The sequence below is a fragment of the Paraburkholderia susongensis genome, from assembly GCF_900177725.1.
In the GTDB taxonomy this organism is placed as follows: Bacteria; Pseudomonadota; Gammaproteobacteria; order Burkholderiales; family Burkholderiaceae; genus Paraburkholderia; species Paraburkholderia susongensis.
In genome coordinates, this window is record NZ_FXAT01000001.1 from 345282 (window position 1) to 399107 (window position 53826).

Consider the following 53826-nt stretch of genomic DNA (forward strand, 5'->3'; position numbering starts at 1 on the left):
CATTGCCTCCCGAAGGCTCGCTGTGACGCCGACGATGTTGCGGCAGCAGAAGAACCTGCATGCACCGGAGATAGCCGGGTTCTAGCAGAGTGCGGCGAACGCGCGACGGCTCTCAAGCGACAAGAGAAATGACAAGAAAAATCACCAGGGCAGCCGTGAAACTTTGCCCGATGATGGGCTGATTGATAGGCCGATTGAGGGGCCAGAAAAACAAAAACCCCGTAAGTCCTTGAACTTACGGGGTTTCAGCCGCCTTCATTGGCGGAGACGGAGGCAGTCCGGAAATGCCTGTAAACGCAGGCTGGGTGCGGATTCCAGTTCCGCCGTCAAGAACCTACCCGCGTCCGTACCCACACTCCATTAGGTGGCCAAATTCGCGCTATCACTCGACTTCCAGGATCCTCCTCATCGTCCCCGCGTTGCGCTGGGCAACATCGCGGTAGCAATTGTTGAACAGGACATGTACGCGCGCGGCGCTCCTCGCGATCGCCTTGATCGGACTCTCCAGTTCACGCAGCTCCTCGTCGCTGTATTCGTAGTTGAACCGCTCGGCCGCCGACTCCGCACCACTCCACGATGAGGCATTGCGGCCGTGCAACCGCACGATCGCCAGTTCGGGTGACGTCGCTTCCCAGACGGTATGTGCGCGATTTGTAACGCCCTCGGGCGCGTCGACAATCACATGGACAATACCGCGCTCGCGCTCCATCGCGAGCGTCGACTCGCGGTGCTTTTCGCCGAACCAGCTTTCGTGCCGGAATTCGAAAGCGGTCAGGAACGGATGCATGCGCTCGGCGCAATGTTCGACGTGCGCGAGCGCCTTCGGCACGGCGGTAACCCAATGCGGAAACTGGAACAACACCGAGCCGAGCTTGCCGGCGACGTGCAGCGGCTGCAGCGCGGCAAAGAAACGGGCCCACAACTCCTCGAGCACAGGCGGCGGAATGTCTTTGTAGTAGAGGTTTTTCTTGCCGGTGTCCGGCAGCTCGGCCTGCAGGTTCTTGGGGAAAAACTTGCGCTCGGTCTGATGACCGGTGAAAAGCCGGAACGCCTTCACGTCGAACACGAATCCAGCCGGCGTGCGCTCGACCCACAGGGCGCTGTTGCTCGCGCTCGGCATCGCGTAGTAGGAGGAATCGACTTCGACGATCGGAAAGACGCTGGCGTAATACCGCAGACGCGCTTCGGCGCTGGTGCAGCCACGCGGATAGAAGGCGCCCGACTCGATCAGCGTCTTGTCGGTCCACGACGCGGTGCCCACGAGAATCGACATGGCCGCCTCCAGCTGGAGTATCCGGAGAGGCCATTTTGCCATGCGCTATACTGTATATCCATACAGTACCTATATGCATCATGCCCTTGCCACCTTTCGAGCCCCCGACGCTCGCCGAGCTGCGTGAGTGGTATCGGCGATACGGGAAGAACGACGACATCTGGCGCCTGATTCTGGAGGTGCAGCACTCACGCGAATTGCTTGCCCATCTCCGGTGGCAGCTCGATAAGGCGGATCGTATCGCCGAGTGGGCTGAGTTCGGCAGACTCAGCGGCAAAGCCGCGCCACTGCGTGCTGCCCTCGATACGATCTGTGCAGAAATGCGCCGCATCGGCCCGATCGGCGGAAAAGGAAAGCCCGAACACTGGCGGCCGACACCTCGATCGACCGACGATATGGCGGCGTACGATTATGATCCGGACGCCCCGTCCGACCACGCGGCCCTGGTCGCCGCGCGACGCCATGGGCGGAGACGCTAACCAGGTTGCTTTGCGTCGCGCTCTTCCCTGTCGAACCGTCAGAACACCCCCTGCCACACCGTCTCCCAGCCCCTCAGTTTGAGCAATTCAAGTCAACATTTTTGTTGACTTAGTAAGCATTTTTGATTACTATACTTATAAGGAAACAACGAGCAAGGAGGTGCAGCAGTGTGAAGCGAAGTGAGTTTGTCCGATGGCTCGCCAGTCAGGGAGCAACCTTCAGGGAAGGCAAGAAACACACGAAGGTTTATCTGAACGGCAGGCAAACGGTGATCCCCAGACACGCGGCAGACGTAAAAACTGGAACGGTCGAAGGGATCAAAAAACAACTGAACCTTAAGTGAGGGATGGCCCCGAAAGGGGTCATCTGGATAGCTTCACGGTGCTGCACCTCGTAACCGGTAACCAATGGACCTGTAATCATGCGATATCCCGCAACACTTAAACCGGAAGACGGCGGCTATGTCGTGACTTTCCGCGACATTCCCGAAGCGATCACCCAGGGCGAGTCTTTGGAAGAGGCACTTGAAATGGCCGCTGACGCGCTTCTGACCGCGATGGACTTCTACGTTGAAGATCGGCGCACCGTGCCGCCGCCATCCGCTGCGAAGCGCGGTGAGCATTACGTCCCGCTACCGCCGAGTGCGGTGGCGAAGCTTCTGTTGCTGAACGAAATGATCGAACAGCGCGTTCGCCCGATTGATCTCGCCGAACGGCTTGGCACGACGAAACAGCAGGTAACAAGGCTGCTCGATCTGCATCACACGACGAAAATCGACGCGGTTGGCGACGCCCTTGCAGCCTTGGGCAAGCGGCTTGAAATGGCGACGGCCATCATCTGAATCGCTGCGGTGAAGACGCGTCAAACACAAAGCCCGTTCCGCACGGGCTTTTCTTTGTCAGCGCTCAGGTAATCGTCCTTTTGCCACCGTCTAATGCATTCCACATAAAACGTTGCCAGAGATACGAAACCGCTAACACTCGCGGATGGCATGGCCTAAGCTGACAGAACGAAAACAGGGCGAAACATGGAAATTCGAGGTAACAATGAACACAAGCAAAACTCGCCAGATCGTCGGTGTGGTGGTTGTGTTATTGGCTATCTGGGCAATTGCTCGCCACTTCGATTCATCTAAAGCCGGGACGTCAACTTCAACGCAAAGCGCCGCGACATCCACGCAATCTCAACCGGCACCGACGCAAACTCCACCTGTTGCACAGGCTGCCTCTTGCACCGTTGATAACGTCACGATCAACCAATTCAAGCCAACCTACGATCAGCGCTTGCAATCGGCCCGCGTGACCGGCACGCTTACCCATACGTGTCCGTATCCTGTGGGCGTGGAAATCCGGTGGACATCCTATGGGAAGGACGGGAGTGTGGCGTTCACGCGGTCATTCTGGCCGAATTCGATTTCGAATATTCGGCCCAACGAGGAAATGCCTTTCGACTTCACGGAGTCTACCTCCGAGCGCCCGGAGAGATCTACCGTCGTGGTTCAAAGTGTGAGGGCGTGGCAGGCGCGTCGTTGACCCCCTCACAACAACACGGAAGCAAGAGAGCCTCAGGCTGCTCGCTCCTGTGTTGGCACTTCGTCAAAGATGGGTGCCATCGCGTAGCTGGTCGATCAAGCGCATGATCTCGGTGATCCTCCCCTTGCGAATCAGTTCTTCTGGTGTAGCGCCATCGAGCAGCCGCTGCGGCGTGCGAATCCATCGTCTCGCCTCGGACGGTGAATAGACGCCAGCCAGCCGTTCGATGATGTAGCCGTAGATATCGCTCGTCATGGGCATCTCCCATAAGCCTCAAACCACGCCGGTAAGCGAGACGAGTGCGAGATCGTATCGTTCGCGCCGGTCATTCCATCCATGCGGCGTGGCCGTGCTGTTCGCGTTGCCGATATTCACGAGCCGAGAGACTGCCAGCATGTCGCCGGCGGCGCCGTGACGTGACGCGCCGTTGCGCGACCACCAGTACCCGGCCGTGCGCGCTGCGTTGCGCGGCTCCTCCACCAGATCCGGCCTCGTGACGATATCGATGACGAGCGCCCGTGCGGCGTCCGTGTAATTCGCGCGACCGGTGAGCTGGATGATGCCGCGCCCCCGGTATCGCCAGCCGTCGCCGCTCGCCTCGTTCCCGTTGCCGAGCCGGTTCGCATAGACGTTATTGGCGATGGCCTCGGGTCGACGCTCAAGTCGTTTCGCCAGCGCGTTCGGCAGGCCGCCGCGTTTGCCAGTCGAGCTGTAGCGCTCCCAGGTGTTGGAGAGCCCCTGGGCACCGTAATTCAGGTTCTCGACAAGCTGCGTGAAGTTGGTCGACTCATGCGCGCACGTCGCGAGGAATGCGGCGATGTCGCGCGGATCGCTGATCGAAAACTCGTCGAGCGCGGTATTGATCGGATCGAGCCATTGCTGCACGTTCGCCCGTGGCACCGCCGCCGCGAGCAGTTCGCGTGTGAGGATCATCGTGAATCTCCAGAACACAAAAAGCCCCGCCAGTGCGGCAGATCGCGCGATGGAGGGGCTGGCGGAAAATCTGAAGGGGTGAGGGTTGTGTGTGCGGGCTGCGGGCGCTGGTGGCCCTATGGCTTTTTCCGGCGGGCAATCGCCGAGTCGGCAAACCAGAAAGCCAAGATGGCGGCAAAGATCGCCGCGTCATCCTGGTCCCACACGAGCGCGGCGAGCGACGTGACGGTGGCGACTGACGGACTCGCGGCCTGTATCACGGCGTCCCGGATCACGATGAACTTGAAGCAGATGTAGAGCACGAGCATCAGGTACGTCGTGATGGGCCGAACCGAGAGGTTCAGCCCATCGGCCCACTTCACGCCGGTAAGCTGCGCCTGGGCCGTTTGCGCAATGATTTTCGCTTCGGCCGCGGCGCGATCGAGCGCCGCCTTTCCTTCCGCCTCGATGTTCTCGGCGCCGAGCTTCGCGATTTCGAGCTTGTTATCGAGGTCGGCCTTTTTGCTTTCCAGTTCTACACGCGCAAGCTCGACCGCGTTTTCCTTGCTCTGCCGGTTGCCCCAGGCCGAGAGCATTTCAGGCAGCAGACGCAGCAGACCGCCGCCGAGCGCACCCACGAGCGTCATGATGGCCGATAGCATGGCCTCTGCTCCTACAAGGACTCGCACATGTCAGGTTGCCGTGTTCGCCACGGTGTGGCTCAGGACCTGCTGTCCGCTTCGCTCGCCACGACGCGCGGCGTGCCGCCCTCATCGATCATCATGCGGCCGCCCTTGCTGCCACCGTCGAGCAGCATCACATGATCGGCATCACTGATTGCGACGTACTGCGAGCCCTCGGGCGGATCGCACAGGTCCGAATCGTAGAAGGCAGTCACCGTGCGTTGGTCGTCATACTCCGCGTATTTCTGTCCCATGATCCATCCTCCGTTCAGTGACCAATCGCCAGGTAGGCGACATTCGCGTTATGGACTCCCACACCGGTCAGTGTGTTGAACGCCGCACCTGCGAAAGCGCTGTTACTGCTCGCGTTCGAAACATTCGCCGCCACGCCCGTTGCCGGGCCCGGTGTGATATAGGTGGCGAGGCATTGCGCTATCGACGTTGGGAAGGTCGTCGCAAAGGGAATCGACACGACGCCGTTTACATCCGCCACGCCGATGCCCCACTGGATAATCAGGCCACCGAGCCAGGTCGGAAAGGCAACATAGCCGCTGCCCCCAATGACCGCGGCGAAACCGTTACGCAGCTTTCTCGGCGTGACGATGGTCGTATCATCAACGCCGGCATTGGTGAGCGCCTGCGTGGCGATCCGGGCCACACCCGCGAGCGCCTCGGTGGCCTGCAGTGTGCGCGTGAACAGGGGTAGCGCCGCGAGTAGCTGTGCAACGTTGTTCTCGTCGGGTGTGAGTCCCGCTGCACGAATGACATTCAGGATCTCGAGAGTAAGCGCATTGCCCCAGCTCGAGGGAATCAGCGATCCCGGCCGGCCAGTCGCCTCGTTCTCGTCGACAAACTGACCGTCGACGAGGCCCACGTCCGGATTCGACGGAAAATCCATAACCCCTCCTGTTCATTCGTAGTCGAAACGGACCACCGTGTGCGCCGGCATCCAGCGTTGCACGAGACACTGGATCGCGCTGTTGGGGTTGCCGCCGAACCGCTCGCCGAAGCGGGCTACACCGAAGCGGCTTCCCCCCACCAGTCGCGCACCGAGCACGAGCCTCCAGAAGAACTGCTGCGCCCACGTCCCGAAGCGGTCGCGACCAAAGCGCGAACGGCCAAATCGCGGTGCCCGGTACTCGATCACGTAAGCGTTCGTGTAGCCGTGCTCGACCGCGAGCTGCCGGAACCATTCCGGCGTCTGGCCCGCGATGCCCACAAGCCGCCGCAGTACCTCGCGCCGGCGCTCCTCGAACGTCACGAACTCGCCGAGGCACTCGTCGGGCAGTTGCATCACCCGCTCGTAGTCGACGAGCAGTTCGCGCATCGTGAGCGGATCGAGCTCCTCGAGGAGATTGACCGCACGCCGGTCAAGCCGGGCGAACTCGGCCGCGAGCGCCCACAGGATCATGTCGATCTCGGGCGCGAGATCTGCGTCCCATGCTGGCCCCGGTGGCAGTAGAGCCCGCAGTTGCTCGAGCCAGTCTTCCTCTGTGCGGAAGATCGCGCTCATACAAACTCCACACCGCCGAAAATCACCAGCTCGTTGCCCTCGGTCTCGATGTTGGCCGCCGGCGCATACAGCACGTAATCCTCGTTGCCCGTGACAGCACTGATCGCGGCGCCCGCCTTCGTACGGATGAGCGTGCCGCCCGGCCACGTCTGGCGCAGCGTGAAATCCTCCAGAGCCTCGGACACACCCGTGCGGATCGCGCCGGTATCCGGCACGAGATGCACCCGGTACACCATCTCTCTCGCGCGCGGTGCCATCACATAGAGCTCTGCACCCAGCGGACGTTTGCGCTCGACGTGTTCACGCACCGCCTCGATCGCCGCGGCATCGGGAATCGGGTTCTCGTCATCGTCCCGCACGAAAAACAGACCCACCGTTCCGGGTCCGAGCCACCGGCGTCTCGCCCACGCGCGCGTCACACCCGACACCTCGAGCGCCCAGTCATCGTAGTCGTCGGCACCCCCCCCGGCCGGCACGCGGCGCCACGCACGGATCACGCGTTCACGCAACCGCTCGATCGGTTCGATCTCGGCGCCACCCGTGATCCCATCCGTGCCCACTGTCACCGTATCGTCCACGTTCGGTACCGGCGAGACGAACGTGAGCTCGGTACCGGCGTCGAGATTGCCGGCGGCACCCGTCTCCACGGCCCGCAGCGTGACCTCGCCGGCGCCACGCTCATCCAGCGTGGCCGACCCGGTTGTCACATACTGCCGTCGGTCGCTGTCGGTCGTCTGCACAAGCTGCTCTTCGTCGACGAATCCGTAGGCCGAGCCGGACAAAGTCACTTTGCCGCTCGCAGCCACCGCAGCCTTGCGCCCCCCCTCGAGGCGCAGACGCGCATGCCGAAGCAACATGTCTTCGTCACACGTGTCCGGAAAGATCTGTCTGGCAATCCATTGCTGATAGCCATACGCGCCATGCGTGGCGCCGCCGTGTGTGCGTGACAGAACCTGCGCGTCGGAGCGGCGCAGTACTGTGCCGGCCCGGCCGGTGAGGTCGGTGCTCACGCGCCGGATGAGCTCCGGCAGTGTCGGGACGTCATACGGCATGGATAGTTCTCCCGATTGTTCTCCAGATGTCATCCCACTCAAACCGCAGTGGCGCATCGCTGTGCTCGTCGAGCGTCACGGTGAGACGCACGGCATGCAGCCCGTTGCGGGCAACATCCACCGCCAGTGACGAGACCATGCGGTCATCGCGTAGCCACTGCAGGGCCTCGAGCGCGTACTGCCGCGCATCGGCGAGCGTCTGCGATGTGATCGAGCGCCGCCGCAGCAGCCACAGGCGTGAGCCCGTGCGGTCGTTATCGCGCAGCGGATAGCTGTCGCCCCACCAGCCCATGCGCTCGTCATCGTCGAGCACATCGGAAGGCAGCGCGCGTCGCCATGAAAACAGGCTGATTACAACGGCACGGCGATACAGCGTCTCACGCTCGCGGGTCGTTAGCACCGCACCACTGATGACCGTCATGACCGCGGCCCCCCGGTGATGCTGCCGGTCTCGTCGTGGCGGTGTGTCGCGTGGCTCACGTCGCCGATCTTGAGGTCCGGTGCCTCGATCGCGCAGGAGGCGGTCGCCCGTGTGGCATCGAGCTCGAAGAGGTCCGCTTCTACGCTGTAGGTCTTCGTTCTGACGCGATATTCATCGCACTCGATCTCGACGATCCGGCCGCTTTTCAGGACGACTTTCGTGCCCTCGTGCGTATAGAGCGCGACCTCGCCACGTTCCAGCCCGGTAAGCCGGGTCGCGCGATCGGCGACGACGAGTGCCACACAGTGCGAGCGGTCACCGCCCGGGAACCCCGCGATGCCCTCGGCACCGGGCAACGGACACGAGGTGAAGCCATAGGGCTCAAAATGCTCGATACCACCCTTCGTTTCGCCGCTGAGGAGGCGAATCTGGAGCGTCTGCATTTTCGTTGCCGAGTTCGCGAGCAGCACCGTACAGCGCGCGAGTACGCCGGCGACGAACCGGTTCATCCCGCTCATGCGTTTTTCTCCCAGTCAGCCGGCAGCAGGTACTCGAAGTTGTCGCCCCCGCCCTTCTTGCCCTTCTTCACCTTGCGCGCCTTGTGCTCGTCGTTCGGCTCCGGAAAAAATCCGTCCGGCGGCGCAATCGTGAGCTCGGCGATGGTGCCCCTGTCGCCCTTCGTGTAACGCACTTCCGCAATCAGCATGTCGCGCTCGAACCCGATGAGCGGATCCACCACGTGCACCATCTGGTTCGCGATCCACAGCCGCCCGTTCGACTGGCGCCACCCGCGCACCGCATAGGTCGTCTCCAGCGCTTTCGTGATCCGGTAATCACGCTCCCAGGCCACACGCCGGCGGGCGAGATCGTTGGTGAGGTTGCCGGACTCGTGGATGAGTTTCACGCGATGACGCGCGATCCGCGTGTCGGTAATGCTCGCGCTGACCTCACTGGCCGCGGCGCCGAACGTCTCGTCGTTGCCGGCCTGCTGCCCCTTGCACTGATATTCGGAATACACCCCCGAGAAATCGAATTCGCCGCCGCCCCAGAGCACGTTTTCGCCGACCACAATCGCATCGGACGCCGCGCCGGCGCTACCGGGCTGCACGATGATGAGCCGCCCGCGGCCATCGTCGGTGGCGAGGAGGCGCGACATTGTCAGCAGCCGGTCCACCGACTCGAATACGGTCTCGCCCGGCTGCACGGTGTGGTCTGACAGCGTATCGGCCGTGCCGGTCTGATCGACAACCTCGATCCCGTAGGCCGAGACCAGCGCGCGGATGATCTGCACGACGCCCAGATTGCGCCACTGCGAGGGCTCGCCCGCTGCGCTGCAGTCGACAATGTCGGAGGTGAGCGAGCGGCCCGACACGCCGCGCTCGACGCGATGCGGATCATGTCTCACGGGGCTCGCATACGCCCAGCCCGTGAGCACGAGGTCCTCGCCGATGCGCACCTCGCACCGGTCGCCCTGGCGCACGCTGACAGCAGTGTCCTGACCAGGCCACCGTGCGGTCACCGAAAGCGTGAAGTCCCGCGCGCAGCGCTCGATACCCGCACCGATGGAGACGTGCTTCCAGCCACCGTAACGTGTGCTGTTCACGGCCAGCGTCACATGCTCGTCGTCGCGCTCGCTATCATGTCCATCACTACGCCCGGAAAGACTGGCGGAGGTACCGGTGGACATATCGGCGGCCACGTCTGCCATCTCAGCGCTCCGCGACCAGCAGCCGCCGCGGCGGCACGAACCCCGGATGTGCGATCCGGTTGCGCCTGAGGATCTCATCGGCCCGACCCGCATCGCCATAGCGTCGGTACGCGAGCACCAGCGCGGGCAGCGGCTGCGTAGGCGTCATGGCGACCAGCCGAACACCGCTTCTCGCCACCGCCGTGAGATGCCGCAACAGCGCATCGCGCGTGTCCATCAGCGCGAGGTATCGCGTATGCGTCGCCGTCTGCGCCATCTTCCAGATCGCGTCATCCAGTTCGTCGCGCACCTCGATCACGTCGTCGACCACGGGCGGCTCGAGTCGCACGATTGCCTCGCCCGCTTCGTCAAGCTCGACGCGATCCGCCGTGATCTGCCGGTCGATACTCGCCACCGATGTGGGATCGGAGCTCGGCCGGCTGATCGTGCCGGCGTCCGCATTCACGCCGATGGTCGCGAGCTCGCGCGAGGTGTGCACGACGAGTGCATCCTGCGCGAGCGCAACGCTTGCGCGTTGGAACTCCCGTGCATCGGCACCGGGTGCATCCTGCACGTCGGCGACCGACGCGATCGCGCGCGTGGTGCTGCCCGTGGCAGTCAGTACGTTCGTCGTGCCTGTGTAGCGGTACAGGGTCTGGGCAGGCAGGCCCAGCAGAGTCGACGCGAACAGAAGCGGCGAGGACAGGAAGGTGGAGGCGAACTGCGGTACGCCCGTGAACTGCGCAAGGATCGCGGCAAACGGCGACGTCGTTGAGGCGATCGACGGGTTGCTGAACACACTCATGAAGCGCGTGCCGGTCGTGAGCCACGAGGCGCTGCTCACATTCATGAGATTGATGCCCGCCAGCCAGTTCCCAAAGTTACTTTGCGACACACCCGCAAGCGAATCGCCCGCGGAGAGGAGCCCCATCGACGTGTCGGTGGACGTGCCCGGAAACACGAGTTCGCCCGCCTCGACAAACGCCGCATCGAAGCGGATGGTGCGGCCTTCCTCGCGCGTGCGACGCAGCGTCGGCAGCTGGTTGTCCGTCGAGACCATCATGCGGCCCAGCCACGGATGCACGAGCTCGCCCGGCCCCTCTTCCTCGAACGCAGCGATAAGCGCGCGGGCCTGTTCGTAGCAATCGTCGCCGTTCAGGAAGCCGGTCACGCGTATGCCACGTGTGGCGCGGCCCAGATCCTCCACGTACGGCTCGTCGCGCTGCACGTATTCGTGCAACTGGTTGCGCCGGCCGGCCGCAAGCTCGTCCTGCTCGACCTCGAAGGGCACGCCCCGGAACGAGGCGGGCAGCAGCTCGTCTTCCCAGCTCACGACGTCCCTCCTGTGGCGAGCGACCGGCGGCCGACATTGCCCACTTCGGTCTTGACCGCCACTCCACCTGACGAACGCGGCTTGTCCACCGTCATGCCCGCAGGCGGGTTGTCGAACCGTACGTTGATGTCGCCCTGCACGCGCTGCTGGGCGGCTGCCTGCTGCGGCAGGGAGGCCGACCAGTCGCGCACGCTACCGGCGGCCCGGTCCAGCAGATTGCCGCCGGCGCCCGCTTCGCCGGCGGCACCACGTGCGTTGCCACCGAGACCGGGCACCTTGCTCCCGAGCCACTTCGCACCGCTCGCCAGTGGCTCGATGAACGGCCGGATGCGATCCCACATCCGGCTGAACCATGCAATGACCGGCTCCCAGGCCTGCGTGATGATCGGCAACGGATTGAACTGCTCGAGCTTCGCTTTCACCCACTCCCAGGCCGCGGCCGTGCCTGCCCTGACTGCCCCCCAAAGCGCCGACAGGAAATTCAGGATCGGCCCCCAGTTGCGGATGATGTAGCCGAGTGGCGAGTAGTTCATCACCACATTCACGATCCAGTCCCACACGGGCTTGATGACGCCGTAGATCGCATTCCACACGAGCTTGAAATACGGCCCGACGGTCGACCAGTTCGCGATGATGACGCCGGCAACCAGGGCGAGCGCCGTGAACGCGAGCATGATCGGGTTCGTGTTGAGCAGCATCATCGCTGCCCTGAACATTGACAGTCCCTTGATCGCTGCGAACACAGCCAGCCGCATGCCTGTGAATCCCGCAGCGGCGCCGAGCAGCCCCTTGATAAGCCACGGGGAGCTCTCCGCAATGTTCTGCACGCCAGCCATAATGGGCGCAAGAAACACGAGGAACTCGTTGAGTGGCGGCAGCAGCACCTGGCCTACTGTCACCCCGAGCGTCCCCAGCCGGTTCTGGAAGGTCTGCATCGCGCTCTGGGTCGTGGCCGCCTTCGTCGCGTAGTCGCCCATCAGCGAGCCGGCCGTACGCTGCTCATCGGACATCCAGGCAAACCGCTCGCGCAGCGCGTCGAGATTTCTCACGAGCGGCAGGACCGTACTCGCCGCGTCCCCGCCGAAGAGCCGCTGCAGCACGATCGACTGCTTCTCCGGCGCGACCTTGCTCACCGCGGTCATGATGCGCAGCATCGTGCCTTGCGCGTCGTTCTCCATGCCCTTGGCCACCTGCGCGGCATCGAGGCGCAGCGCCTTGAAAATGACCTGCTGCTTTTTCGTGGCGAGCGTGCCAACCGACAGCGCCTGCGCCATGCTGCGGATCGCGCCGGATGCAGAGCCCTCATCCGCGCCCATCTGGATGAACGCGGCGCCCAGCGCCGCGACCTGCGAGGCTGAGAGGTTCGCAGCCTTCGCGAGGGGCCCGACGCTGGTCACGAGCGATGCCAGCTGTGCGGAGCTCGCGATCCCGTTGCTGCCCAGGTAGTTGAGCTGGTTGGCCAGTGCATCGGCCGCATCCTGCGTGAGCCCGAGGTTCGCACGCCACTTGCCCATCTGCGTCGCAGCGAGCTCGGCGCTCGTGCCGAACGTGTAGCCCATGCGCGCAGCGGACTCGGTAAAGCGCAGGAGCTCGTCCCGCGCAATGCGCGCTTCACCGCCGACCTGGGCGACCTTCACGAGATCGTCGCGTGCAACCGGCAACTGCGAGGTGAGCCTGAGCAGATCCTGCGACATCTGGGCGAACTGCTGCGGCGTCTCGAAGTTCACCGACGTGCGCAGGTCCGCCATCTGCGACTCGAACCCCATCGCCGCCTTCGTCGCGGCGATGATCGGTGCGGCGAGCGCCCCGCCGACCAGCAGATCCTTGAAACCGAGGTTGCCCAGACCCGTCTTGCGTAGCTTGTTCTGCAGCGTGGCGACGTTTTTGGCAACATTCTGCAGCGTCGGGGACAGTTTGTCCTGCCCGATGATGAGCGCCTTGAGCGTGAACTTGTCAGCCATGGCGTTTGATCTCCGACAGGATCCGCGTGGTGTGATCGTGACACTCGACGAGCGTGTCGAGCGGACGCGCAAACATCAGTTCAGGGTCGATCCGCCAGACCCAGGCGAGGTCGTAGATCCGGGCTGTAAGGTCTTCAGGGCGGCGCCACCCTTGTCCAAGAAAAAATTTGCCACCGCCCACATGAGCTCATTGAGGTCGGCGATATCGATCTGGTCAACCGATGAAGGTGGAATGGCGGCCAGCCGGCTGATGTACTTCATCGCCGCCTTCGTATTCAGATTCACGCCATCTTCACCCATCACGTACGGCAGCGCCCCGACCTCGCGCACGTCGACGCCCGAGGGCTTGCTCAACCGGATCGCCGTGAGAGTCTCGCCATGCGCTGCAACCGGACTGACCAGCGGCTCGAGCGTGAAAAACACCCCTGCGCGCTCGCTCATAGCCAGTCTCCCCTCACGCCTTCCCAGCGCAGCGGCGCCTTCGCATCGTCGCCGGTGACCGGTCGCTCGCCGACCATGTAAGCACCAGAGAGCACATACACATGCGTGTTCTCGAACTCGACGGTCACGGTCTGGTTGGTGTCGTTCATCAGTGCCGCCCGCGGGAAATTCGCGTCCACCAGGGCGTCGACCTCAACATAGGGAATCGCGTCTTTCTCGGAATAGAAGCCCCGCTTGATCGTTTCGCGTTCCTTGTCCGCGAGCGGACACTCGACGGCACCCGTAATCTCGAGCTGCCGGCCGGCGGCCTTCACGTAGCACGTGCCCGCTACCTTCTGTCCCATGGAAGTCTCCAGAGAGTGGGTTCACTGCCGCCTGGATCAGGCGGCTTCGGTTTCCGGTGCCGCGTACTGCAGTCGGAACTGGAAGAGCAGCGAGATCACGCGCAGCTGGTTCACGAGGTCAGGCGGGAACAGTACGTTCAACCGGTTCGGATCGTCCGCATCGCGCACGACGATCAGATACTGTGCGAAGAGGTCCGCGTTCTCCACCCAGCCCCGCCGCTCCATCTCGCGATATGCCGCAATGAGCTCCGCGCGGAACATGAGTGGCGTGACGATCGCATTGCCCGGCCCGAACCGCGTGCCGTCGTCCGCCACCTTGTGCCGCGGAAAACGGCTCGTCACACGCGTGCGCAGGAACCGGATGACGGCCGCGGACGTGTGCAGCGTCTCGCTGTCGAGATACGAGTTGTCCGGCTGTCCATAGGTGTTCTTCCGGTACGTCGTGACGCCACGCTCGATGCGGTAATAACCGCCTTCGAAGCGAGCCGTCGCCGTGCCGTACTTGAGCAGCTGGTTGCGCTCGAGCTTGAGGAAGCGCTCGCCCTCGGGCGCTGGATCGATGCCGATAATCATGCCGGTCTGGGTCGGCCGCGCCGGGTCAGCCGAGATGAACACGGCCGTGCGGCCGGTAAAGCCCGCAGCAACTTCCCACGCGGGCTGCGGCACAGCAGGCTCGAATCCGTGCACGGTAATGTGCTGGTCGTTGCGCAGGAGACCTGCCGCCACGTGTTCGCCGAGCTCGCCACGCCGTGCGGTGTAGACGTGCCCGTACAGCATCGAGGACCAGGCCCAGCGCCCGGCCGCATCGTTCATCCATTCGCCGAGATCCGCAAGCGTCGCGGCATCGCTCCAGCCCGAGACAATGAACTCGTACGCCTCGTCGCCGACGGCGCCGAGCATGTCGGCCATGTCCGGCTGGCCTGCGCCTCCGGCCATCGGCGAGATCACCACCGTGAGGCCCGCGGGGGTCGCCTCGCCACCAGCCGTACCGCGCCGGTTCAGCTCGATGCGGATATCGTTCGTCGTCTCGCCCTTCCAGCGTGCGGTGAGCGTCACGTTCGCGTCATCCTCATCATCGGCATCAGCTGTCACGGCAACGCCGTCTGCGGCATTGATCGCGGTCACGATATCGGCGGCAATCACATCCGGCTCGTCGCCGATGAGGACGGTCACCTGCACGCGACGCCCCGCGATGTAGAGGCTGAGCGTACCGTTGGCGGTAGCGGCACCGCCGATCGCGATCGACCCGGATGCGATCGCACCCGACTCGAGCTTCACGGGCAGCACCCAGATCTCGCCGGCCGGATCGTTGCGACGCAGGCGCTCATACATCACCGCGGCCATCGAGCCCGCGCCAAAAAGTGACTTTGCCTGTTCCGTACTGAAGACCGGCTTCAGCACCCCGAAGTCGCCCTCGGCATCGTCGTTGACCTGCCCGAGGATGAGGCGCCGGGTCTCGCTACCCACCGACGTGTTCGCCTGCGAGTTGTCCATCTCGGCATAGAAGAGCGGCGCCAGAAGGTCACCGCCGGCCGGCATGTAATTGAAACTGACGGACATGGTCACGCTCCCTCGTTTGGTTGCACGGGCGCGTCCGTGTTGCCTGCGCCGCCTGCACTGGCTGCACTACCTGCGCTGCCAGATTTCGCCCCCCTGCGGACCGGCGCCGGCATGGCAGCCGTGCGGATGTGCCCGGACGCGTCGTCGGACTCGACGACGTCACCGGCCGCCACGCGGCGGCGCCAATACGCATTGCGCTCCACACTGCGTCCATCCGCCGGCAGGACGTCACCGCGGGCCGGGTCGGGGACCACCCGACCTTCAGCCGGTCTGACCTTCATCGTTCCCGTCATCTCTGAACTCCTCACGGAATGAGAAATCAATGCGCCCGTCCGGGCCCGGCCGCTGCAGGTTCGGGTCGGAGGGATCGATCATGTCGATATCGACGTGAATCGTCTTCAGCGGAGGCAGCCCCGCGAGATAGTATTCGTGCCACGTCTCGGGCTCGCTGCCACCCCCGAGCGTGAACACCGATGAAAACGTGTACCGGTAGAAAATCAGCTCACGGTCCATCTGCACGAGCTCACTGCCGCGGTACTCGATTGGGCTGTAGCCACCGCCCGTCGTCCAGCCCACGAGTGCGAGCCATAGCTGCGCGCGCACGTCATCGAGCAGGTCCGCGCGCGACTGCCCGCGCGCATCTTCCGTATTGATGAGCACACACACATCGAACTCGTCGGTGATGTCCTGACGTGAGGTGTTCAGCGTCTGGTTCTCGCCGGCGTTGTCATCGGTCTTCACGACGAACGCGCTGATCGCCGGCAGCCGCTGGTTATCGCGTAGCGCCGCGAACTCGAGTGCGCCCGCCACACGCTCGCCGAACACCGGGCAATACCGGCGCAACTGGGCAATGACCGGCGTGATCTTCATGTCGTCACCGGAACGCCCGGCTGAACGCCGCCTCGAGGATCTGCTTCACACGCGGACCGTCCGCATTGAGCGTGTCGGCCGGGTAGTTCCCGAGCGGTGCCGTACGCCACGTGCCGTTGCGGAAGTTCGCCCCACGCCGGTATCGGCCACCAGCCTTGTAGCGCACGCCGTAGTAGAGAAAGGCGGGATAGAAGTCCGGCATGTCGCTGCCCTTTTCGGGTCTCACCTTGACCCAGAAACCGGACCGGCCGATCTTGTAGCGGATGTTGCGCCTGAGCCTTCCCGTGCGCCTGACCGGATAGCGCGTATCGCCACCCGACACACGCTGCTGCGTCGCCTTCTGCAGCAGCTTGCCCACGTCACGCATGCCCGCGCGGATCTGCTTGCGGTCAAAATCCAGCTTGCGGTCGAGACCACTCCAGCCCTCGAGCTGGAGCTGGTACGGCACATTGACGTCAAAGTCCTGGGACATCATGGGCTCCCTGATTCCGCATCCAGCATCCGTTCCTGTTCGACCTCGAGCACCGTGCGATCGGCACGTCTGTCGTGCTTCACGCGCCGCACGCGGTACACCCAGCCGTCGAACACCATCTCGTGATGGTCGGTCGCGTCCGCGAGAAAGCGCATCCGTACGCGATGCGTGACACGCTGCTCGCTCTGCACGCCCGCCGCATAGGCGACAGGTCCAAGCGGATCGACGCGGGCCCAGCGATGGATGACGTACGAGTACTGCGCGGCCAGATTCATGTCCGGCGCAGGTACATCCGTGCGCACCCGCAGCGTGATGTAGTCCATCATCTCGCCGAAGTCGTCGCTCATAGCAGTGGGCTGCGGAAGTCATCGAGCAGACCATCGACGTGCCGCGAGGGAATCGCATAGGTCTGTTGCGTACCCTCGGACTGCCGCAACGCGTAGAGCGTGCCGATCTGCAACTGCATCCACTGGCAAAGTGACTTTGGCACCGCGGCGGGCATCTCGAACGCCCCCGCGGTGAAGGTCACCCGAATATCCTCACCTATGGGCCAGCCCGAGCGCGGCGTGAGCCAAGCCCGGTTCATCAGCCGCCACGCGCCCGCGTCGAGTTCCTGATCGACGCCTTGGGCGTCGCGGTACTGCACGGATCTCACTTCGCGCACGTCGTGCCACAGCAGCAGCCTCCACGAAGGAAACGCGTCGGCGCGCACGCGGCACGTCTGCGCGAGCACTGGCCGGTTCGTCTCGACCTCGAGGCGCTCGCGTGCGGCGACGATCATTTCCCGGATGAGGTCGTCCTCGACGTCGTGCTGGACCTTCAGGTAAAGCTTGATCGCGGCCAGTTCGAACGTCTCGGCGGCAGGCGGTTCGACGATCTCGACACGCCCGCCGTCCACACGCGACTGATGGAAACTCAGCACGTCAGGTCCCGGCCTTTCCGGCCTTCTGGCCCGTGGCCTTCGTCGCGGCTGCAGCGCTCGCTTCGCCGCCGTCGCCACCCTCACCACCACCATCACCACCACCGTTCCCACCGCCGCTACCGGCACCGATCGCGAGCGCCTTGACCGCCCCGCCGACATCGATCAGCCGGCCGCCCTGCCGGTTGAACGCGAGGAAGCCGACCTGCCCTCTTGTGGTAAAGAACGAGTCGGTCATGCGGAACATCGTGAGATCCATCACGTCGCGAATGAGATACTGCGAGGCGTCGCCGAACAGGATCGGCCGGTTGCCGGCCGCGGCATCGGGCATTTCCTGAATGATCTCCAGCGGCCGGTTCAGTAGCCGGTCCGGGGCGCCACCGGGATTGCCCTGCTCGTAGCCCGGCACGAAGATAGGCCGGCCCACATCGTCTTTGATTTTCCGCACCTTGCGCAGGCTGTTGTCATTCATGATCCAGCCTGCGGACGTTCGGCGCCGGTAGATCGGGTCGACGCTATGCTCCAGATCGACGAAATCGTCGTAGCCGAACTCGGACGAAACAGTCGTCCAACCCAGCGGAGCTTCCGTGAGAATCCCGTGTGGCTCGTTATCGCCGCGACCGGTCACGAAGTGCCGGCTCGTGATACGGCCGATACGCACTGCGAGCAGATTGCGGATATAGGCATCGAGATCGAACATCGAGTCCTGCAGCAGTTCGAACGGCAAGGCAATCGATTTCGAGGAGTACTTGAACACGGTCATTGCCAGCGTGCTGAAGCGTGTCGTCGACGTACTGACCTCCTCGTTCTGCCCCACGATCTCACCTTCTTCCGACGTCGCATCGGCCGCCGGAAAATGCATCTGTGCACCGGTACCGGTCTGGATCACGGTCGCAAGACGCCGGATCCCGCCGAACTCCTTCAGCGCTTCGGTCAGCTGCCGGTACCATTCCTCGGCCACCGTGTAGCCGCCCTCTTCGCCGACGAGCGACGACATGGCCGCCTGGATGTCGGGCGACTGGCGGCGACGCATGGCCTGGATGTCTTCCTGCTCGAGCGCGCGCAAACCGCCCTGCAGGAACATGCGCATGACCCGTGATTCGCCACTGTGGGCGCCGGGCGTTTTCGTGACCGCATTGATGAGGCCGGCAGGCTTGCCATTGAGGGCATCGGCCGCGAGCTCGGCCATCAGCTTTTCATGGCGGGAGATCTCCGCCTTGATACGGTCCATCTCTGCGATGCCGTCATCGTAGATTTTCTGCTGCTCCGGGCCCCACTTGTCGCCCTGAAAGTTCTCCATCGTCAGATTGATATTTTTGGCGATCGCGTCGCGGCGTTCCCGCAAAGCCTGGATCTGGACAGCCATGGTGTTGCCTCCGTTGGTTGATGGCGCGGGAGCGCGTCAGAGTTGTTGCGCGAGGTTAAGTCGCCGCTTCATCGCGGCGAAATCTGGAACAGGCAGTACTGCCGTGGTGGATGCCGCCGGCGCTGGCGGCAGTGCAGGCGCAGTTGGGGATGAAGATGCGGGCACGCTCGACGCCCGGGCAACGGCCGCCGCGGCACGTAACGCATCCTGCATCTCGGGCACATTCGAAAACGCGGCGAGATTCCAGGTGCTCGCCCTGGCCGCGGCGCTGCTGCCGGCTGTTCCGGCAAGGCGATCGGCAAAGCCCTTTTCGATGGCGGCCGCCGCATCGAACCACGTCTCATCAGCCATCCACGCCGCGATATCGGCTTCTGTTTCACCAGTTTCCGCCGCATAGGTCCGCACAAGCGAGGCGTCGACCTGATCGAGAAGCGAGGCGGTTTTACGCAGTTCGTCTGCATTGCCCCACGTGTACGTCCACCCCTTGTGAATCATGACGAACGCGCCGTCGCTGATCTCGATTTCGTCGGCGCCGAGCACCACGAAGCTAGCGGCGCTCGCGGCGAGACCATCGATATGGCCGATGACGCGGGACGGATGTTCGCGGATCGCGGTCTCGATAGCCCGGCCCGCAAACACGTCGCCGCCGGGTGAATTCACGCGCAGGTGGATCGTGGGCGCCGTGATGGCCGCGAGCGTTTGCGCGAAAGTCAGCGCGCCCACCCCGCCCCAGTAGTCATCGTCGACGATCACGTCGTACAGCCAGATCGTCGCTTCGTCGGCGGTCGTCGCTTCGGCGCGGAAGTAGCGCAGCGTAGACCGGTTGTCACTCAGTAGCTGCAGAAGCCGGTTCTTCATTGCTGTTCCCGCTGTCGTTCGTGCCATTGAAAAGCTCGTCACCGCCGTCGAGCGCCGGCCGGTTATCGTCGAGTCGCACTTCGTTCTGCGTCGCCCACCCGGGCTCACCCGCACGGCCAAGTGAGAGGCGGTACGCTTCGTAGCGGGTCTTGATGTCGCCCCGCTCGAGCGAACTCACGTTGTGCGCCAGAAACCGGTTGCCCTTGCGGATCAGCTTGCGGTCCAGCTCCTGCTGGATCTTCACCAGGTGTCGCGTGAGCGTGTACTTCACAAAGTTGATGCCGATGTTGTCCGCGGTGCCCGGTGGTTGCGAGCCGCCGCGACCGATCATGTACGGCCACACACCGAAGATCTCGCAGATCTCCTCGGCCGATAGCTTGCGGTTCTCGACCAGTTGCACATCGAGAGCCGACATGCCGATCCGTTTGATTTCCTTGAGCTTCAACCCGTTGGGGAGAACCATCGGCGCGATGGAGTTCTCCAGCCCCACGTACTTTTCCACGTACTGGTTGCGCAGATCGGCGATCTTCTTCTCGTTAATGTTCTGCTCGGTCTCGAACGCAATATCGGGCCGCACGGTGTCCATCATGGTCTCGGCCATCTCGCCACCCGCCAGGGCGGTGTTGACCTGCTTGCGCAGCACGAACTGGATCTGCGAGAGACCGCGGATACCATCGAACCCCGGACCCGGTACGTGAATCATGTCGTCCTGGTCGACCACCTCGAGCTCGCCAGTCTCCAGATCCGTGCACGCATACACGAGCCGCCCATCAACCAGCCGCGGGTCGCACCCGTCCGGATGCATAGGCTCAATGAACTCGACGACCGGCGAGTACGGTGTGACGCGATGAATGCGCTGATACAGGTTGCCGCGCAGGATCAGCGACTGCGCACCGAACTCCCAGCCCACCGCAGCGGCCCACCGCGGGTGCATCTCCCGGTTGAGCAGCCGCCAGTAATCGCTGTCGACGGGCAGGACATTGCGGCCGCTGCGTTCGTGCTCCTCGATTGTGATCGAGGCGATCGCGCCGGCAATGAGCGCCACGCATGCGTACACCGTCGACACGCTCATGGCGGTCCGCTCGGTCACCGCGCGCCGCTTGCCCTCAGTGCCCGTCAGCAGCGTATAGGCCGTTGTGCCCGGCACGATCTGCTCCACGGGCCCGAGATCCCTATGGTCCTGTGAACCTGCCGCCGTGACAGCCGCCTTCACGGCCGCCGCCTCGCGCGCGGTCTGGCGCTCGGCATTCCAGCGTTGCAGGATGACGGACCCGCGCGGATCGAAACCACCCGCCGGCCCTGCTCGATCGTTCACAGGAAATGGATCTCCGCTTCTGGTTCAGGCCGATGCACGAGCGCGCGCGTGGCCGCCATGCACGTCGCCACGATCGGATCAATGCGACCGCCCGATCGCTTCTTGTTCGGTTTGATGTTCTCGTTCGAATCGATGTAGAGCGTCACGTTGCCGGCGCACCATCGCAGGACCGGATTACCGCCATGCCGCAGGCGCTTGCCGTACACGATCCGCTCGAGCAGCTTCGCGCCTGGCGAGAGACCTGCCATGTTCTGTGGCACCTCGACCATCGGCACACCCAGCTCGAGCAGCTCGGTGGCGAGTTGCATGCAGTTCCACTTGTCGTAGGCGAACTCGACGACGTCAAACGGTGCGCAGTCGTCCACGATCGCCTCACGCACCGCGGAGTAATCTGTCACGTTGCCCTCGGTGACTGTGAGCCACCCCTGCGCCTCCCAGTCCGCGTAGGGCGCCATGTCGTTTTCAAGCTGCTCCTCGAGCTTCGCGCGCGGCACGAACACACGCACGAGTAGAAACCACTCACCCTCATCGTCGTCGCTACCGTCACCCTCGTCGGGCGGGAACAGCAGCACGAACGTCGTGAGATCGCGCGTGCTCGACATGTCCAGCGCTCCGAAACAGCGCCGGCCGTGCAACTGCTCACGATCGAATGCCCGTCCGCCCTTGTCCCACACGGACAACTCGAACCACGACAGCGCGGAGTTGACCCAGACGTTCAGATCCTTTGTGAGGAAGTTCGCCCGCGCGCTCGGAAAGACCTTTGCACGCCTGGCAGTTGCCCGCATCGCCTCAACGAATTTTGCGGTACCGAGCCCTGGGTTGGCCTTGCGCCATACGCGTTCATCGAACGGATCGTCGCCCTCGTCAATCGTGTAGATGTAGCCAAAGAACGAGTCGTCGACGAGCTGCCCGCGCAGCACCGAGATCAGGTACTTGCGGATCTCGACACAGATGCCGTCAAGGATGTAGCCCGCTGTCGTGATCGCGCTCACGAGCGGTTGCGCCCGCCCACCGACCGCGGAAGTCATCACGTCCCACACCTCACGCGTCGGATGCGCGTGGAACTCCTCGACCACCACGAGCGAAGGATTCAGACCATCGAGCGCCAGTGCGTTCGCCGCCGGCAGCGGCTCGAACACACCGGTCCGCGTCGAGATGCGCTCCTGATTGCGCCCCTCGGCTATCTTCAGCATGCGCCGCAGCCTGGGCGATCGACTCGCACGGCGCACATAGTTCACGAGCGCGGGCTTGAACACGTTCATCGCCTGGGCACGCGTGGTGGCCACCACGTAGGTCTGCGGGCCCGGCTCCCGGTCCATCAGGAAGAGATAGTCCGCCTGCCCCGCTTTCCACGTCGACTTGCCGTTCTTGCGTGCGACTTCCTCATATCCCGTGCGAAAGCGTCTGAGGTGTGTATCTGCATGACGCCAGCCGATGAGCACCGCCGTCCAGAAAAGCTGCCACTCGTCGAGCAGGAGTAGCTGCCCGGCTTTCGGGCCCGCGACGTGGACAAAGTGACTTTGGATATGGTCAATGCAGTGCCACGCATAATCCGGACGGAACACGAGGCCTCGCTTCCAGCCGCGCCGCAGGTCCTGGTAGTGCCGCAGCACCGCCCGGTACTCGAACTCCCCGGTCACCTCCTCACCGCGCAGAACCCGCAGGCCATAGGCGTCCCACGCCTGCAGCGCATTGGGTGTCAGTTGCGCAACGAGCCGGGGTGCTGCGCGCCATGTCCGACGAGGTCGTCGAACAGGTCGTCCTGCTGATCGTCCGGTTTCTTCACCATCACCGCCGCTCTCGAGGGTAGCGTCAGGCAGCATTCCGGCAGCCATCTGAGCAGCTCCTGCTTCAGGTTGCGTTGCGTGTAATACGCCTGGTGCGGCTGCTCGTAACCCTTCGGCGTGCGGATGAAGTAACTGCCATTGTGTTTCTCTTTCACCTTTTCGAGCTCGATGCCGGCGTCGACCCACGCGATGTAGGTGCGCGCAATCACCGTGATCGCGAGACCCGCCGTGCGATGCGCCAGCCCTTCTTCGGTGAGCCGCGCCACGATGTAGTCCCAGACCGCTCGCTCGCGCGACGTGAGCTGCACACCTGGCGGCAGCGGCAGCGCGTTGTTTTCAGCCGCAGCAGGGTCCACCGGCTCCAGCTCGTCAAAGTTGATGCCCACTGGCGGAAATTGCGAAGCCATGGCGCGCCTCCAGTACGTATTCAGAACCAGTACCCGTAGCACAGCGCGCCACAGGAAGGCTGTTCACACCCCCCCTGGTTCGAAAATGGTCCATAAAAATGCCCGGGGAGCGGGTAGGTCCCCGACGATCGGGGGTCGGATCGTTCATACCCCCCCGTTGTTTGATGCACGACCACGGTGCCGCATCGCGCGAAGGCGTTCGGCTTTGGTCTTCACCTCGTGGCAGTCGTCGCAGATCGACTGCAGGTTGTCGTCGTCATCGGTACCGTCTTCAAATTTCGGCACGATGTGATCGACCTGCGTCGCAGCTGTTGTGCGCCCACGCTTCAGACATGGCTGGCACAGTCCGCAGTCACGCGCGAGGATGCGATCGCGCTTGCGCACCCACGCTGCGTCGTAACCACGCTTGTGCCGCGAGGCCCTGTTGCGGCTCGACCAGCCGCGGCCTTCCTCGGCATGCGCCTCGCAGTAACCGGACGTTGTCACCAGCCTGGGGCACCCGAAGTGCCGGCATGGCCGCGGTGGACTCGTGGGCATGTTCGTCGGACTCGAATAGGTGCGGGCCGCACTTGCGCACGGCCCGCGTGTGAGGTTCAGCTATACCTCTCACCCGGATTTCCAGCCTCACGAAGCACACCGGGCCAGTCGGTTCATGAGCTCGTATGGCGGTTCACCGACAATTCCGCCATGGTCACTGCTCGCTCTCACGGTTGGTATCGAAATGCAAAAGCCCCGAGGCTTGCGCACTCAGGGCTTGGGAATTGTCACGTTTCGTAGGGACGAGCGCGTCCGCACGGACCTAACGGGCTCAACTAGTATCTTTTTATGTCACCGAGAGGTTTGCACGACTAACGCGCGGTGCCAGCGAAGTCCAGTACAGCGGTAAGGGACGGAAGCAACTATAGGCCGGCGCGAAGCGGAATGCAAATCCTGCGACATCGCACACGCTTCCGCTTTCTCCACGCCTACCTTAACGCCCACAGCGCAGGCGGACGGTTTTGGCAACGGTCTCGTCGATCACGTCCAGCTCGAAGAGCATCTGGCGAAACGGACCTGCCCAGTGCCGGCGACAGACCTCGACTGTCACGCCCAACGCTGCGGCCCGTTTCGCAACATCCGTCGGTGCGCGCCCGCTGCCGGCACAGTGCCCGCACACATCTGTCGCCGATTCCAGCGCCCGAAGCGACTTTACGCCACGCCCGAGACAAGGATCGCATCGCCGGTAATGGCGAACAGGCCGAGGACCGTTACGCCCGCAATAGAACGGAATGAACTCCTCGAGCTCGAGGACGCGGCCGCCACCGTTGCAATCTTCACAGCGAGCCACCGCCGTCATCGCCGGCGCATGGCCGAATTTCACGCCACGGCCGCCGCAGGCATCGCACCGATCGGCGACCCATTCGACAATCAGTCGCTCGCTGAAACGCCGGGCCAGCATCGCTATCGATGGTGCATCCGAACCGATAAGCAGCTGCCAGTCAAACCACCGGCGGTGACAGACGCTATTGGACAACGCATCGACAGCACAGCCGTACACCCGGGCTGTCACGTCCTGCCCGTATTTCATGTGCCACAGCAGCGTGCCCAGCGAGTCCGCGAAGGCGAGCGCCGCCAAAGTGACTTTTGGGTCCACGGTGCTCTCGCAGAACGTGCCTCGGATACTCATCGCGATTCCAGCCTGCTCTTTCGGATCTTTCATCGGTTGATCTCCCTGCTGCCAACATGCCAACTCATTGTCATTAAAAGGCCACGGATTGCGCGCACGTGCGCGACGTGCGCGTGCCCCCGCGCGGCGACGCTCCCGGGAAAGGTCAGGAATTCGCGATGGTAGGTTGGCAGGTTGGCAATCGTCAGGAGTGCCATGAAAACGCCAATCGGCGCGCCGCGAACGCTCCACCGGCGCGCCATAGTCGAAGAATGGCGCGCCATGCGTTCAACCTGAACAGATCGGAACTCAAAGGGCCGATGCATCATCGTCACTCACTGGAAGGTTGTCGCCGGATGGCCGCGCTACCGCTGCGCGCGCGACAGCAGTAGCGCCGGGCCTCAGATACCAGGTGTCGCGCACGCCGTTGACCATGCCTCGCCAACGCTGCCAGCCGAGCTTGCGCATGGTCTTTCCAATCCGGGTGTGCTCGGCCCGCGTCACCTTCGATATCTCGAACTTGAGGTAGTCCAGCGCGATCGTGGTAACCGATACCCTGGGCGCTGTCTCCGCGTTCAGGCGAGCGGCGATGATGGGCTCATAGATGTCACCTTCATAACGCGCTTCCTGTTCAACCTCGAAAAGCGGCTTTTCCTCGCGGCCGACCTGCCACGGTGCGGGAAGGGTGTCGCCTGCCTCGGCGTTCTCGCGCTCCCACTCGCAGTACACGCTGTACGCTTCCGCCCACAGTTGATCGCGATCGGCCGCAATACGGGCGGTATCGATGACGTCCGCCACCTTCACCGGCCAGAACCGGCGGCCACCTGATTCATCCTTCAGGTACGCATCGAAGTTCACCGTGCCGGCGACAACGGACTGTCGCGGCACATCGATCGCTTGCCGCGCATAGGGCGGCCGGAACGTGTCGGTTGAAGTCGTGATCCAGCGTTTCGTGGCCGACGTATCGGCGCGGCTGAGCGCGTCAAGTTCGGCCATCTCGATCAGCCACTTGCCCGCAATGACGATAGGCGTATTTGGGTCCGCCAGATTCAATGCGGCGTCCGTGGTCCACTGCTCGCCGAAGAGCAGCTTGAGCGAGCGCGATTTGCCTGCATCCTGCTCGCCCTCAAGGATCAGCACGTTGTCCATCTTGCAGCCAGGCCGCATCACGCGACCAACTGCGCCGAGCAGGAACTTGAAACCGACTGCCCGGGCATAGGGCGTATCCTCGACGCCGAGGTAATCGATAAGCCACGTGCCGATGCGACTCTTGCCGTCGTGCTCGAGCCCGCGCAGGTAGTCGCACACGACGTGGTAGCGGTTGCGCTGCGCGACGATCAGCGCGGCATCCCCGATCGACTCCTTGGTCGGCACCATCGCAAACGTTCGCCCGAACCAGTCCTGCATGCGGCCGAAGTCGCCCTCGCCCCACTCCCCGGCTTCGCCATCCTCAAAGGGAGGGGGTTTCACTTTCATGACCTTGTGCGAAAACGCTTCGAAGCCGAGCACACCCTGCCACGACACCTCGTGGGTGAGAATGCTGATGACGTTATCGATGTCGGCCTTATAGGCGCCGCCTGATGTCTTGCGCAGTCGCTGCTGCCACGTGTAGACAGCGTTTTCCGGTGCATCCGGATCGTGACCACTTTCATCTTTTTTTGCGTCAGCGGTTTTCTCTGCCGAGTGCAGCACCTTGCGCGTTTTGGTATCTGAGAGTGCAGACACGATGCCTGCGGTCTCCATTGCGTCGAGCAGGCGTTCGGCCTGCCGCCGCCCGATCCCGAACTCCTTGATGAGTCTCGACGGTGAAGCCCGGCGTATCTGCAGCACGAATGCCACTGCCTGCTCGTACAGCGGATCGATTTCAGCTGCCGCCTGCACGGGCGCTTGCGGCGGCATCATGCCCATATTGCCCTCGTCGGCCAATGCCCCGAGTAGCGCCGCCTCAAGCTGAACGCCGACCGCCTGCAGGCTCTCTTCGCAGTGCAGATCATTGAAATCGGTGAGTTTGCGGTTCTCCCGGTTCGCAAAACGTGGATACACCACGCTCGCGTTACCAATTTCGGCCGCGGCCTCATAGGCACGCTTCAGGCCCGCGTTCTCGAACAGCCTGCGCCGCTCCGGCAACACGTCATTGCCGTACGTGAGTTCGATGTACGCCACACCGCGATCGTCACGCAGCCATTGCGCGCGCACCATGTACCAGGTGTTCTTCGCCTCGATGCGCCGGCGCTCACCACCGAGCTCGAGTGCGCCTGCGAAACCGAACTCCTCGGCGAGGAATTCGCACAGCCGCTCCTCGAGCTTCCAGTCGTCGTCAGCACAGAAAAGCAGATGCAGTTCGGGATAGCGCTGGCGGAAGTATCGCGCGCCGTAAAGCAGCCCGCCGGCATCGAAGCATACGAGCACCGGGATCCGTTCGGCCGTCGCCATGCGCACCGAACGTGCAGTCGCATAACCCTCGGCAAGCATCGCCACGCGATCGCCGCGCTCAACATCGCCGAGCATGAACACCGCTCCGGCCTTTTCCATACCCTTGTTAAAGCGCTTGGCCCCATCCGGCATGATCTTCTGCAGGCCGACGAGCTGGATGCCGTCGTCGTACCGGAACATCGGCACGAGCAGCGTGCCGTCGGCCGCAAAGCGCACACCTTCAGGTGTGATCTGCTTGCGCTCGAGGTAGGCAGACGTGCCCTCTTCTCTTGCCTCGTGCCACTGCATGCGGGCGCGGTTAGCGGCATTGCGCGCAGAGATCGCACGTCTGCGTGCCTCGTTCTCGTCGGCCTCGTGCTGACGCCGGCGTGATTCGACCACTTCAGCCGCCGACAAGGGCGCACCTTCCCAGCGGAACGACTGTTTGCCGTTGTCCTCGCCGGACCAATGACCGTAGGCGCCCGTATAGCCCACCGTGGCGCCCGCCCGCACAACCTCACGCAGGATGTACCAGTATTTCCGGCGCGGTCCATAGCGATGGATCTTGCCGTCTGCAACAGGGTGCCCAGCGGGGAGTTCCGGATGATCCGCTTCGCGTAGCTGGGCGATGATCTGGTCAAGACTCGACATCAGCCCCCCGCCCGCCTGCCTTGAACACGGTTGCCCAGGCTTGATAGGCTTCGACGAAAGCCCGCCTGCTTGCGTTGTATTCCGCGCACCAGAACTCCGATGTGCGTATCAGGATGTCGTCCAGCGCATACCCCTCGTCGAGCTCGGCATCACACGCGGCATCGGCCTTGTCGCTTTCGACATGCGCCCGGCCGAAGCGCACCGCTGCCTTGAGCAGCGCGTAGGCCTCGGCGGAAATGGCGAAGGAAATCGGCGTCACAGGTCGGGACTCCATTCAGTGAGTTGCGTCGACGACGACACATAGAGCGGATGACGCGGTGCTCCCCGCCGCGTTGTGCCTAGGCAAAGTAACTTTGCACCGGCTTCGCGGAACATTCCGACCACCCGGTCGACCCGTTCAGATTGTGCATTCGCACCCCAGGCACAGATCACCTCGCCGTACTGCCTGGCCAGATTGAACAGTATCGAGTCGTTATCAGGTCCAACTGGATCATCGACCTTCCAGAGCATGGCCGGATCGGTCGAACGCAGTGCATACAGGTTCGCCACGACGAGCCCGCGGCAACCCCACAGCCGGACGAAACGGCGGCAACGGCGGATAGTGGGATCGTCGAGATCCGCATCTGCCGTCGACGGATTGAGCATCACGAACAGTGCATCTGGGCGCCAGCACAGCATGTCTTCCTCGCGTCGCAGGACATATCGGTACACACCGTCACTGCTATTGACACAAAGGGACGTGCTCCATGTGGCCGCGACGAGAGGATCACCTTGCATGGGTAGCCCCTTTCGCGCGCAGGCGCCACCATTCGGCCTCCAGCGCCGGTCGGAATTGTTCGCACTGCGCCGCATCAAGACACGCTTCGAGCACGGCATAAAATGTTCGTCGTTCAGTGCGGGTAGGAATGGCCGCGCAAAAGCGTGCGGCTGCGTCGACAAACACGTCGATACAGCCGCGCTCCGCCGCCATCGATGCGAGCAGATTCACGGGAAACACGGGAAAGAGAGTCCTGAAGAAAGGCACGAGCTCATCCGGCTGACAGCGGGCAAGCGACTCGACGTTGCACGACGCACAGGCGAGCTGGGTGCCCCGGTTGCAGCGCAACCCGACTCCTTCACGCCAGGGGTTGCAGCACGTCATGTCACGCCGGAATTGCCGCACGGGTTACTCCCTCGCGGGCCGTTCTTCGGATGACGCAACGGGATCGTCGTTCGCTGCCGGCGGCGGCGACTTCATTGGCGACCCGTCTGGCTGATAACCCCGAATATCGAGCGTCCACCAATTGCGCATGAGTGTTCTAGTTGCTGCCGGCGCATCGTTGCCGCGCGTCGTCAACATTTCAGGAGCGACTTCCCTGTACCACCGCTCGAGCGCGGGTCGGATGGCCCACAGCACGACCTTCGCGTAAAGGTTCTTCACGTCATTCGCCCCGTCAAGTAGTTCAGTCAGCTGCAGCTTTGCCGATCCTCAACACCCCGAGCGCAATGCGATCGAGCATCATTGCCCACCTCCCTTGACGATCCGTTGCTGGAGCCGCGTTTCGAGATACTTCATCGCCATGCTTTCGAGCGCGGCGAGTTCGGTGTGGTCGACGACCATCGAGTCGGCCGTCGCGAGCTGGAGTTCCAGTGCCGCAATCAGGCGCGCCCACTTCGGCAATTCCTCCAGCATGCGGCTCACAGTGCTCGCCGACATGCCCATGCATTCCGCTGCATGGGCCTGCGTCACGCGAGCAACCGCGCGCAAGATCTCGGACTCAATGCGTGCGCCGAGGATGCGGGTGCTTTCAACCGCGTCCGATGAAACTTCGAGCGTGCTCATGAAGCCGCCGGTTCAGCCGGTGATTGGGCAATAGACGTATTACGCAGAAATTTCCAGTCGACCCGGTCGTTCAACTCCTCGCAGCGGACAGCGCCATGGCAGAGGCGCTCGATCTTCGGGCAATGCTCAGCGGGAACACAGCGACCTTCCGACTTCCATTGCTGGACTGCCGCCCTCGTTACACCAAGTTCGGTAGCCAAGCTCTTCACAGTCATACCTGCCGCTCGAATTGCCCGGTCCAGAGGGTGCTCCATGTCCGATCCTGTCAATACTGATCCAAACCGGAATGATAGAAACTCTATCGCAATAACGCAAGAAAAAGTATCACAGGGCGTGAAAGATTTTCTATACGCTCCCCGCATGGAAATCGACAAATGGGTTGTGGCAGCTCGCCGCGCGCTAGGTTGGTCGCAAGACCAACTGGCCGAAGCCGTCAGCAAAACGCGAGCTAACGTCTCCCATTGGGAGACTGGCAAACACGAGCCGAACATCGAGACCATCAAGATCATTGCTCGACTGTCAGGGCTAGATCCGCGTGCTCTTTTTGAAGATGCCGAGAATCCTACGGGTGAATTGCTTCGGGAAACGCCGTGGCCGTTCACCATTGAACGGGCGAGATTTGATCAACTCCCTAATACCAGTAAAACGAAAATCAATCGATATGTAAGTAACATCGTTGAGGCATGGGAAGCCGAGCGTCGCGCGGAACCCCGCAAGGCCGGATAAGAGGCCCGCCGACCGCGAAGATTTTGCATTTCCCCCCGCGGAACTCAAAGAGTTCACATGAGTAACCTGGAGCCGCCCGATGTGGCGGCGCCTGACATCCGCAAGCACATCGAAGAAAAACACTGGCTGGATTGATTCAGGAGATATTTCGATGAATCTTTTGAAAATAGCAGTGATTGCCGCGGTGCTGGGTGCCGCACCTTCGTGGGCAGGAGATTTGACTGGCCCTCAGAAAAATGCCGTTAGATCCGCGAAGCAGTATCTCAGAGTTCATGCGTTCTCACGGAACGGACTTATTCGACAACTCTCATCGGATGCCGGGGATGGCTACAAGATTGCCGACGCTACGGCAGCAGTGGACAGCCTGAACATTGATTGGAACGAGCAGGCGGTGAGATCCGCGAAGCAGTATCTCGATATGCAGGGCTTCTCGTGCAAAGGCCTCGTTCAGCAACTTTCCTCAAGCTACGGAGACGGATACACCGTGAGTCAAGCAACCCATGGGGCGAAACAGGCAGGCGCCTGCTAAACCTGAGCCCGGGTTTCGCCAGCGGTAACCAGCCTGCGCCGGCGGACACGAGGACCAGATTCAGGCCATTGCTGTACGCAGGGATTGCGACTGGTGCTTGAATTTCAGGACGGAAGATTTCGGGGAGTTGCAGGACTGACACCTCTTTCCACCGGAGAAGAGCGATGAAAACCCGCATGCAGTTTTGCCCAGTGTGCCAGAAACAGACGTCACACACCTACCAGCCCGTCTCCTGGCTGTGGTTCATCTTCTGGCTGATCGTATTTTTCCCCGTGGCGCTCATTTACCTCGTGATCGCCATCCCCCGCGAAAACCGTACCGCACAATGTACCGTGGACCATGAAGCGCTACGCATGGCACGCGAGAACGAACAGTTGCGCTCGATGGTGCTGGCCATGCAGATGAACAGCGGCAGGGTTGAGCCGCCCCCGCGCGGGACGGGCTTCATGAAGTAAGCCACGCCCGCCGAGCGTCACTTGCGCATCAGCTTGGGGTGCCGCGTCGCATCGAAGTATTGTTTTCCGTCCTTGTCCATGATCCAGGTGCTCGAATGGGCATGCCGACTCTGCGCGACGAATTCGCCCCCCGCTGACTTCAGTCGTTCCCCTTCGGCACGCCGATGTCGGCGATGCCATTTGGCCTTATCCCACGCCTCACTTTCCGATGTGGTCATTCCTCGGATTGGCGTTTTGCGCTTGCTTCTGCTCATAGCTGGATCTCATGCGGTGAATGCGTCTTCAGCCAGTCACGCAGTGCTGCATTGATACGCCGACCCCAGTCCGGCCCGGTCTTCAGGAAGCGCTCGACAATGTCCGCATCCAGGCAGACGTGAACAGGTACGGTTTGCCGCTCATGTATGGTCAGCTCGGCGTTAGTGGTAGTCATCTTCGCGTTGATGTCTTACGGCGAGAATGGTGACCATGTCGCCACCCTCAATTTCAAACAATGCGACGTAGCCGGATGCTCCGAACGGAATGATGAGCTCACGCAGGAACGGCGACCGCGAAACTTTCCGGCAGGTAAAAGGCGACGTTTCCAGCGTCGAGAATCCCGCGGCGATCGCGGCAAGTGCGCGCTCTGCCAGCCCAACATCGGCATCGTCACGATTCACGATGAAAGTGTAGAGCCGCTCCAGATCTTCGGATGCCGCAATAGTCAATCGAACCTGGTATGCGCTCAATTGCCCTGCTTCCGTTTCTTCAGCGCATCGAGGTGGCCCTGCAGGCGGCTCAGCATTTCAGCTGACGAGACATATTGACCGGTGCGACGAGCCTCGTCGCGCGACGCTATGCCCCGTGCGATGAAGTCGCGCTGGCTGACACGGCGCTCGATGTTTTCGCGAATCGACTGCTCCACGAAGCCGGACAGGGTCTCCCCCTCCAGCAGCACATTCTCGGCCGCCTCGCGCAACTCAGGTTCGACGCGCACCGATGGAAAGGCTGAGGTTTTCATTGAAATCTCCTGCATCGCATTTGTAGCGCATTGTCGCATACAACCGGACTGCGTGAAATCCACGCGTTCCTTCGAAGATAGCTATTCTATCCAAATAGATAGTTTTTCTTGCGATTTTACGTTAGTTTATCTATCATCGATTCGACAATTTGCCTTTTCGGTGCCGAATGACAACCTCAGCCACCCTCTCCCCCGCCCTCAAAGACCTGATCGCCCTGTTCGCCGGCGCCGACCGTCCGATGATGTTCGACGGCATCTGTGAGGCGCTGGGCAAATTCGATCCAGACGAGGTCAATGACAAGCTGCAGATGCTTTTGCGGGCAGACATCGTCAAGTACGCGCAACCACTCTCTGCCTCCGAGGGCGGCTTCTGGCTCAACGGCGCAAAGCACGTCGATCTGACTGGATACGACGGTTACGACGTCACCCTCGCCGACGTAAGCGACGCCATCGAGCAGGCGCCGGCCTTCCCTCAGTGTGACCAGCTCAAGGACCTCATCGCCACACTGCACGAACAGGTGCGCGCCGTTGGCCGCCATGCCGAAGCAACGCTGCGGCTGATCGAACTCGTCACCACGCTCACCCGTCGCGGAGAGACGCAATGACCCGTAACCCGACGCTTCCCCTCGAGCTCGAGGAACCCATCGTCACCGGCAACACCAAGGCCGCCGTTCGTGCAGCCGGCGGCAAGTCCTCCGATCTGTGGATGATCCCGTACGACCAGCTGCACTGGAATCAGCGCGACAACGTGCGCCCGCTTGACATCGAGTGGGCGAAACACCTTGGCGAGCTGATCAAAGTCAACGGCTTCGACAAGAACCAGCCGTTGGGTGGCTTCGTGCGCAAGGTCAACGACGAGGATCGCATCTACATCTGGCAGGGCCAGCACCGCTACCACGGCGCGGGCCTCGCGATTCAGGCTGGTGTCGACCTCGGTCTGATCCCGGTAATCATCATCGCCGCGGAAAAAGTCTCACACCCCAATCTCATCTTCGGCGGTCTGACGGGCAACGCCAGCCGCAGCACGACACCGCTCGAGCTCGGCGCGAAGATCATCGAGCTGCGCGACGCGTACGGCATCGACATGCAGACCATACGGTCGCGCCTGAACATCACCGAGCAGACGGTGCGCGACGTCCTGCTGCTCGCCGGTGCGCCACCGGAGCTGCGTGAGCTTGTGCATACCAACACCGTAGCCTCCACCGCCGCGATCGAACAGATCCGCAAGCACGGTCCAGAAAAGGCGCTCGAGCGCATCGGGAAAGCTGCGTCAGATGCCAGGAGCGCCGGCCGAACCCGCGTGACCCGCAAGGATCTGGAGCCCCCTGAGCCCCAGCGCAAGGGCAAGCCAAACAAAGCCGAAGCGGACACGATAGTCACTCCGGCAAAGTCTCCAGACGCCCTGTTTTCTCCGGGCTTTCGCCACGACATGCCGCGCGTGCAGCTCGCTGAAAACATCTGGTACCCATCCTACTGCGCGGACGTCATTGCGAATGCTGGCACCTCGATCGCGGTCGTCAAGCCATTCACCCATGGTGATCGACTTTGGGTATGTGTGGGCGGCCTCCACGATCACTCGTATCACGAGGGAGAGTGCTGGAGCTTATGTCCCATTGACGACTGGAAGGGCTCGACTTTCATCGGCAGCCAGCTTGACCGTGCTGTCGAGGCAGGCGCACATGAGCGCGGTTCATATCGCGGCCAGGTGGTGCAAGTACGCGGGGAAAAATACGTGCTCGACGCCGTGATGCTTTGCTACGCCGGCGAACGCATGCGCTCACCGTCCGCGACTGTTGCGTCTCCCAAGGCTCACGCGACCGACGCGACGCCGAAGATCACCGGCGAGCAGGCAAAGTCACTTTGGCGCGCGCTGCAAGCTGTCCTGCACGACGACGGATTCGCCTTGCTCGATATGAAGACAATTCAGAGCGTGCACGCAGCTCTCCTACCGCTCGCCGATTTGCCGGATCACGCACGTATTGCGCAATCGGCTGAATCATCCGACGTGGGCTAGATCCCGCTCACGAACCACAGCAGGGAGTACTCGTCATGACCGTTGTGATCAGTCAGCCTCCAGCAGTCAAGGTTTCGTTTTTTGCGACTGGCCCTGCAGCACCCGTCGTCACGCTAGGCAGTGACGGCAGCGTCGAACTCGGCCCGGATGTCGACTTCGATCAGGCAGCGTGCGCTCTGTGGGACGCCGTGCGGCGCACGTTCGACGCGCACGCGACGCCGCCTTCGGACGTGGAGCTCCGCGCGATTCACGCGGACGCCGTGGCCTGTGTGGTACGCGAGGACCGTCGGCTCACGCCGGCCGACGACGCATGGTGGCAGCACTATCTGCGCAGCGTCATGACGCAGGCCTCGCGGCCGTGGTTTACCGCGACCGCCGCATCGTCGGAAGAGCCCGGATCCGGGCCTGCACTCGCAACGATGCGTGCCGCCCTTGGCCTGCCCGATTGTGGCACCACGCTCGACGACATCGTCCAGGGCGTGCACGACACGGTGCGCACGAATGCCGAGGCCTGCGCACTCATCACGCAGCTGCTTGCTGCCACAAAGTCACTTTGCTCGATGGCCTGCGTCACGCGCCGCGACGCGCCGGACGTCTACGAACTGATCGAGCGCGCGGGGGCGTTCGTGTTTTCAAGTGAGGGAGGCACACGATGACAACAGAGCGCTGCCCTGGTTGCGGGCACACCTATTACGACGACGTGCCCGAGCGCAACGGCTATTGCAGTTGGTGCGTGTCTGAAGGTGTGTGGGATGAACAGACGGCTGCGGCACGCGGCCCTGCACCGTTTCCGATGATGATCTTCCGCACAGCCGAACTGGATGTCCTCCAGATAGGGCTAAGCGAACTCATCAGGATAGGCAAGGTATATGACTCAGCCCGGACGACCGTGATGGATGCACGCCGCTTGTACGGCGAACGCTATGTCTTGCTCGAGCAGCGTTTCTCCGCAGAGCGCATGCCCCTGTGGTCCGAGAGCATCTGGGGTCCCAAACCCTTCGTGCTACCTGACGGCAAAACCGTTGCCACCGCAACGACCACCTTATCCACAGAAAACGTGGATAACCCTGTGCAAAGCTTGAGCGCGGCCGAGCGTGCTGTGCTTGCAGAGCGTCGCAGGCAAGTGTCTGAGGAAGGCTGCACACTGGAGCATGACGACCGGCATCAAGATGGGGAAATGGCACTCGCAGCGGCCTGCTATGCGGCCGCCGACACCGAGAGCTATCCGCCTGCCGAACCGCCAGACATGTGGCCGTGGGACGTGGAATGGTGGAAGCCGACGACGCCACGCCACAATCTCGTGAAGGCCGCCGCACTGATCATCGCAGAAATCGAGCGCATCGACCGTGCCGCTCCAGCTTCGCCTGCCGGGGATCAGGGGGAAGTAGGATGAACAGCTATTTCCTGAATATTGGAACAAAGATCGATACAAATAATGCGAACACCGCTACCGCAAGCGCCCACTTCGAAATCGTCAGAGCATTCTTATTGATTACCGTTTGCTCAGCAGCGGCGGCCGCCGCTCCCTCAGCTGCTACTGCCTGCCGCTCAAGGGTGTCGGAGGCGCGCCGTTCGTTTTCGCGATCTCGATATGCACGAGCATTTTCCAGCCTACGACCTGCAAAGTTCCCGAGATCGATGTTGTCATTGAAGGCTTTCTCACCGTTTTTGGCGATCCATGCCTCGATCTCTTCAATCGTTTGGAAATCTGCCATGGCAAGCTCCTTTCGAACTTGTGAGGAATCCTAGCATGACCGGTAACCCTACCCAGCTCGACGAAGCGACGACGGCCTCACTACCGCACAAGCGGAAACGATGAACGACCAAGGTCGTCACGCGGCCAAGTCGGCCCGACGAATCACGATCGGGGGACCTTCGCCAGCATTCGCTTTCGCAAGCGCGATCTTAAAGATTTGGTCTCTGTTGTTGATGATCGCGTCTTCGTCACCGCTCATGGATCCACTGGACCCAAGAGCGTCGCAAAGTGCCTCATGCGTCACGCGTACCTGAACAGCCTTGTTGCCATATGCCATGTTGAAAAGAACATCATTGCCATCACGCACGAACAGCCAACCGAATGGATTTGCCATTTGCTTCTCCCAGGGAAGTCAAGACATGGATAGCAAGATTACAGTAGATCGCGAGGCCCGCGTTGCGTCCCCACAAGCCGGGGCGGCGTTGACGGATGACGCGCGCGACGCGGCGCGGTATCGGTGGTTACGAGAACAGCATTGGAACGAGGCGACGTTATTTGTGGTGGCCGGTGGTCAATACGTTGTTCGACTCGGTACAGATTGCCCAAGCCGCGAGCGTCTAGACGCTGCCATTGATGAAGCCATGGCCACCGCGCAACCAGCCAGCGGTGGTTAGCAATGGTCCGCGTCGCATGCATGGCACTCCACCGACGCATCAAAGCGGGGCGCCCGAACAAAGCCGGCGATTCATTTATTGGCGGCGGTCAGGATGTGACCAGTGATTGCATCAAGGCGATTATCGAATTCGTCGGCGTTGGCGGAACACACGAAGTAACCGTAGACGGCAGACCGATGTATGAGATCGAGATCCGCGCCCTCGCCAACGAAGACGCGCCCGCAGCAGCCTCATGAAAAAAAGCCCTGCACTCGGCAAGGCTGAACACCGCGGGGGAACGCGGCTAAGGCAGATTGCATCGTAGGCCTCGTGTCCCACGGTGCCTATCGGATAACTCTGAAATCTGGAGCATGCAACATGAAAATGGCCCGCGCCGATGCAGACGACATCGAGGCCGCACTCGAGCTGGTTGCCATCCTGGGTAACGTCGACAGAGGCTACATGCCCGACGTTGCTGACAGCGAGGACGAGACGTTTTTCGACCCGGACCGCGAGACGCACCTGAAGCTCTTTTACGAGTGCGTGATGGACTGCGTCGAGCGCTCGCCCGGCGGTATCTTTCGCGTGGTCTGGGGGTTTCAGACGCTCGTCGCCAACAACGTCATCGACCCGGAACTCGACTATCTCGAACTGCATCCGCGGCTGACGGCAGCGCTTGATGCACGGGATAAGCCATGAACGGATATGACGCAATGCGAGCCGGCTTCGAGGAACAGCGTGCGCGCGCTATCAACGTCGACTGGTTCACGTGGCAGATTGCCTGGCTTGATGCACAAGCCGTCACGCTTGAGGAAGCTGCAGCGGCTGTAGCCGATCATTGCCGCAAGGGTCGCGAATGGATCCCCGGGAGCCTGTGGGACACACTCACGCGCGAGTGTGCGGCGCGTGTACGCGCAATCGGTAGGAGATGAGCTATGAGCCGCAATTCGATGGTCCAGATCGGGCCTTGCCCCATACCTCTTGTGCCGGTCCGCGACTTTAGCAAGCCGCGCCTCACGCGCGAGGACTGGAATGGCCTGTGGCAGCTGTGTGGCCCGTCGGCCCAACACAACCTCTCGCGCAATCCGCTCTGGGTTGTGATCTGCATGGCGTACTACGAGGGCATGGCGCACGCGAGCGGCCTGCTCGAGGAACAAGGCAAAGTGACTTTGCAAGAGCCAAAGCAATGAGCATCCGCACGATCATTGAGATTAACCACGATCGCCTGTGAGGCCAGGAGACGGGAGAATGAATTCTATCGGAATTGACAAATTGACTAGCAAGGTTGATCTGGGTCGATCGACAATTTACCGCCTGATCGCCGAGGGAAAATTCCCGAAGCCCTTCCAGATACTGCCAAACCGGAATGCCTGGATCGAGAGCGACATCGACGAGTGGCTCGCAGCGAAGGCCGGCAAGCCACTTCCGGACACTAGCCCGCAGCCAGCCCCTGAGGAGACGTGAACGGCAGGATCGTCGCGGTGTTGTACTCGCCGGCGCAATATTGAGCCCAGTGCTCCATCATCTTGCGGCGCCGCTCGAGCATGTCCCCACGCTGGTATGCGCGCCGTGCCTTATTTACGACCTTGTGAGCGAGCGCCTTGTCGACGAGCACGTCGGAATACTCGGCGCCCTCCTCGGCCCAGTCCTGGAACGTCGAGCGAAAACCGTGCACGGTGTATTCCGGATAACCCATGCCGCGCAGTAGTTCGAGCATTGCCATATTCGATAGCGGACGCCCCTTTTTGTCGCCCGGGAACAGGTAACCCCACTTCGATCCCGACAGCATTTTTTCAATGATCTCGCATGCCTTGTCGCACAACGGCACGCGATGCGAAACGCCCATCTTCATGCGCTCCGCCGGGATCGTCCACACCTTCGCCTTCAGGTTGAACTCTTCGGGCCGTGCGAACTGGATCTCGTTCGTTCGGGAAGCACACAGAATGAGCAGATGGAGTGCCCAGGCCGAGCGGGCACCTTCCGCCTGCTTCGCCACGATTTGCGGAATGAAATCTGGCAGGTCGGCCCACGGCATGGCCGGATGGTGCTTCACGGCCTTTTTGCGTTTCGGGAGGATCTTGTCGAGGTGTCCACGCCACCGTGCCGGGTTGTCGCCCTCGCGATGGCCGAGCGCTTTCTCAGCGTCGAGAATCGTCTCAATCCGGCCGCGCACGCGACTCGCCGTCTCACGCTTCGCAACCCAGATCGGCTGCAGGATGCGCACGAGCATGGCCGTATCGACATCGCGCACGTCCGTGTCGCCGATGACCGGATAGGCGTAAGTCGTGAGGGTGTTTGTCCACTGGTCGGAGTGCTTGCTGTTCTTCCAGCTCGCCTGCGTACTCTCAATGAACTCGGTGGCCGCCGTCCGGAATTGCCGGGCACCCTCGATAGCCACCTTGCGCCGCGCCTCGTCGCGCGCGCGAATAGGATCGATCTTGTCTTTGAGCAGGCCACGACACCGGGCGGCTTCCTCGCGAGCTGCAGCAAGCGACACGTTTGACAATGATCCGAGGCCCATCTCGCGAGGGCGCCCCATCAGTTTGAATCGGAAAATCCAGGTGCGGGAGCCGGTCGGCGAGATCTGGAAATAGAGGTTGCCACCATCAGCGTAATAGCCGGGATCAACCAGTTTTCCGAGTTTGAGCGCAGTCAGCCGGTGAAGCTGCCTCGACTGTGTTGTCGCCATTTCTTACCCTCACTTTTACCCACACCTGATAGGCGGATTGTGAGAGATGGAATGGGACGGAGCAAGAAAAGAAATACCCCCAAAGTCCCGGTGTTCTGAGGCTTTGGGGGTTTCCCGCAGCGTCCCGGAGGATGCCGCTGAATCGCCTACTGGCGGAGACGGAGGGATTCGAACCCTCGATCCAGGTTTTGGCCCAGATGCTCCCTTAGCAGGGGAGTGCCTTCGACCTCTCGGCCACGTCTCCCAAACTTTCTGTCGCACAGGGAGTCAGTGCGACGAAGCCAAGATGATAGCGGGCTGAGCCGAGAAGGTCAATGTCCGGCGGACATTTTTTGTGCCAACCCCGGTGTGAACGACACAATTTATTCACACCGGCGGCGCAAAACAAACGGGGCGCTTCCGCGCCCCGCTATTCCCGCAATTTATGCCTGATCCAGTTCGAACGCCTTATGCAGCGCGCGCACGGCGAGCTCCATATATTTTTCGTCGATCAGCACAGAAATCTTGATTTCGGAGGTCGAGATCATCTGGATGTTGATGCCCTCTTCCGACAGCGTGCGGAACATCTTGCTCGCGATGCCGACGTGCGAGCGCATGCCCACGCCGACCACCGACACCTTCGACACCTTCGGATCGCCCAGCACCTGCTCGGCCTGCACGTGCGCCTTCACCTGGTTGGTGAGGATGTCGATCGCGCGCTGATAGTCACCACGGCCGACCGTGAACGTGAACGCCGTCTTGCCGTCGACGCTCTGGTTCTGGATGATCATGTCGACGTCGATATTCGCGTCCGCCACCGGGCCGAGAATCTGATACGCGATGCCCGGCTTGTCGGGTACACCCATCACGGCGATACGAGCTTCGTCGCGCTGAAACGCGATGCCCGAGATGACTGCTTTTTCCATGGTCTCGTCTTCTTCAAAAGTAATCAGGGTGCCCGACTTCATTTCAGCGTCGAGCGGCATCAGCGGATCGGTCAGACTCGACAGCACGCGTGTCTTCACCTGATATTTGCCGGCGAATTCCACCGAGCGGATCTGCAGCACCTTCGAACCCAGGCTGGCCATTTCCAGCATTTCTTCGAACGTCACGCGATCGAGCCGGCGCGCTTCTTCGACCACGCGCGGATCGGTCGTATACACGCCGTCGACGTCGGTGTAGATCAGGCACTCGTCGGCCTTCAGCGCAGCCGCGACCGCGACCGCCGACGTGTCCGAGCCGCCGCGGCCGAGCGTCGTGATGTTGCCTTCGGGATCGATGCCCTGGAAGCCGGTGATCACCACCACCTTGCCCGCTTCGAGGTCGCGCGTGACGCGCTCGCCGTCGATCTCGCTGATGCGCGCTTTCGTGAACGCGCTATCGGTTTTGACCGGCACCTGCCAGCCTGCGTAGCTGACCGCGTCGACGCCGGCTTCCTGCAGCGCGATGGCGAGCAGACCCGAGCTGACCTGCTCGCCCGTGGCGGCGATCATGTCGAGTTCGCGCGGGCTCGCCTCGCCTGTGATTTCTTTCGCGAGGCCGAGCAAGCGGTTGGTTTCGCCGGACATTGCCGACGGCACGACGACCATCTTGTGGCCGGCCTTGTGCCATTTCGCGACGCGCCTGGCGACGTTCTTGATGCGCTCGACCGAGCCCATCGAGGTGCCGCCGTATTTATGTACGATGAGTGCCATTGTCGTTCTGAACTGGAAGAGAAACCGCGCTGGCGCGCTGGAGACGACCGCACAAAAAGCACAGGGGCGCAACGTCTCGTGAACGGCGGCAAAGTGTGTGTGGCGGCGTAGATGCAGCGCGCGTGCAGCACGCGCGGATTTGCCCGGGAATGAGATCGCTAGTGGCTGATCGGAAATGGACGGTAACGACGGATCACGCTCGCAAACCGGCAGCAAGGACCGATAGCGACAAAAGCGACGGCGAAATCGGGTCGGGCAAACAAGTAAACGTACCTGATTAGGCGCAAAAAGACAAGACGCAAAGAGCGTTCAAATACGCCGAATCGGGCTCGCCAAGGCCTGTTTTTCGCGGATTTACGCCTTATTTCACCCGTTCGTCTTTTAGGCGCGCCGATTCCGGAATAGTCCGTCTGGCTGGTCAGGCGATCAGCAGATCTTCGCGCCAGATGATTTTCACGCGTGCCTCTACGGAACACGACGCGTCGCTCAAAGCCGCGCGATTCACGCCGATGTGCGGCACGAACAGCAGTTCATCGCCGATGTAAAGCAACGGCACGTCGCGCTTCCATGCGGGAATGCCGCGCTCCTGGAACAGGTTCTTCAGCGTTCTGCCCGGCGCGTTCGGCGAGCCTGTACGCATGCGCTCGCCGCCGCGGCGCGCTCGCGCGCTGAGCAACGCGCGCTGGAGCACGCTGATGGGAACGGTGTCGGCGGCTTCAGCGTTGTTCGAGGCCGTATCGTTCGACGCGTTCGACGCGTTCGACGCGTTCGAAGCGTTCGACGCGTTCGAAGCGTTGGATACGTTGGATGCGCCGGGCGCATCGGCAGCCGCATCCAATGCCGCGAACACGAACGTGCCGCGCCACTGCGGCAGATGCCAGACTTCCTGCCCATGCCACGCGAGTTCGCTGATCTCGCGCGCGACGAGCGCGGTTTCGTCCGCAGGCTCGCGGCTGTCGCCCGCTTCCCAGTACACGAGACCACGATAGCTGCGCAACGCATGCCCCGCATGATCGATGCGCAGACGATGCCCTTCCTCGCTCGCGCCAACCTCGCGCAACTGACGCAACGCATCGGCAATACGCGCATTCGACGCGGCGACGAAGCCGAGCGTGCGCATCCAGTAGCGCAGAAGGTTCAGCGCGCGATCGTCGTCGAGCGCAAGCAGCACGTGCAGCGCGAGCGCGTGCCCTTCATCGCGCGAGGCCGTCTCCATGTCGATACGCGCAAGCGCATCGAGCAAACGCTGCGCCGATGCCGCATGTGCGGCCGTGCGCGCGAGCGCGTCGCGAAAACCGGGAAAGTGGACCGTGAGCGCCGGCGTCACTTCATGACGCAACGCATTGCGCGCATAACGCGTGTCGGCGTTCGACTCGTCGTCGATCCAGCGCAGCTTGCGTGCGCGCGCGTAGTGCTCGAGTTGCGCGCGCAGCAGGTGCAGCAGCGGCCGCACGCGCGTCGCCGACGCGCCCGCGGGCACGAACTCGGGCGCCATCGCCGCAAGCCCCGCGAGACCCGCTCCGCGCAGCAGTTGCAGCAGCACGGTCTCGGCCTGATCGTCCGCATGCTGTGCGAGCCACAGCGTGCGAATTCCACGGGCCGCGCACATCGCATCGAGCACGCGATAACGCGCGTCGCGCGCGGCCGCTTCGATGCTCACGCCCGGCGCGCGCGACACCTCGACGCGGCGCGCCTCGAATTCGACGCCACGTTCGCGCGCAAAGGCCTCGCAATGCGCGAGCCATGCATCGGCATGGGGACTCAGTCCGTGATGCACGTGCAACGCGACGCAACGCGATGCGCCTGCGACGCGCACCGCCGCATCGAGCAGCACGCTCGAATCGACGCCACCGCTGAACGCGACCGCGATGCGTGCGCTTGCATCGGACGCATCGAGCGCGGACAGCGCCGCGCCGAGCGCCTCGATGACGGGGCGCTCGGCGGATGAGTCGGCGGTGGTAGTCACGTCGTTAGCGCGTGATGCGCCGGTGAACGAAAGAAAGGGACAAAGACAACGCGCGCGGGCTTACGCACCCGGCGTCGTTTCCTTGAATTTGCCGTACGCCATCAGCCGTTCGAAACGGCGTTCGCGCAGGTCGCTGATGCTCATGCCCTGGAACTGACGCAGCGAATCGGCGAGCGCGCGGCGCAGCAGCGCGGCCATGCCCTTCGGGTCGCGATGCGCGCCGCCGAGCGGCTCGTTGACGATCTTGTCGATCAGGCCGAGCGCCTTCAGACGATGCGCGGTCAACCCAAGCGCCTCCGCCGCTTCCGGCGCCTTCGCGGCGCTCTTCCACAGGATCGATGCGCAGCCTTCCGGCGAAATCACCGAGTAGGTGGAGAACTGCAGCATCAGCACGCTATCGCCGACAGCGATCGCGAGCGCGCCGCCCGAACCGCCCTCGCCGATGATCGTCGCGATCAGCGGCGTCTTCAGTTCGGCCATCACGTACAGATTGCGGCCGATCGCCTCCGACTGGCCGCGCTCTTCCGCGCCGATGCCCGGGTATGCGCCCGGCGTGTCGATGAACGTGAAGATCGGCAGGCCGAATTTTTCGGCGAGACGCATCAGGCGCTCGGCCTTGCGATAGCCTTCCGGGCGCGGCATGCCGAAGTTGCGCAGCGCGCGCTCCTTCGTGTCGCGGCCCTTCTGATGGCCGATCACCATGCACGCCTGACCGTTGAAACGCGCGAGACCGCCGACGATCGACAGGTCGTCCGCGAAGCTGCGGTCGCCGTGCAGTTCATGAAAGTCGGTGAACAGTTCGTTCACGTAGTCGAACGTGTACGGGCGTTGCGGATGACGCGCGATTTGCGAAACCTGCCACGGTGTGAGGTTCGCGTACAGATCTTTGGTGAGCTGCTGGCTCTTCTTGGACAGCCGCTCGATTTCTTCCGAAATATCGACGGCCGAATCGTCCTGCACGAAGCGCAATTCTTCGATCTTCGCTTCGAGTTCAGCGATCGGCTGTTCGAAATCCAGAAACGTGGTCTTCATTGGTTGTAATCCTTGGACTTACCGGCAGCGCGTATTCTAACCGCGCGCGCCGATGTCAAAACCTTTTCTCAACTATCAATTTGAGATAATCGATAGTTTTCTGAAACGGTCTCGTTTCCTGTTCTTCTTCAGTAGTCGACCGGCAACGGATCGAGACTACGCCACATGTACCAGGTCGCGACGGTGCGCCACGGCTCCCAGTTCGCGGCAACCTCGCGCGCTTCGCTGCGCGTGACGGGTTCGCCGCTGAAATAGTTGACGCTGATCGCGCGGATCAGGCCGAGGTCGTCGAGCGGCAGCACGTCGGGACGCGACAGATTGAAGATCAGGAACATCTCCGCGGTCCAGCGGCCGATGCCGCGAATCTGCGTGAGTTCGGCGATCACTGCTTCGTCGTCCATCGACGTCCATTTACCGACGTGCAACGCGCCCGACACGAAATGCCGCGCGAGATCGAGCACATACTCGGCCTTGCGTTTGGACAAACCGCAGCCGGTCAACTTCTCGGGACCGAGCTTGATGAACTGCTGCGGCACGAGCTTCGGACACGCAGCCTCGACCCTGGCCCACGACGCCTGCGCGGAGGCGACCGAAATCTGCTGGCCGACCACCGAGCGCGCGAGCGTAACGAACGGATCGCCACGGCTCAACAAATGCACGGGGCCGAACTTCGGAATCAGCTTCTTCAGAATGCGGTCACGCTTGACGAGATCCGCACATGCCTTGTCCCAATACGCGGGACGCGTGACTTCAGGCGCGAGACCGCCGATCTGCACCGGCACAGCAACTTCGCTCGCGAGCGCGCTTGCGCCGGCTGCTTCGCCGTTAGCGCTGGCCGTGCTCGCAGCCGTGGCCGACACGCGTGTCTTGCGCACGACTTCGCCCGCGTTCGTGTCGCGCGCGAGTTCCTGCACGTCGCCCGCAAGCTTGGCCGCGAGTGTGGTCGAGCCCACACCATTGCCTTTCGCGCGCGAGGCCTCTCGTGTGGTCTTGACGCGTTTTGCGGCAAGCGCGTGCGCGGTTTCACCACCCGCGCCGCCCGCACCATTGAGCGCGCGTTTCGCCGCGCTCTTCTTCGCGGTGCCGCCCGCGGCAGCGTTGCCGCTTTTCGCCGCCGCCCCGGCAGCTTTCGACGACGCTTTCTCTACCGCGCCGCCTGCGCGAGCCGGCTTAGCAGCGGCAGCCGCTGCTGCCGCACTGGTTTGAGACGCAGCCCGTTTAGCCGGCGTCTTCGTGGCCGTTGCCATCCTGCCTCCTGCCTGGCGAGTCGATCAGAGGGAAGTGCGAGGTGCGCTCAAACGCGCCGCCACTCGGTCAACCCGCCGGGTTTGTCTTCGAGAGCAACACCGGCTTCGAGCAATTCGGCCCGGATCCGGTCTGCTGCCGCGTAGTCTTTTGCCTGCTTGGCCGCCACGCGCGCGGCGATCTTCGCTTCGATCGCGGCGGGCTCGAGCGCGCCTTCGACTGCAGCACCCGCTGCCTGCTGCAGATAGGCACGCGGTTCACGTCCGAGCAGCCCGAGCACCGCGCCAAGTGCACGCAATTGACGGGCCAGCGCGGGGTCGCGCGTGCGGTTCACTTCAGTAGCCAGTTCGAACAGCACCGATACCGCCACCGGCGTGTTGAAGTCGTCGTTCATGGCCGCCCGGAAACGCTGCGCATGCGCTTCGTTCCAGTCGAGCGCCGCGCTATCCGGCGTGACATCTTTCAACGCGGTGTACAGACGCGCCAGCGCATTGCGCGCGTCGTCGATATGCACGTCGCTGTAGTTCAGCGGCGAGCGGTAATGCGCACGCGCGATGAAGAAGCGCACGACCTCTGCATCGTACTGCGCAAGCACTTCGCGAATCGTAAAAAAATTGTTCAACGACTTCGACATCTTCTCATTGTCGATCTGTACGTAGCCGTTGTGCATCCAGTAATTGACGAATGTTTGTCCGGTCGCAGCCTCGCTTTGCGCGATCTCGTTTTCATGGTGCGGAAACTGCAGGTCCTGGCCGCCGCCGTGAATGTCGAACTGTTCGCCAAGCAGCGTGCAGCCCATCGCCGAGCACTCGATATGCCAGCCCGGACGGCCGCGCCCGTACTTCGAATCCCAGCCCGTGTCGGCGGGCTCTTCGGGCTTCGCTTTCTTCCACAGCACGAAGTCGAGCGGGTCCTGTTTCGCGTCGTTGGCCGCGACGCGTTCGCCCGCACGCAGGTCTTCGAGCGACTTGCCCGAAAGCTTGCCGTAGCCCGCGAATTTGCGCACCGCGTAGTTCACGTCGCCGTCGCTCGCCTGGTATGCGTAGCCGTTCTTCTCGAGCGTCTCGATCATGCCGAGCATCTGGGGAATGAAGTCGGTCGCGCGCGGTTCGATGTCGGGACGCTCGATGCCGAGCGCGTCCGCGTCTTCATGCAGCGCGGCGATGAAGCGATCGGTCAGCGCCTTGATGGTTTCTCCGTTCTCGAGCGCGCGGCGGATGATCTTGTCGTCGATGTCGGTAATGTTGCGCACGTAGGTCACGTCGTAGCCGAGCGTGCGCAGCCAGCGCTGCACGACGTCGAACACGACCATTACCCGCGCATGACCGACATGACAATAGTCGTACACGGTCATCCCGCAGACGTACATCCGCACGACGCCTTCCCGCAACGGCACGAAAGTTTGCTTGTCACGCGCGAGCGTGTTGTAGATGCGCAGAGATTCCATAGAGAATGGTGCGTGGGCCGAAAGAAATCCGCGTTGTGTTTCATGCGTGCCGCGACCCGCGAAACGAACAGGACAGCGGGTGCGTCGCATACAGCTAAACCGGCGCACCTCGTGCGGCGGTCAGGCTGCAGACGAGACTGCGAACCATGCGGAGACGGCCACGAGTGGCAAAAGACAGTCAGCGGTTCGACGGAACGCGCAGACCTTTTGTTAGAATGGCTCGGAGTATAACATCCAGACCTGAGCCTATGAAACACTCCAGCGGCCGCGCACACCGCGCTGCGACCCTCGCCGCGACTGCGTTTGGCGGCATTGTCAGCGGCGTTGCTTTCGAAGCGGCGCGCACCCTCGCGTTGCGTGTCACCGTGGCTGCCGCGCTGGCTGTCGTGCCGGTTGCGGGCGCGTATGCGCAGAAGGCAGCCGTCATGCCGCAAGGCCCTGCCGTGCGCGACGACACACCGGAAATCGACGCATCGATCGCGCAGAAAAACTGGCAAGCCGCACTGACCCAGCTCGATGCGCGCATCGCCTCGAATCCGCACGACGCGCAGGCCAGGTTCAAACGCGCCACGGTGCTTGCGCACCTGGGTCGCGACGACGAAGCGATCGCCGCCTTCACCGAACTCACGCAGCTCTACCCCGAACTGCCCGAGCCGTACAACAACCTCGCCACGCTGTACGCGAAGCACGGTCGTCTGACCGAAGCGCGCGCCGCGCTCGAAACGGCCACCCAGGTCAATCCGAACTACGGCCTCGCCTACGAGAATCTCGGCGACCTGTATCTGCGCATGGCCGATGCCGCCTACCGCCGCGCGCAAGGTATCGGCAAAGCGAGCCCGAGGACCACGCAGCGTCTCGCGGACATCCAGAAGATCGTCTCGCCGGCGCCCGCGGCTCAAACACCCGCGCAGCCCGCCTCTGCCGTCACGAGCGACTACACGACGCGCTCCCCCTCGAACATGACGCAAACGCCGAGCTTCCAGTTCGGCGGCGCAAACGGCTCGCTCGCCATGCCGCCTTACATGGCGCCGTCGCACTAGGGCCGGCCGCACTGCCCGCAGCACGTTTTCTCCAACCCCGAGGATCTTCATGAAATGGTTGATGTTGGCGCTCGGCAGCGCCGCCCTGATCGCAAACGCCCCTGCCTTTGCGCAGACCGGTTCGCAGGCTGGGTCACAGCCCGTTCATCCGTCGGTGCTGCTCAAGACGTCGGAAGGGGATATCCGCGTCGAGCTGTATCCCGAGAAAGCGCCGAAGACCGTTGCCAACTTCCTCGACTACGTGAAGTCCGGCCAGTACAGCGGCACGATTTTTCATCGCGTGATTTCGGGCTTCATGATCCAGGGCGGCGGCTATACGCAGAGCTTCGTTGAAAAACCGACGCGCGCGCCGATTCCGCTTGAAAGCCGCAGCGGCCTGAAGAACACCGCGGGCACCCTCGCGATGGCACGCACGAGCGATCCGAATTCGGCCACCGCGCAGTTCTTCATCAACACGGTGGACAATGCCAATCTCGACTACCCGAATCCGGACGGCAACGGCTACGCGGTATTCGGCCGCGTCACGAGCGGCATGGACGTCGTGAAGCGGATCGAGGCCACCCCCACCACCACGCGCGGTTCGATGAGCGACGTGCCGCAAAAACCGATCGTGATCGAATCGGCCACGGTGGTGAGCAAGTAAGCAGACGGTCGCGGTCGAGATTGAAGCTGCGGTCGAACCGCGGGGTCCCGGGCGTGCCGCGCGAGAGGTCGCCCGGCACACAGCACCGCACGACAACAACGCAGCAACAACGCGGCAATAACACGGCAATAACACGGCAATACGTGGCGCAATACAGGTCACGACAGCGCTCAGGCGTTTAACCCACGCTCCGGCGCGGCCTGTCGTCAGCACATGACGACGCTCCGCGCCTTTTATCCACTCCGTTCATCAAAGGATTCCATCATGGTCGAACTGCATACGAACCACGGCGTCATCAAACTCGAACTCGACGCCGAGAAGGCGCCCAAGTCGGTCGAGAACTTCCTCAACTACGTGAAGGCCGGCCACTACGACAACACGGTGTTCCACCGCGTGATCGACGGCTTCATGATCCAGGGCGGCGGCTTCGAACCCGGCATGAAGCAGAAGCCGACGGCCGAGCCGATCAACAACGAAGCGAACAACGGTCTGAAGAACGTGAACGGCTCGATCGCGATGGCTCGCACGAACGACCCGCATTCGGCAACCGCGCAATTCTTCATCAATGTGAACGACAACGACTTCCTGAACCACTCGTCGCCGACGCCGCAGGGCTGGGGCTATGCGGTGTTCGGCAAGGTCGTCGAAGGCATGGATATCGTCGAGAAGATCAAGAAGGTCAAGACGGGCTCGAAGGGCTTCCATCAGGACGTGCCGGTCGACGACGTCGTGATCGAGAAGGCGGTGGTCGTCGGCTGAACGATCGCTCAGGCATCATTCAGGCATCGACTCGTTTGAACTGAAATCAGGCACCTTCAATGCTGCAAGAAACGCCGCTGCGAAGCGTCGCCGCGGGCGTGCCTGGCGAGGGCCAACGCCCGCACGCCGCACGCCCGTTTTTCCTCCTGTCCGATCTTCATCTGAGCGAGGCGATCCCGCGCACGGTCGCCGCGTTCGAGCACTTCATCCGCGTCACCGCCGAAGCAGCGGATTCGGTGTTCATCCTCGGCGATCTGTTCGAGTACTGGATCGGCGACGACATGCTCAGCGAGCCGTTCCCCGCGCGCATGGCGGCGTTGCTGCATACGCTGTCCGAGCGCGGCATCGCGCTTTACATCATGCACGGCAATCGCGATTTCCTGCTTGGCAGGCGCTTCATGAAAGCGGCCGGCGCGATCTGGCTGCCCGATCCGTTCGTGATCACCGCGTTCGGCACGCGCGTCGCGCTCGCGCACGGCGACCGCCTGTGCACCGCGGATCGCGGCTATCAGCTGTTCAGGTGTTTCGCGCGCAATCCTCTCGCGCAGATGCTGTTTCTCGCGTGGCCGTTCCGCTGGCGCCGAAAGCTCGCGGAGAACATGCGCTCGAAGAGCGAGCATGGCCGGCTGCGGCCGGTGTCGATGAAATATGACGTGACGCCGAAGGGCGTCGCTGCGCTCTTCAAGGCATCGAAGACGGCGACGATCATTCACGGGCACACGCATCTGCCCGCGCGGCACCGCGAGCCGGGCGGCACGCGCTGGGTTCTGCCGGATTGGGATCTCGATCACGGCGAACGCCGCGGCGGGTATCTGCGGATCGACGCCGATGGAATCCGGGCGTTACCGCTCGACTGAGGCGCCGTCGTTGCGACGCCCGGCGCTGTGCGGCATGACTCCACGCAAGCGCGAATGAACCCGCATGCACCGCCGCACCGGACTCAACACAACGCTCAACGCTCTGCGACTGTGCCTTCCACCTTCCCCGCGATCGCGGCCGACAAACGCCGCAAATCGAGCAACGCCGCGTCCGCGCCTTCCAGACCTTCGAGGCTCGTGCCGAGGTGCTCGAGCGCATCGACAATCTCGTCGATGCGCCTTGACTGCGTGGCCGCATGATCGATGAGGCCGTGAATCGCGAGCGACACCGGGTCGTCCGCATTCGGCGTGATGCCATAGGCGCAGAACGCGCTCTTTTCCGCTGCGCGTTTTGCGTCGGCGGCGTTCGAAGCGGCGGCATTCGCCGTGACAGCGCTCGCGGCCGTCGATGCAGCGGCCGCCGGCACGATGATCCGCGCCGGATTGCCGACCGCCGTGCCGCGCGCCGGCACCGGTTTCGTGACGACCGCGTTCGAGCCGATCTTCGCATCCGCGCCGACCGTGAAGCCGCCGAGCACCTTCGCACCCGCGCCGACGATCACCCCGCGCTCGAGCGTCGGATGCCGTTTCGCGCCGCGTGTCAGCGACGTGCCACCGAGCGTCACACCCTGGTAGATCGTGCAGTCGTCGCCGATCTGCGCCGTCTCGCCGATCACGACGCCCATGCCGTGATCGATGAACACACGCCGCCCGAGCGTCGCGCCCGGATGGATTTCGATGCCGGTCATGAAACGCGCCATCTGCGAAACGAAGCGCGCGAGCCAGCGGCGCTTTGCCCGCCAGCACGCATGCGCGACCCGATGCAGCACGAGCGCGTGCAGGCCCGGATAACACGTGAGCACTTCCCATGCACTGCGGGCGGCGGGATCGCGCTCGCGGATCGTGGCGATATCTTCGCGAAGTCTCGTGAACATGGCAGGGACTGTGTTGTGGGAGGAAAAACCGTCTGCGTGGTTTCGGCGCGCTTCTGCATTTCGCGCCACGCCTATGACAGCGCGGCCGCCGCTTAGCACGGCGGCAGCTTTGCTTCGAACGTTTCGTGGATTGTAGGGCGATTGCGCGAAACCTGCCGGAAGCCCACGCTGCCCGCAAGGTCGTCCGTCGGACGGATGCGGCGCTTGCGGGCGCCGTGGGCGGACTCGTGTGAGGGCTTTACTGAAAACGCTCAGTCAGTCCGCTTCGTCTTCAACAGGATGTGCTTGGCGATGCCACGCACGATGTTGACCTCTTCGCGCTCGAGCCCCGAGCGCGCAAAGAGCCGCCGCAGACGCGACATCAGCTTCTTCGGATTGGCCGGATCGAGGAACTCGAGCGCGACGAGCGCGCTTTCCAGATGCGTGAACATGCTCTCGATCTCGTCGCTCGCCGCCATCTGCACGCGCGCGCCAGCGGATTCGGCCTGCCCTGCGCCCGCGCCCGCACGGGCCGCGGCGGACGCGCCGCTTGTGGTCCCAGCGCCCGGGCTGCTTCCCGTCCTGCCGTCCGCACGGCCTTGTGCGCCGCCGGTGGCGTCATCGGTGGCGAGATACGCGGTGCGCAGCTCGTACGCGAGCACCTGCACCGCCTGCGCGAGATTGAGCGAACTGTAGGCCGGATTGGCGGGAATATGCGCGAGCGCGCTGCATCGCTCGACGTCCTCGTTCGAGAGGCCCGTGCGCTCGTTGCCGAACACTATCGCGATCTCGCCGTGCACCGCCTCCTCGTGCGCGACGGCGGCGGCCGCGCGCGGCGTCCATTGCGGCGGACCATATTCGCGCAGCCGCGCGGTCAGCGCGATCGACCAATGCACGCCGGTCAGCGCGTCGGCGAGCGTCGGCACGACGTGCACGGAAGCCAGCACGTCGTCGGCGCCGCTCGCCATCGCGATCGCTTCGGGATCGTTCTGCACGTTCGACACGCGCGGCGACACCAGCACGAGCCGCGAGAAGCCCATGGTTTTCAGCGCGCGCGCCGCGGCGCCGACATTGCCGGGATGGCTGGGCTCGACGAGCACGAAGCGCGTCGACGTAAAGCCGCCGCGCAGGTCGGCGACGGTGGGATCGGAGGAATGGTGAGTGTGATCCACGATGAAACTCGGCAGACTAAAGACGCGTATGGTAGCGCCAACCCGCCGCCACGCCGAATCACGCGCATGCGCGACGGCGGCCGGACTCAGGTAAAATACCGCTTTTCGCGTCCGGTGCAGGCTTTTGCCGAGGCATCCGCCGAACCGGCCGCTACGTTCTTATCCAATTCGTCTCCGTCGACGGAATGCAGTGCGCTAAATGCGCGCCGGTGTTTCAGCCGGCCAGCCATTCCGTGCGGTTTCCGCGTCTTTGCGGCACCCCATCAGCGCAGGTTTAGCGCTTATTTACCGGCAAGCAGCCGTGCTGCTCCGGCACAAGGATCCAGGCTCATGCATCCCATGCTCAATATCGCTGTGAAGGCGGCACGCCGCGCAGCGCAGATCATCAACCGCGCGTCGCTCGACCTCGATCTGGTCCAGGTCAGCAAGAAGCAGCACAACGATTTCGTCACGGAGGTCGACAAGGCGTCTGAAGCAGCGATCATCGAAACGCTGAAGACCGCCTACCCCGATCACGCCATTCTCGCCGAAGAGTCGGGCAAGTCGGACCACGATTCCGAATACCAGTGGATCATCGATCCGCTCGACGGCACCACGAACTTCATCCACGGCTTCCCGTACTACTGCGTGTCGATTGCGCTCGCTCACAAGGGCCTCGTCACGCAGGCCGTCGTCTACGACCCGAACCGCAACGACCTCTTCACCGCATCGCGCGGCCGCGGCGCATTCCTGAACGATCGCCGCCTGCGCGTCGCCAAGCGCGACCGTCTCGCCGACTGCCTGATCGGCACCGGCTTCCCGTTCCGTGAACAGGACAGCCTCGAATCGTACGGCCGCCAGTTCGCCGAAATGACCGAAGCCTGCGCGGGCCTGCGCCGTCCGGGCGCCGCCGCGCTCGACCTCGCGAACGTCGCCGCCGGCCGCATGGACGGCTTCTTCGAGCAAGGCCTCAACGCGTGGGATGTCGCGGCGGGCAGCCTGCTGATCACCGAAGCCGGCGGTCTCGTCGGCAACTACACGGGCGACTCGGATTTCCTGCACGTCGGCGAAATCGTCGCCGGCAACCCGAAGGTCTACGCGCAGATGATTCCGGTTCTGTCGCGCTATAGCCGCACGCGTCAGCAGTCGGCCTAACGCGCGCCGCCGCGGCGGGTCTGCGGTTTGCGTAATCGATCCGGTTTGCGTACTCGATCGATAGGCAGGAAAGCGGCTTCGGCCGCTTTTTTGTTTGGCCGCGCTGCAGCGCACACACGTTCGTGCTACAAAGCCGGAATGCCGTGGGAGCAAGTTCTTGCCGATGCGCGGTGACCGTGCCGGGGCGCGAACCTCTTGCGGTTCGTATGACACCGCCCTCTTCGCATAGCTCGCGTGCCGCCATTGCGGGCGTCGGGCTTCGCCGTTGCCCGTTCATCCACCGCGCCGCAGCCGGGACCGTTGCCTGCCCCACTCCCGTTTGGCCCTGCCCTTGACTTCGCCCCATTCCCGCCCGGCGAGCAGCCTCTCACCCGCTTCATGAAAAAAGGCTTCTACACAATCATTGCAGCGCAGTTCGTTTCGTCGCTCGCGGACAATGCGTTGCTGATCGCCGCCATCGCGCTGCTTT

General features: G+C 62.9%; 70 protein-coding genes and 1 tRNA gene (1 of these 71 cut by a window edge). 22 read left to right on the plus strand and 49 right to left on the minus strand.

The window, feature by feature from the left end:
• Positions 1–382: 382 nt before the first annotated feature.
• A complete protein-coding gene (locus tag B9Z01_RS01515; protein ID WP_085480493.1) occupies positions 383–1273 on the minus strand; it encodes a DUF72 domain-containing protein in 891 nt (296 codons plus the stop codon).
• An 80-nt stretch (positions 1274–1353) separates the two neighbouring features.
• Here B9Z01_RS01515 and B9Z01_RS01520 point away from each other — a divergent pair, with 80 nt between their 5' ends.
• The 4 genes from B9Z01_RS01520 (at position 1354) to B9Z01_RS34585 (ending at position 3285) form a co-directional block, all read left to right on the plus strand.
• On the plus strand, positions 1354–1752 hold the full coding sequence (locus B9Z01_RS01520) for a hypothetical protein (RefSeq protein ID WP_085480494.1): 399 nt from the start codon (positions 1354–1356) through the stop codon (positions 1750–1752).
• Between the two features lie 170 nt (positions 1753–1922).
• A complete protein-coding gene (locus tag B9Z01_RS01525) occupies positions 1923–2096 on the plus strand; it encodes a type II toxin-antitoxin system HicA family toxin (RefSeq protein ID WP_085480495.1) in 174 nt (57 codons plus the stop codon).
• A gap of 78 nt (positions 2097–2174) precedes the next feature.
• Positions 2175–2594, plus strand: coding sequence for a type II toxin-antitoxin system HicB family antitoxin (locus B9Z01_RS01530; protein ID WP_085480496.1), 420 nt, complete (start codon positions 2175–2177; stop codon positions 2592–2594).
• A 205-nt stretch (positions 2595–2799) separates the two neighbouring features.
• On the plus strand, positions 2800–3285 hold the full coding sequence (locus B9Z01_RS34585) for a hypothetical protein (protein WP_143808765.1): 486 nt from the start codon (positions 2800–2802) through the stop codon (positions 3283–3285).
• 63 nt (positions 3286–3348) lie between these two features.
• Here the strand turns inward: B9Z01_RS34585 and B9Z01_RS01535 are convergent, their stop codons facing one another.
• The 33 genes from B9Z01_RS01535 to B9Z01_RS01700 all read right to left on the minus strand — a co-directional run bounded on the left by B9Z01_RS01535 (position 3349) and on the right by B9Z01_RS01700 (position 30078).
• The gene (locus B9Z01_RS01535) at positions 3349–3540 is read right to left on the minus strand and encodes an MbcA/ParS/Xre antitoxin family protein (RefSeq protein ID WP_167387415.1); all 192 of its coding nucleotides are present in this window, start codon (positions 3538–3540) and stop codon (positions 3349–3351) included.
• A gap of 18 nt (positions 3541–3558) precedes the next feature.
• Entirely contained in the window at positions 3559–4218 is a 660-nt protein-coding gene (locus B9Z01_RS01540) for a glycoside hydrolase family 19 protein (RefSeq protein ID WP_085480498.1), read from the minus strand.
• Between the two features lie 116 nt (positions 4219–4334).
• The gene (locus B9Z01_RS01545) at positions 4335–4859 is read right to left on the minus strand and encodes a hypothetical protein (protein WP_085480499.1); all 525 of its coding nucleotides are present in this window, start codon (positions 4857–4859) and stop codon (positions 4335–4337) included.
• Positions 4860–4918: 59 nt separating this feature from the next.
• Entirely contained in the window at positions 4919–5134 is a 216-nt protein-coding gene (locus B9Z01_RS01550; RefSeq protein WP_085480500.1) for a hypothetical protein, read from the minus strand.
• Between the two features lie 14 nt (positions 5135–5148).
• Positions 5149–5778 (minus strand): gp53-like domain-containing protein, encoded by a 630-nt coding sequence (locus tag B9Z01_RS01555; protein ID WP_085480501.1) that lies wholly within the window; start codon positions 5776–5778, stop codon positions 5149–5151.
• 12 nt (positions 5779–5790) lie between these two features.
• On the minus strand, positions 5791–6393 hold the full coding sequence (locus tag B9Z01_RS01560) for a putative phage tail protein (RefSeq protein WP_085480502.1): 603 nt from the start codon (positions 6391–6393) through the stop codon (positions 5791–5793).
• Positions 6390–7445 (minus strand): baseplate J/gp47 family protein, encoded by a 1056-nt coding sequence (locus B9Z01_RS01565; RefSeq protein WP_167387416.1) that lies wholly within the window; start codon positions 7443–7445, stop codon positions 6390–6392. The genes B9Z01_RS01560 and B9Z01_RS01565 overlap by 4 nt, the downstream gene beginning before the upstream one ends.
• Positions 7435–7866 carry a phage GP46 family protein gene (locus B9Z01_RS01570; protein ID WP_085480504.1) on the minus strand — a complete coding sequence of 144 codons (432 nt, stop codon included), beginning with the start codon at positions 7864–7866 and terminating at the stop codon, positions 7435–7437. Before B9Z01_RS01570 ends, B9Z01_RS01565 begins: the two co-directional genes overlap by 11 nt.
• Complete coding sequence (locus tag B9Z01_RS01575) at positions 7863–8384, minus strand: phage baseplate assembly protein V (RefSeq protein ID WP_085480505.1); 522 nt, start codon at positions 8382–8384, stop codon at positions 7863–7865. The genes B9Z01_RS01570 and B9Z01_RS01575 overlap by 4 nt, the downstream gene beginning before the upstream one ends.
• Positions 8381–9574 carry a phage baseplate assembly protein gene (locus B9Z01_RS01580; protein WP_244195899.1) on the minus strand — a complete coding sequence of 398 codons (1194 nt, stop codon included), beginning with the start codon at positions 9572–9574 and terminating at the stop codon, positions 8381–8383. The genes B9Z01_RS01575 and B9Z01_RS01580 overlap by 4 nt, the downstream gene beginning before the upstream one ends.
• Position 9575: 1 nt before the next feature.
• A complete protein-coding gene (locus tag B9Z01_RS01585) occupies positions 9576–10886 on the minus strand; it encodes a DNA circularization protein (protein WP_167387417.1) in 1311 nt (436 codons plus the stop codon).
• Complete coding sequence (locus B9Z01_RS01590; RefSeq protein ID WP_085480507.1) at positions 10883–12847, minus strand: phage tail tape measure protein; 1965 nt, start codon at positions 12845–12847, stop codon at positions 10883–10885. The genes B9Z01_RS01585 and B9Z01_RS01590 overlap by 4 nt, the downstream gene beginning before the upstream one ends.
• Positions 12848–12922: 75 nt before the next feature.
• Complete coding sequence (locus B9Z01_RS01595; RefSeq protein ID WP_085480508.1) at positions 12923–13288, minus strand: phage tail assembly protein; 366 nt, start codon at positions 13286–13288, stop codon at positions 12923–12925.
• Positions 13285–13632 carry a phage tail tube protein gene (locus B9Z01_RS01600; protein ID WP_085480509.1) on the minus strand — a complete coding sequence of 116 codons (348 nt, stop codon included), beginning with the start codon at positions 13630–13632 and terminating at the stop codon, positions 13285–13287. The genes B9Z01_RS01595 and B9Z01_RS01600 overlap by 4 nt, the downstream gene beginning before the upstream one ends.
• Before the next feature lie 36 nt (positions 13633–13668).
• The gene (locus B9Z01_RS01605) at positions 13669–15192 is read right to left on the minus strand and encodes a phage tail sheath subtilisin-like domain-containing protein (RefSeq protein WP_085480510.1); all 1524 of its coding nucleotides are present in this window, start codon (positions 15190–15192) and stop codon (positions 13669–13671) included.
• A 2-nt stretch (positions 15193–15194) separates the two neighbouring features.
• The gene (locus tag B9Z01_RS01610; RefSeq protein WP_338047345.1) at positions 15195–15485 is read right to left on the minus strand and encodes a DUF2635 domain-containing protein; all 291 of its coding nucleotides are present in this window, start codon (positions 15483–15485) and stop codon (positions 15195–15197) included.
• Positions 15454–16062 carry a phage tail terminator protein gene (locus tag B9Z01_RS01615; protein ID WP_085480512.1) on the minus strand — a complete coding sequence of 203 codons (609 nt, stop codon included), beginning with the start codon at positions 16060–16062 and terminating at the stop codon, positions 15454–15456. The genes B9Z01_RS01610 and B9Z01_RS01615 overlap by 32 nt, the downstream gene beginning before the upstream one ends.
• Positions 16063–16066: 4 nt before the next feature.
• Positions 16067–16534 carry a hypothetical protein gene (locus B9Z01_RS01620; protein WP_085480513.1) on the minus strand — a complete coding sequence of 156 codons (468 nt, stop codon included), beginning with the start codon at positions 16532–16534 and terminating at the stop codon, positions 16067–16069.
• The gene (locus tag B9Z01_RS01625) at positions 16534–16881 is read right to left on the minus strand and encodes a phage head completion protein (protein WP_085480514.1); all 348 of its coding nucleotides are present in this window, start codon (positions 16879–16881) and stop codon (positions 16534–16536) included. The genes B9Z01_RS01620 and B9Z01_RS01625 overlap by 1 nt, the downstream gene beginning before the upstream one ends.
• On the minus strand, positions 16878–17456 hold the full coding sequence (locus tag B9Z01_RS01630) for a head-tail connector protein (protein WP_167387418.1): 579 nt from the start codon (positions 17454–17456) through the stop codon (positions 16878–16880). Before B9Z01_RS01630 ends, B9Z01_RS01625 begins: the two co-directional genes overlap by 4 nt.
• Position 17457: 1 nt before the next feature.
• Positions 17458–18819 (minus strand): phage major capsid protein, encoded by a 1362-nt coding sequence (locus B9Z01_RS01635; protein WP_085480516.1) that lies wholly within the window; start codon positions 18817–18819, stop codon positions 17458–17460.
• 36 nt (positions 18820–18855) lie between these two features.
• A complete protein-coding gene (locus tag B9Z01_RS01640; RefSeq protein ID WP_085480517.1) occupies positions 18856–19677 on the minus strand; it encodes a head maturation protease, ClpP-related in 822 nt (273 codons plus the stop codon).
• Positions 19646–20992 carry a phage portal protein gene (locus B9Z01_RS01645; protein WP_085480518.1) on the minus strand — a complete coding sequence of 449 codons (1347 nt, stop codon included), beginning with the start codon at positions 20990–20992 and terminating at the stop codon, positions 19646–19648. Before B9Z01_RS01645 ends, B9Z01_RS01640 begins: the two co-directional genes overlap by 32 nt.
• Complete coding sequence (locus tag B9Z01_RS01650; RefSeq protein WP_244195900.1) at positions 20989–22632, minus strand: terminase large subunit; 1644 nt, start codon at positions 22630–22632, stop codon at positions 20989–20991. Before B9Z01_RS01650 ends, B9Z01_RS01645 begins: the two co-directional genes overlap by 4 nt.
• 59 nt (positions 22633–22691) lie before the next feature.
• Positions 22692–23186, minus strand: coding sequence for a P27 family phage terminase small subunit (locus B9Z01_RS01655; protein ID WP_244195901.1), 495 nt, complete (start codon positions 23184–23186; stop codon positions 22692–22694).
• Positions 23187–23330: 144 nt separating this feature from the next.
• Positions 23331–23672, minus strand: a complete 342-nt coding sequence (locus B9Z01_RS01660; RefSeq protein ID WP_420814639.1) for an HNH endonuclease — start codon at positions 23670–23672, stop codon at positions 23331–23333.
• 484 nt (positions 23673–24156) lie between these two features.
• Positions 24157–24885 (minus strand): hypothetical protein, encoded by a 729-nt coding sequence (locus tag B9Z01_RS01665; RefSeq protein ID WP_085480521.1) that lies wholly within the window; start codon positions 24883–24885, stop codon positions 24157–24159.
• Between the two features lie 255 nt (positions 24886–25140).
• On the minus strand, positions 25141–27894 hold the full coding sequence (locus tag B9Z01_RS01675; RefSeq protein WP_085480523.1) for a VapE domain-containing protein: 2754 nt from the start codon (positions 27892–27894) through the stop codon (positions 25141–25143).
• On the minus strand, positions 27881–28153 hold the full coding sequence (locus B9Z01_RS01680) for a hypothetical protein (RefSeq protein WP_085480524.1): 273 nt from the start codon (positions 28151–28153) through the stop codon (positions 27881–27883). The genes B9Z01_RS01675 and B9Z01_RS01680 overlap by 14 nt, the downstream gene beginning before the upstream one ends.
• On the minus strand, positions 28150–28671 hold the full coding sequence (locus B9Z01_RS01685; RefSeq protein WP_085480525.1) for a DUF1643 domain-containing protein: 522 nt from the start codon (positions 28669–28671) through the stop codon (positions 28150–28152). The genes B9Z01_RS01680 and B9Z01_RS01685 overlap by 4 nt, the downstream gene beginning before the upstream one ends.
• Positions 28661–28882 (minus strand): hypothetical protein, encoded by a 222-nt coding sequence (locus B9Z01_RS01690; protein WP_143808767.1) that lies wholly within the window; start codon positions 28880–28882, stop codon positions 28661–28663. Before B9Z01_RS01690 ends, B9Z01_RS01685 begins: the two co-directional genes overlap by 11 nt.
• A 510-nt stretch (positions 28883–29392) precedes the next feature.
• A complete protein-coding gene (locus tag B9Z01_RS01695; RefSeq protein WP_085480527.1) occupies positions 29393–29716 on the minus strand; it encodes a CII family transcriptional regulator in 324 nt (107 codons plus the stop codon).
• The gene (locus tag B9Z01_RS01700; protein ID WP_338047346.1) at positions 29713–30078 is read right to left on the minus strand and encodes a transcriptional regulator; all 366 of its coding nucleotides are present in this window, start codon (positions 30076–30078) and stop codon (positions 29713–29715) included. The genes B9Z01_RS01695 and B9Z01_RS01700 overlap by 4 nt, the downstream gene beginning before the upstream one ends.
• Between B9Z01_RS01700 and B9Z01_RS01705 the strand changes: the two genes are divergently transcribed.
• The 3 genes from B9Z01_RS01705 to B9Z01_RS01715 all read left to right on the plus strand — a co-directional run bounded on the left by B9Z01_RS01705 (position 29969) and on the right by B9Z01_RS01715 (position 31426).
• Positions 29969–30442, plus strand: a complete 474-nt coding sequence (locus tag B9Z01_RS01705; protein ID WP_085480529.1) for a helix-turn-helix domain-containing protein — start codon at positions 29969–29971, stop codon at positions 30440–30442. The genes B9Z01_RS01700 and B9Z01_RS01705 overlap by 110 nt on opposite strands.
• Positions 30443–30593: 151 nt before the next feature.
• Positions 30594–30971: an Ltp family lipoprotein gene (locus B9Z01_RS01710; RefSeq protein ID WP_085480530.1), complete on the plus strand. Its 378-nt coding sequence runs from the start codon at positions 30594–30596 to the stop codon at positions 30969–30971.
• A 164-nt stretch (positions 30972–31135) separates the two neighbouring features.
• Positions 31136–31426: a hypothetical protein gene (locus tag B9Z01_RS01715; protein ID WP_085480531.1), complete on the plus strand. Its 291-nt coding sequence runs from the start codon at positions 31136–31138 to the stop codon at positions 31424–31426.
• Between the two features lie 17 nt (positions 31427–31443).
• On the opposite strand, the gene B9Z01_RS01720 is transcribed toward B9Z01_RS01715, so the two are convergent.
• Genes B9Z01_RS01720 through B9Z01_RS01735 form a run of 4 tightly spaced genes read right to left on the minus strand, consistent with a single transcriptional unit; the run spans position 31444 to position 32423 of the window.
• On the minus strand, positions 31444–31680 hold the full coding sequence (locus B9Z01_RS01720; protein ID WP_085480532.1) for a hypothetical protein: 237 nt from the start codon (positions 31678–31680) through the stop codon (positions 31444–31446).
• Complete coding sequence (locus tag B9Z01_RS01725; protein WP_085480533.1) at positions 31677–31856, minus strand: BrnA antitoxin family protein; 180 nt, start codon at positions 31854–31856, stop codon at positions 31677–31679. Before B9Z01_RS01725 ends, B9Z01_RS01720 begins: the two co-directional genes overlap by 4 nt.
• Complete coding sequence (locus B9Z01_RS01730; protein ID WP_085480534.1) at positions 31843–32151, minus strand: type II toxin-antitoxin system RelE/ParE family toxin; 309 nt, start codon at positions 32149–32151, stop codon at positions 31843–31845. Before B9Z01_RS01730 ends, B9Z01_RS01725 begins: the two co-directional genes overlap by 14 nt.
• The gene (locus tag B9Z01_RS01735) at positions 32148–32423 is read right to left on the minus strand and encodes a YlcI/YnfO family protein (protein WP_085480535.1); all 276 of its coding nucleotides are present in this window, start codon (positions 32421–32423) and stop codon (positions 32148–32150) included. The genes B9Z01_RS01730 and B9Z01_RS01735 overlap by 4 nt, the downstream gene beginning before the upstream one ends.
• A 167-nt stretch (positions 32424–32590) precedes the next feature.
• Between B9Z01_RS01735 and B9Z01_RS01740 the strand changes: the two genes are divergently transcribed.
• The 4 genes from B9Z01_RS01740 to B9Z01_RS01755 are packed head-to-tail and all read left to right on the plus strand — an operon-like array spanning position 32591 to position 35830.
• A complete protein-coding gene (locus tag B9Z01_RS01740; RefSeq protein WP_085480536.1) occupies positions 32591–33028 on the plus strand; it encodes a hypothetical protein in 438 nt (145 codons plus the stop codon).
• Positions 33025–34437, plus strand: coding sequence for a hypothetical protein (locus tag B9Z01_RS01745; protein WP_085480537.1), 1413 nt, complete (start codon positions 33025–33027; stop codon positions 34435–34437). The genes B9Z01_RS01740 and B9Z01_RS01745 overlap by 4 nt, the downstream gene beginning before the upstream one ends.
• Positions 34438–34472: 35 nt before the next feature.
• Positions 34473–35093, plus strand: a complete 621-nt coding sequence (locus tag B9Z01_RS01750) for a hypothetical protein (protein ID WP_085480538.1) — start codon at positions 34473–34475, stop codon at positions 35091–35093.
• Complete coding sequence (locus tag B9Z01_RS01755; protein WP_143808769.1) at positions 35090–35830, plus strand: hypothetical protein; 741 nt, start codon at positions 35090–35092, stop codon at positions 35828–35830. Before B9Z01_RS01750 ends, B9Z01_RS01755 begins: the two co-directional genes overlap by 4 nt.
• A gap of 4 nt (positions 35831–35834) precedes the next feature.
• Here the strand turns inward: B9Z01_RS01755 and B9Z01_RS34590 are convergent, their stop codons facing one another.
• The gene (locus tag B9Z01_RS34590; RefSeq protein ID WP_143808771.1) at positions 35835–36152 is read right to left on the minus strand and encodes a hypothetical protein; all 318 of its coding nucleotides are present in this window, start codon (positions 36150–36152) and stop codon (positions 35835–35837) included.
• A 117-nt stretch (positions 36153–36269) separates the two neighbouring features.
• Positions 36270–36527 (minus strand): hypothetical protein, encoded by a 258-nt coding sequence (locus B9Z01_RS34595; RefSeq protein WP_143808773.1) that lies wholly within the window; start codon positions 36525–36527, stop codon positions 36270–36272.
• Between the two features lie 25 nt (positions 36528–36552).
• Between B9Z01_RS34595 and B9Z01_RS34600 the strand changes: the two genes are divergently transcribed.
• From B9Z01_RS34600 to B9Z01_RS01785, 5 genes are all read left to right on the plus strand, one after another.
• The gene (locus B9Z01_RS34600) at positions 36553–36807 is read left to right on the plus strand and encodes a hypothetical protein (RefSeq protein ID WP_143808775.1); all 255 of its coding nucleotides are present in this window, start codon (positions 36553–36555) and stop codon (positions 36805–36807) included.
• A 2-nt stretch (positions 36808–36809) separates the two neighbouring features.
• On the plus strand, positions 36810–37043 hold the full coding sequence (locus tag B9Z01_RS01765) for a DUF7446 family protein (protein WP_085480541.1): 234 nt from the start codon (positions 36810–36812) through the stop codon (positions 37041–37043).
• Between the two features lie 121 nt (positions 37044–37164).
• The gene (locus B9Z01_RS01770) at positions 37165–37485 is read left to right on the plus strand and encodes a hypothetical protein (protein WP_085480542.1); all 321 of its coding nucleotides are present in this window, start codon (positions 37165–37167) and stop codon (positions 37483–37485) included.
• A 236-nt stretch (positions 37486–37721) separates the two neighbouring features.
• Positions 37722–37976: a hypothetical protein gene (locus tag B9Z01_RS01780; protein WP_085480544.1), complete on the plus strand. Its 255-nt coding sequence runs from the start codon at positions 37722–37724 to the stop codon at positions 37974–37976.
• A gap of 58 nt (positions 37977–38034) precedes the next feature.
• Positions 38035–38250, plus strand: a complete 216-nt coding sequence (locus B9Z01_RS01785; protein ID WP_085480545.1) for a helix-turn-helix transcriptional regulator — start codon at positions 38035–38037, stop codon at positions 38248–38250.
• On the opposite strand, the gene B9Z01_RS01790 is transcribed toward B9Z01_RS01785, so the two are convergent.
• From B9Z01_RS01790 to cysS, 7 genes are all read right to left on the minus strand, one after another.
• Positions 38219–39475 carry a tyrosine-type recombinase/integrase gene (locus B9Z01_RS01790; RefSeq protein WP_085480546.1) on the minus strand — a complete coding sequence of 419 codons (1257 nt, stop codon included), beginning with the start codon at positions 39473–39475 and terminating at the stop codon, positions 38219–38221. The genes B9Z01_RS01785 and B9Z01_RS01790 overlap by 32 nt on opposite strands.
• Before the next feature lie 150 nt (positions 39476–39625).
• Positions 39626–39719 (minus strand) — tRNA-Ser (locus tag B9Z01_RS01795).
• A gap of 178 nt (positions 39720–39897) precedes the next feature.
• On the minus strand, positions 39898–41148 hold the full coding sequence (locus tag B9Z01_RS01800) for an aspartate kinase (RefSeq protein ID WP_085480547.1): 1251 nt from the start codon (positions 41146–41148) through the stop codon (positions 39898–39900).
• A gap of 418 nt (positions 41149–41566) precedes the next feature.
• Positions 41567–43114: a tRNA lysidine(34) synthetase TilS gene (gene tilS / locus B9Z01_RS01805; RefSeq protein WP_085480548.1), complete on the minus strand. Its 1548-nt coding sequence runs from the start codon at positions 43112–43114 to the stop codon at positions 41567–41569.
• 60 nt (positions 43115–43174) lie between these two features.
• Positions 43175–44146, minus strand: coding sequence for an acetyl-CoA carboxylase carboxyltransferase subunit alpha (locus tag B9Z01_RS01810; RefSeq protein ID WP_085480549.1), 972 nt, complete (start codon positions 44144–44146; stop codon positions 43175–43177).
• A gap of 128 nt (positions 44147–44274) precedes the next feature.
• On the minus strand, positions 44275–45393 hold the full coding sequence (locus B9Z01_RS01815; protein WP_085480550.1) for a DNA-3-methyladenine glycosylase family protein: 1119 nt from the start codon (positions 45391–45393) through the stop codon (positions 44275–44277).
• Positions 45394–45440: 47 nt separating this feature from the next.
• Positions 45441–46838 (minus strand): cysteine--tRNA ligase, encoded by a 1398-nt coding sequence (cysS, locus tag B9Z01_RS01820; protein WP_085480551.1) that lies wholly within the window; start codon positions 46836–46838, stop codon positions 45441–45443.
• Positions 46839–47086: 248 nt separating this feature from the next.
• Between cysS and B9Z01_RS01830 the strand changes: the two genes are divergently transcribed.
• The 4 genes from B9Z01_RS01830 (at position 47087) to B9Z01_RS01845 (ending at position 50137) form a co-directional block, all read left to right on the plus strand.
• On the plus strand, positions 47087–47878 hold the full coding sequence (locus B9Z01_RS01830) for a tetratricopeptide repeat protein (protein ID WP_085480553.1): 792 nt from the start codon (positions 47087–47089) through the stop codon (positions 47876–47878).
• A gap of 49 nt (positions 47879–47927) precedes the next feature.
• Positions 47928–48521: a peptidylprolyl isomerase gene (locus B9Z01_RS01835; protein WP_085480554.1), complete on the plus strand. Its 594-nt coding sequence runs from the start codon at positions 47928–47930 to the stop codon at positions 48519–48521.
• 264 nt (positions 48522–48785) lie between these two features.
• A complete protein-coding gene (locus B9Z01_RS01840; protein ID WP_085480555.1) occupies positions 48786–49280 on the plus strand; it encodes a peptidylprolyl isomerase in 495 nt (164 codons plus the stop codon).
• Positions 49281–49339: 59 nt separating this feature from the next.
• Positions 49340–50137, plus strand: a complete 798-nt coding sequence (locus B9Z01_RS01845) for a UDP-2,3-diacylglucosamine diphosphatase (protein WP_085480556.1) — start codon at positions 49340–49342, stop codon at positions 50135–50137.
• 95 nt (positions 50138–50232) lie between these two features.
• On the opposite strand, the gene cysE is transcribed toward B9Z01_RS01845, so the two are convergent.
• The gene (gene cysE / locus B9Z01_RS01850; RefSeq protein ID WP_085480557.1) at positions 50233–51072 is read right to left on the minus strand and encodes a serine O-acetyltransferase; all 840 of its coding nucleotides are present in this window, start codon (positions 51070–51072) and stop codon (positions 50233–50235) included.
• A 251-nt stretch (positions 51073–51323) separates the two neighbouring features.
• Entirely contained in the window at positions 51324–52223 is a 900-nt protein-coding gene (locus B9Z01_RS01855; protein ID WP_085480558.1) for an RNA methyltransferase, read from the minus strand.
• A gap of 330 nt (positions 52224–52553) precedes the next feature.
• Between B9Z01_RS01855 and B9Z01_RS01860 the strand changes: the two genes are divergently transcribed.
• Positions 52554–53357, plus strand: coding sequence for an inositol monophosphatase family protein (locus B9Z01_RS01860; protein WP_085480559.1), 804 nt, complete (start codon positions 52554–52556; stop codon positions 53355–53357).
• 378 nt (positions 53358–53735) lie between these two features.
• A protein-coding gene (lplT, locus tag B9Z01_RS01865; RefSeq protein WP_085480560.1) for a lysophospholipid transporter LplT crosses the window boundary here: on the plus strand, positions 53736–53826 show its 5' end (the start). 1208 nt of this gene lie beyond the right edge of the window; the window shows 91 of its 1299 coding nt (coding positions 1–91); its start codon is at positions 53736–53738; the stop codon falls past the right edge of the window.

Bases quoted from the DNA above. Each gene is read 5' to 3' on its own strand.
- B9Z01_RS01835 (WP_085480554.1), top strand. From the start codon at position 47,928: ATGAAATGGTTGATGTTGGCGCTCGGCAGCGCCGCCCTGATCGCAAAC.
- cysE (WP_085480557.1), bottom strand. From the start codon at position 51,072: ATGTTCACGAGACTTCGCGAAGATATCGCCACGATCCGCGAGCGCGAT.
- B9Z01_RS01810 (WP_085480549.1), bottom strand. From the start codon at position 44,146: ATGAAGACCACGTTTCTGGATTTCGAACAGCCGATCGCTGAACTCGAA.
- B9Z01_RS01780 (WP_085480544.1), top strand. From the start codon at position 37,722: ATGAGCCGCAATTCGATGGTCCAGATCGGGCCTTGCCCCATACCTCTT.
- B9Z01_RS01750 (WP_085480538.1), top strand. From the start codon at position 34,473: ATGACCGTTGTGATCAGTCAGCCTCCAGCAGTCAAGGTTTCGTTTTTT.
- B9Z01_RS01560 (WP_085480502.1), bottom strand. From the start codon at position 6,393: ATGAGCGCGATCTTCCGCACAGAGGAAGACTGGCTCGAGCAACTGCGG.
- B9Z01_RS01735 (WP_085480535.1), bottom strand. From the start codon at position 32,423: ATGAAAACCTCAGCCTTTCCATCGGTGCGCGTCGAACCTGAGTTGCGC.
- B9Z01_RS01610 (WP_338047345.1), bottom strand. From the start codon at position 15,485: ATGACGGGAACGATGAAGGTCAGACCGGCTGAAGGTCGGGTGGTCCCC.
- B9Z01_RS01665 (WP_085480521.1), bottom strand. From the start codon at position 24,885: ATGAAAGATCCGAAAGAGCAGGCTGGAATCGCGATGAGTATCCGAGGC.
- B9Z01_RS34585 (WP_143808765.1), top strand. From the start codon at position 2,800: ATGAACACAAGCAAAACTCGCCAGATCGTCGGTGTGGTGGTTGTGTTA.
- B9Z01_RS01705 (WP_085480529.1), top strand. From the start codon at position 29,969: ATGTCCGATCCTGTCAATACTGATCCAAACCGGAATGATAGAAACTCT.
- B9Z01_RS01515 (WP_085480493.1), bottom strand. From the start codon at position 1,273: ATGTCGATTCTCGTGGGCACCGCGTCGTGGACCGACAAGACGCTGATC.
- B9Z01_RS01785 (WP_085480545.1), top strand. From the start codon at position 38,035: ATGAATTCTATCGGAATTGACAAATTGACTAGCAAGGTTGATCTGGGT.
- B9Z01_RS01635 (WP_085480516.1), bottom strand. From the start codon at position 18,819: ATGGCTGTCCAGATCCAGGCTTTGCGGGAACGCCGCGACGCGATCGCC.
- B9Z01_RS01845 (WP_085480556.1), top strand. From the start codon at position 49,340: ATGCTGCAAGAAACGCCGCTGCGAAGCGTCGCCGCGGGCGTGCCTGGC.
- B9Z01_RS01790 (WP_085480546.1), bottom strand. From the start codon at position 39,475: ATGGCGACAACACAGTCGAGGCAGCTTCACCGGCTGACTGCGCTCAAA.
- B9Z01_RS01595 (WP_085480508.1), bottom strand. From the start codon at position 13,288: ATGAGCGAGCGCGCAGGGGTGTTTTTCACGCTCGAGCCGCTGGTCAGT.
- cysS (WP_085480551.1), bottom strand. From the start codon at position 46,838: ATGGAATCTCTGCGCATCTACAACACGCTCGCGCGTGACAAGCAAACT.
- B9Z01_RS34590 (WP_143808771.1), bottom strand. From the start codon at position 36,152: ATGGCAGATTTCCAAACGATTGAAGAGATCGAGGCATGGATCGCCAAA.
- B9Z01_RS01840 (WP_085480555.1), top strand. From the start codon at position 48,786: ATGGTCGAACTGCATACGAACCACGGCGTCATCAAACTCGAACTCGAC.
- B9Z01_RS01800 (WP_085480547.1), bottom strand. From the start codon at position 41,148: ATGGCACTCATCGTACATAAATACGGCGGCACCTCGATGGGCTCGGTC.
- B9Z01_RS01565 (WP_167387416.1), bottom strand. From the start codon at position 7,445: ATGCCGTATGACGTCCCGACACTGCCGGAGCTCATCCGGCGCGTGAGC.
- B9Z01_RS01745 (WP_085480537.1), top strand. From the start codon at position 33,025: ATGACCCGTAACCCGACGCTTCCCCTCGAGCTCGAGGAACCCATCGTC.
- B9Z01_RS01725 (WP_085480533.1), bottom strand. From the start codon at position 31,856: ATGACTACCACTAACGCCGAGCTGACCATACATGAGCGGCAAACCGTA.
- B9Z01_RS01860 (WP_085480559.1), top strand. From the start codon at position 52,554: ATGCATCCCATGCTCAATATCGCTGTGAAGGCGGCACGCCGCGCAGCG.
- B9Z01_RS01640 (WP_085480517.1), bottom strand. From the start codon at position 19,677: ATGAAGAACCGGCTTCTGCAGCTACTGAGTGACAACCGGTCTACGCTG.
- B9Z01_RS01550 (WP_085480500.1), bottom strand. From the start codon at position 5,134: ATGGGACAGAAATACGCGGAGTATGACGACCAACGCACGGTGACTGCC.
- B9Z01_RS01710 (WP_085480530.1), top strand. From the start codon at position 30,594: ATGAATCTTTTGAAAATAGCAGTGATTGCCGCGGTGCTGGGTGCCGCA.
- B9Z01_RS01605 (WP_085480510.1), bottom strand. From the start codon at position 15,192: ATGTCCGTCAGTTTCAATTACATGCCGGCCGGCGGTGACCTTCTGGCG.
- B9Z01_RS01815 (WP_085480550.1), bottom strand. From the start codon at position 45,393: ATGGCAACGGCCACGAAGACGCCGGCTAAACGGGCTGCGTCTCAAACC.
- B9Z01_RS01715 (WP_085480531.1), top strand. From the start codon at position 31,136: ATGAAAACCCGCATGCAGTTTTGCCCAGTGTGCCAGAAACAGACGTCA.
- B9Z01_RS01770 (WP_085480542.1), top strand. From the start codon at position 37,165: ATGAAAATGGCCCGCGCCGATGCAGACGACATCGAGGCCGCACTCGAG.
- B9Z01_RS34595 (WP_143808773.1), bottom strand. From the start codon at position 36,527: ATGGCAAATCCATTCGGTTGGCTGTTCGTGCGTGATGGCAATGATGTT.
- B9Z01_RS01740 (WP_085480536.1), top strand. From the start codon at position 32,591: ATGACAACCTCAGCCACCCTCTCCCCCGCCCTCAAAGACCTGATCGCC.
- B9Z01_RS01685 (WP_085480525.1), bottom strand. From the start codon at position 28,671: ATGCAAGGTGATCCTCTCGTCGCGGCCACATGGAGCACGTCCCTTTGT.
- B9Z01_RS01555 (WP_085480501.1), bottom strand. From the start codon at position 5,778: ATGGATTTTCCGTCGAATCCGGACGTGGGCCTCGTCGACGGTCAGTTT.
- B9Z01_RS34600 (WP_143808775.1), top strand. From the start codon at position 36,553: ATGGATAGCAAGATTACAGTAGATCGCGAGGCCCGCGTTGCGTCCCCA.
- B9Z01_RS01830 (WP_085480553.1), top strand. From the start codon at position 47,087: ATGAAACACTCCAGCGGCCGCGCACACCGCGCTGCGACCCTCGCCGCG.
- B9Z01_RS01520 (WP_085480494.1), top strand. From the start codon at position 1,354: ATGCCCTTGCCACCTTTCGAGCCCCCGACGCTCGCCGAGCTGCGTGAG.
- B9Z01_RS01600 (WP_085480509.1), bottom strand. From the start codon at position 13,632: ATGGGACAGAAGGTAGCGGGCACGTGCTACGTGAAGGCCGCCGGCCGG.
- B9Z01_RS01535 (WP_167387415.1), bottom strand. From the start codon at position 3,540: ATGACGAGCGATATCTACGGCTACATCATCGAACGGCTGGCTGGCGTC.
- B9Z01_RS01695 (WP_085480527.1), bottom strand. From the start codon at position 29,716: ATGAGCACGCTCGAAGTTTCATCGGACGCGGTTGAAAGCACCCGCATC.
- B9Z01_RS01575 (WP_085480505.1), bottom strand. From the start codon at position 8,384: ATGAGCGGGATGAACCGGTTCGTCGCCGGCGTACTCGCGCGCTGTACG.
- B9Z01_RS01580 (WP_244195899.1), bottom strand. From the start codon at position 9,574: ATGGCAGACGTGGCCGCCGATATGTCCACCGGTACCTCCGCCAGTCTT.
- B9Z01_RS01530 (WP_085480496.1), top strand. From the start codon at position 2,175: ATGCGATATCCCGCAACACTTAAACCGGAAGACGGCGGCTATGTCGTG.
- B9Z01_RS01720 (WP_085480532.1), bottom strand. From the start codon at position 31,680: ATGAGCAGAAGCAAGCGCAAAACGCCAATCCGAGGAATGACCACATCG.
- B9Z01_RS01700 (WP_338047346.1), bottom strand. From the start codon at position 30,078: ATGCGGGGAGCGTATAGAAAATCTTTCACGCCCTGTGATACTTTTTCT.
- B9Z01_RS01540 (WP_085480498.1), bottom strand. From the start codon at position 4,218: ATGATCCTCACACGCGAACTGCTCGCGGCGGCGGTGCCACGGGCGAAC.
- B9Z01_RS01675 (WP_085480523.1), bottom strand. From the start codon at position 27,894: ATGTCGAGTCTTGACCAGATCATCGCCCAGCTACGCGAAGCGGATCAT.
- B9Z01_RS01620 (WP_085480513.1), bottom strand. From the start codon at position 16,534: ATGTCCCAGGACTTTGACGTCAATGTGCCGTACCAGCTCCAGCTCGAG.
- B9Z01_RS01655 (WP_244195901.1), bottom strand. From the start codon at position 23,186: ATGGCTTCGCAATTTCCGCCAGTGGGCATCAACTTTGACGAGCTGGAG.
- B9Z01_RS01590 (WP_085480507.1), bottom strand. From the start codon at position 12,847: ATGGCTGACAAGTTCACGCTCAAGGCGCTCATCATCGGGCAGGACAAA.
- B9Z01_RS01755 (WP_143808769.1), top strand. From the start codon at position 35,090: ATGACAACAGAGCGCTGCCCTGGTTGCGGGCACACCTATTACGACGAC.
- B9Z01_RS01625 (WP_085480514.1), bottom strand. From the start codon at position 16,881: ATGAGCGACGACTTCGGCGAGATGATGGACTACATCACGCTGCGGGTG.
- B9Z01_RS01615 (WP_085480512.1), bottom strand. From the start codon at position 16,062: ATGAAGATCACGCCGGTCATTGCCCAGTTGCGCCGGTATTGCCCGGTG.
- B9Z01_RS01570 (WP_085480504.1), bottom strand. From the start codon at position 7,866: ATGACGGTCATCAGTGGTGCGGTGCTAACGACCCGCGAGCGTGAGACG.
- B9Z01_RS01765 (WP_085480541.1), top strand. From the start codon at position 36,810: ATGGTCCGCGTCGCATGCATGGCACTCCACCGACGCATCAAAGCGGGG.
- B9Z01_RS01545 (WP_085480499.1), bottom strand. From the start codon at position 4,859: ATGCTATCGGCCATCATGACGCTCGTGGGTGCGCTCGGCGGCGGTCTG.